Annotated in this window: 38 protein-coding genes; 17 read left to right on the forward strand and 21 right to left on the reverse strand. The window is 73.9% G+C overall.

Features of this window, described 5'->3' with window-relative positions; translation table 11 throughout:
* Positions 1-414 precede the first annotated feature (414 nt).
* From LEP48_RS17655 to LEP48_RS17695, 9 genes are all read right to left on the reverse strand, one after another.
* Positions 415-1515, reverse strand: a complete 1101-nt coding sequence (locus tag LEP48_RS17655; protein WP_225566927.1) for a uroporphyrinogen-III synthase — start codon at positions 1513-1515, stop codon at positions 415-417.
* A 28-nt stretch (positions 1516-1543) separates the two neighbouring features.
* Entirely contained in the window at positions 1544-2377 is an 834-nt protein-coding gene (gene cobA / locus LEP48_RS17660; RefSeq protein ID WP_225566891.1) for a uroporphyrinogen-III C-methyltransferase, read from the reverse strand.
* Positions 2374-2790, reverse strand: a complete 417-nt coding sequence (gene nirD, locus LEP48_RS17665; RefSeq protein ID WP_225566892.1) for a nitrite reductase small subunit NirD — start codon at positions 2788-2790, stop codon at positions 2374-2376. Before nirD ends, cobA begins: the two co-directional genes overlap by 4 nt.
* A complete protein-coding gene (gene nirB / locus LEP48_RS17670; RefSeq protein ID WP_225566893.1) occupies positions 2787-5486 on the reverse strand; it encodes a nitrite reductase large subunit NirB in 2700 nt (899 codons plus the stop codon). Before nirB ends, nirD begins: the two co-directional genes overlap by 4 nt.
* Before the next feature lie 114 nt (positions 5487-5600).
* The gene (locus LEP48_RS17675) at positions 5601-6071 is read right to left on the reverse strand and encodes a P-loop nucleotide/nucleoside kinase family protein (protein WP_225566894.1); all 471 of its coding nucleotides are present in this window, start codon (positions 6069-6071) and stop codon (positions 5601-5603) included.
* Positions 6072-6204: 133 nt separating this feature from the next.
* A complete protein-coding gene (locus tag LEP48_RS17680; protein WP_225566895.1) occupies positions 6205-7881 on the reverse strand; it encodes an FAD-dependent oxidoreductase in 1677 nt (558 codons plus the stop codon).
* Positions 7878-10313, reverse strand: coding sequence for a molybdopterin oxidoreductase family protein (locus tag LEP48_RS17685; RefSeq protein WP_225566896.1), 2436 nt, complete (start codon positions 10311-10313; stop codon positions 7878-7880). Before LEP48_RS17685 ends, LEP48_RS17680 begins: the two co-directional genes overlap by 4 nt.
* Positions 10310-11677, reverse strand: a complete 1368-nt coding sequence (locus LEP48_RS17690) for an MFS transporter (RefSeq protein WP_225566897.1) — start codon at positions 11675-11677, stop codon at positions 10310-10312. The genes LEP48_RS17685 and LEP48_RS17690 overlap by 4 nt, the downstream gene beginning before the upstream one ends.
* A gap of 208 nt (positions 11678-11885) precedes the next feature.
* Positions 11886-12956 carry a tellurite resistance/C4-dicarboxylate transporter family protein gene (locus tag LEP48_RS17695; protein WP_225566898.1) on the reverse strand — a complete coding sequence of 357 codons (1071 nt, stop codon included), beginning with the start codon at positions 12954-12956 and terminating at the stop codon, positions 11886-11888.
* Between the two features lie 198 nt (positions 12957-13154).
* Here LEP48_RS17695 and LEP48_RS17700 point away from each other — a divergent pair, with 198 nt between their 5' ends.
* The 10 genes from LEP48_RS17700 (at position 13155) to LEP48_RS17745 (ending at position 25498) form a co-directional block, all read left to right on the forward strand.
* A complete protein-coding gene (locus LEP48_RS17700; protein ID WP_225566899.1) occupies positions 13155-17021 on the forward strand; it encodes a nitrate reductase subunit alpha in 3867 nt (1288 codons plus the stop codon).
* Positions 17022-17073: 52 nt separating this feature from the next.
* Positions 17074-18828: a nitrate reductase subunit beta gene (gene narH / locus LEP48_RS17705; protein WP_225566900.1), complete on the forward strand. Its 1755-nt coding sequence runs from the start codon at positions 17074-17076 to the stop codon at positions 18826-18828.
* Complete coding sequence (gene narJ / locus LEP48_RS17710) at positions 18825-19526, forward strand: nitrate reductase molybdenum cofactor assembly chaperone (protein ID WP_225566901.1); 702 nt, start codon at positions 18825-18827, stop codon at positions 19524-19526. Before narH ends, narJ begins: the two co-directional genes overlap by 4 nt.
* On the forward strand, positions 19523-20275 hold the full coding sequence (gene narI / locus LEP48_RS17715; protein WP_225566902.1) for a respiratory nitrate reductase subunit gamma: 753 nt from the start codon (positions 19523-19525) through the stop codon (positions 20273-20275). Before narJ ends, narI begins: the two co-directional genes overlap by 4 nt.
* 91 nt (positions 20276-20366) lie before the next feature.
* Entirely contained in the window at positions 20367-21599 is a 1233-nt protein-coding gene (locus LEP48_RS17720; RefSeq protein WP_225566903.1) for an MFS transporter, read from the forward strand.
* 85 nt (positions 21600-21684) lie between these two features.
* Complete coding sequence (locus tag LEP48_RS17725) at positions 21685-23079, forward strand: molybdopterin molybdotransferase MoeA (protein ID WP_225566904.1); 1395 nt, start codon at positions 21685-21687, stop codon at positions 23077-23079.
* Positions 23076-23822: a molybdenum cofactor guanylyltransferase gene (gene mobA, locus LEP48_RS17730; protein ID WP_225566905.1), complete on the forward strand. Its 747-nt coding sequence runs from the start codon at positions 23076-23078 to the stop codon at positions 23820-23822. Before LEP48_RS17725 ends, mobA begins: the two co-directional genes overlap by 4 nt.
* Entirely contained in the window at positions 23819-24115 is a 297-nt protein-coding gene (locus tag LEP48_RS17735) for a DUF6457 domain-containing protein (RefSeq protein WP_225566906.1), read from the forward strand. The genes mobA and LEP48_RS17735 overlap by 4 nt, the downstream gene beginning before the upstream one ends.
* 2 nt (positions 24116-24117) lie before the next feature.
* Positions 24118-25224, forward strand: a complete 1107-nt coding sequence (moaA, locus tag LEP48_RS17740) for a GTP 3',8-cyclase MoaA (RefSeq protein ID WP_225566907.1) — start codon at positions 24118-24120, stop codon at positions 25222-25224.
* Position 25225: 1 nt separating this feature from the next.
* Positions 25226-25498, forward strand: coding sequence for a MoaD/ThiS family protein (locus tag LEP48_RS17745; RefSeq protein WP_225566908.1), 273 nt, complete (start codon positions 25226-25228; stop codon positions 25496-25498).
* An 88-nt stretch (positions 25499-25586) separates the two neighbouring features.
* Here LEP48_RS17745 and LEP48_RS17750 read toward each other — a convergent pair whose 3' ends face one another.
* From LEP48_RS17750 to LEP48_RS17800, 11 genes are all read right to left on the reverse strand, one after another.
* Positions 25587-26579 carry an electron transfer flavoprotein subunit alpha/FixB family protein gene (locus tag LEP48_RS17750; RefSeq protein WP_225566909.1) on the reverse strand — a complete coding sequence of 331 codons (993 nt, stop codon included), beginning with the start codon at positions 26577-26579 and terminating at the stop codon, positions 25587-25589.
* Positions 26580-26592: 13 nt separating this feature from the next.
* Positions 26593-27408 (reverse strand): electron transfer flavoprotein subunit beta/FixA family protein, encoded by an 816-nt coding sequence (locus LEP48_RS17755; RefSeq protein WP_225566910.1) that lies wholly within the window; start codon positions 27406-27408, stop codon positions 26593-26595.
* Positions 27409-27625: 217 nt separating this feature from the next.
* Complete coding sequence (locus tag LEP48_RS18895; RefSeq protein ID WP_225566911.1) at positions 27626-27952, reverse strand: type II toxin-antitoxin system HicB family antitoxin; 327 nt, start codon at positions 27950-27952, stop codon at positions 27626-27628.
* Positions 27949-28227 (reverse strand): toxin HicA, encoded by a 279-nt coding sequence (locus LEP48_RS17765; RefSeq protein ID WP_225566912.1) that lies wholly within the window; start codon positions 28225-28227, stop codon positions 27949-27951. Before LEP48_RS17765 ends, LEP48_RS18895 begins: the two co-directional genes overlap by 4 nt.
* 594 nt (positions 28228-28821) lie before the next feature.
* Positions 28822-29451 carry a sortase family protein gene (locus LEP48_RS17770; protein WP_225566913.1) on the reverse strand — a complete coding sequence of 210 codons (630 nt, stop codon included), beginning with the start codon at positions 29449-29451 and terminating at the stop codon, positions 28822-28824.
* The gene (locus LEP48_RS17775) at positions 29448-30260 is read right to left on the reverse strand and encodes a hypothetical protein (protein WP_225566914.1); all 813 of its coding nucleotides are present in this window, start codon (positions 30258-30260) and stop codon (positions 29448-29450) included. The genes LEP48_RS17770 and LEP48_RS17775 overlap by 4 nt, the downstream gene beginning before the upstream one ends.
* 4 nt (positions 30261-30264) lie before the next feature.
* Positions 30265-30858: a signal peptidase I gene (locus tag LEP48_RS17780; RefSeq protein ID WP_225566915.1), complete on the reverse strand. Its 594-nt coding sequence runs from the start codon at positions 30856-30858 to the stop codon at positions 30265-30267.
* On the reverse strand, positions 30855-32045 hold the full coding sequence (locus tag LEP48_RS17785) for a prolipoprotein diacylglyceryl transferase (RefSeq protein ID WP_225566916.1): 1191 nt from the start codon (positions 32043-32045) through the stop codon (positions 30855-30857). The genes LEP48_RS17780 and LEP48_RS17785 overlap by 4 nt, the downstream gene beginning before the upstream one ends.
* A gap of 73 nt (positions 32046-32118) precedes the next feature.
* Positions 32119-32676: an alternate-type signal peptide domain-containing protein gene (locus tag LEP48_RS17790; protein ID WP_225566917.1), complete on the reverse strand. Its 558-nt coding sequence runs from the start codon at positions 32674-32676 to the stop codon at positions 32119-32121.
* Between the two features lie 205 nt (positions 32677-32881).
* Positions 32882-34078, reverse strand: coding sequence for a sensor histidine kinase (locus LEP48_RS17795; RefSeq protein WP_225566918.1), 1197 nt, complete (start codon positions 34076-34078; stop codon positions 32882-32884).
* Positions 34066-34731: a response regulator transcription factor gene (locus LEP48_RS17800; protein WP_225566919.1), complete on the reverse strand. Its 666-nt coding sequence runs from the start codon at positions 34729-34731 to the stop codon at positions 34066-34068. Before LEP48_RS17800 ends, LEP48_RS17795 begins: the two co-directional genes overlap by 13 nt.
* 97 nt (positions 34732-34828) lie before the next feature.
* On the opposite strand from LEP48_RS17800, the gene glgX reads away from it, so the two are divergent.
* Both glgX and LEP48_RS17810 read left to right on the forward strand, forming a co-directional pair.
* A complete protein-coding gene (gene glgX / locus LEP48_RS17805; protein ID WP_225566920.1) occupies positions 34829-37123 on the forward strand; it encodes a glycogen debranching protein GlgX in 2295 nt (764 codons plus the stop codon).
* 52 nt (positions 37124-37175) lie between these two features.
* On the forward strand, positions 37176-38936 hold the full coding sequence (locus LEP48_RS17810; protein ID WP_225566921.1) for an FAD-binding dehydrogenase: 1761 nt from the start codon (positions 37176-37178) through the stop codon (positions 38934-38936).
* Between the two features lie 35 nt (positions 38937-38971).
* Here the strand turns inward: LEP48_RS17810 and LEP48_RS17815 are convergent, their stop codons facing one another.
* A complete protein-coding gene (locus LEP48_RS17815) occupies positions 38972-39601 on the reverse strand; it encodes a TetR/AcrR family transcriptional regulator (protein ID WP_225566922.1) in 630 nt (209 codons plus the stop codon).
* 67 nt (positions 39602-39668) lie between these two features.
* Here LEP48_RS17815 and LEP48_RS17820 point away from each other — a divergent pair, with 67 nt between their 5' ends.
* From LEP48_RS17820 to LEP48_RS17840, 5 genes are all read left to right on the forward strand, one after another.
* Complete coding sequence (locus tag LEP48_RS17820) at positions 39669-39968, forward strand: hypothetical protein (RefSeq protein ID WP_225566923.1); 300 nt, start codon at positions 39669-39671, stop codon at positions 39966-39968.
* On the forward strand, positions 39965-40147 hold the full coding sequence (locus LEP48_RS17825) for a hypothetical protein (RefSeq protein WP_225566924.1): 183 nt from the start codon (positions 39965-39967) through the stop codon (positions 40145-40147). The genes LEP48_RS17820 and LEP48_RS17825 overlap by 4 nt, the downstream gene beginning before the upstream one ends.
* Before the next feature lie 37 nt (positions 40148-40184).
* Positions 40185-42242 (forward strand): alpha-1,4-glucan--maltose-1-phosphate maltosyltransferase, encoded by a 2058-nt coding sequence (locus tag LEP48_RS17830; RefSeq protein WP_225566925.1) that lies wholly within the window; start codon positions 40185-40187, stop codon positions 42240-42242.
* Positions 42243-42306: 64 nt separating this feature from the next.
* Positions 42307-44085, forward strand: coding sequence for a maltose alpha-D-glucosyltransferase (gene treS / locus LEP48_RS17835; protein ID WP_422723855.1), 1779 nt, complete (start codon positions 42307-42309; stop codon positions 44083-44085).
* Positions 44082-45479 carry a phosphotransferase gene (locus LEP48_RS17840; protein ID WP_225566926.1) on the forward strand — a complete coding sequence of 466 codons (1398 nt, stop codon included), beginning with the start codon at positions 44082-44084 and terminating at the stop codon, positions 45477-45479. The genes treS and LEP48_RS17840 overlap by 4 nt, the downstream gene beginning before the upstream one ends.
* Positions 45480-45495 lie beyond the last annotated feature (16 nt).

Genomic DNA, 45495 nt, shown 5'->3' on the forward strand with positions numbered 1-45495 from the left:
GGCCTGCACCCGCTCCAACGCGGACGCATAATCCACCAACGCGCTCCCGGTGGCCTCATACCGCGCATACGCCCGCCGGATCTGGGAGACCGTGTCCTCCTTGGTCTCCATCAACGCATCCACCGCCCGGGAGACCGACCCCGCCACATCCAGACGCGACATCGCCCCCGCCGCACCATCGATCTACTCAGCGACCTCCAGATAGTCCTGCCCCCCGGCAAGCACCAGCACCGGATCCCCCGGCGTCGGATCCGCATCCAACCCCACCGGCGACCAGTCAGCAGGCCTCACCATGGTGCCTCTCCCCTCCTCGGCTCCCCCGGAGGTCAGCCAGCGAAATTCCCGTCCTCGTCCGCACGAGAGTACTCAGCCTCGGCCGGTGCCGCCCAGGGGAGAGCTCCCCATCAGCCCTGGTCAGATGCTGTGCGCGAGCTCCAGGCGGTAGCCGCGCTTGACGACCGTCTTGACCAGGTCCCGCCGCCCCGCCGCCTCGCGCAGCCGCGCGACGGCGACCTCGACCGCGTGCGGGTCGCGCGAGGAACCCGGCAGCACGTCCAGGACCCGCTCGCGCGGCACGACGTCGCCCCCGGCGGACGCGAGCAGCCGCAGCACCGAGACCCCGGTGGGCGACAGCGGCAGCACCTGACCGTCGAGCACCGCGACGCGCGCCCGGATCACCAACGGCCCGGCCACGGTGGACAGCGCCACGGACTCCAGGTGCTCGTAGTGCCCCACGAGCGTGCGCACGAGCGCCCCGAGGCGACCGCGGTCGGGCTGCAGGGTCGGCGCCCCGCGCGACTCCAGGGGCCGGGCGGTCACCGAGCCGACGGCGGCGGCCACCATCGAGCCGTCGGCGAACCGGGCCACGACCTGGTCCAGCAGCCCCTGGTCCTCGACCGCACGCATCCACGCCTCCGCCCCCGGGGCCGAGGTGAACGCGACCGCGTCGATCTCCCCGGCGGCGGCGGCGCGCACGGACGCCTCGACGGCCGCCGGGTCCGGCGGCGGCCCCCACCGGTAGACGACGAGCGCCGACACCCGGGCGCCCGCCTTGGCGAACACCACGTCCAGGCCGTCCGCCCCCGCGCCGTGGTGCTGGATCGCGACGTGCAGCCCGGAGACCCCCTCGCTGAGCAGCACCTCGGCGACCTCCGCCGACGTCTCGGACTCCGCGACCCAGTCGGCCTGCAGCCCCGCCGCCTGGATCGCGCCGCGCGCCTTCGGCCCCCGCGCCACGAGCCGCGCCCGGCCCAGGGCGGCGAGCAGGTCGTCCGCGAGGCCGTGCGCGTCGGCGGCCTCGACCCAGGCGCGGAACCCGACCCCGGTGGTGACGACGACGACGTCGGGCGCGTCGTCGAGCAGCGCGCGCGTCGCGGAGATCAGGGTGTCGTCGTCGACGTGGGAGACCATGCTCAGCGCCGGGGCGTGGCGCACCGAGGCGCCGCGGCGCTCGAGCGCCGCGGCGAGCTCGCCGGACCGCCGGTCCGCCGTCACCAGCACCGTGCAGCCCGCCATGACCTGCCCGAGCACCGGGCGGGTCGGCTCAGCCACCGGCCCCTCCCACGGCTCGGGCGCGGCGGTCGCCGGCCCCGCCGGGCGCCCGGCCTCCTCCTGCGACACGCACAGCCTCCAGAAGTCCCTCGTCCGCCACGGCCCCCACCACGACCACGGCGGGAGACCGCACGCCGACCTCCTCGGCACGCTTGGCCGCCAGGTCGAGGGCGGCGCGCGTGACGCGCTGGTCGGGCAGGGAGCCCCGTTCCACGATCGCCACGGGGGTACCGGGGTCTGCACCGGCGTCGAGCAGGTGGGCCACGATCGCGGGCAGGGCGGAGACCCCCATGAGGATGACCAGGGTAGCGGCGCGCTGCGTGACGCAGGACACGGAGACCGCATCGAGGACAGGACCGTGCCCCGCCTCCCCCTCGCGGGTGTGCCCGGTGACGACGTGGAACGCGGTGGTCGTCCCGCGGTGCGTGAGCGGGATGCCGGCCAGCGCCGGGGCCGCGAGCGCCGACGAGACACCGGGCACCACCTCGACCTCGACGCCCGCCGCACGGCACGCCGCGACCTCCTCCCCGCCGCGGCCGAAGACGAACGGGTCGCCGCCCTTGAGCCGCACGACCCGCTGGCCGGCCTGCGCGCGGGCCACGATCAGCGCGTCGATCTCGTGCTGCGGCAGCGTGTGCCGCCCGGGCGTCTTGCCGACGTCGACGACCTCGACCCCCGGCCCCAGGTCGTCCAGCACCTCGGTAGGCACGAGCCGGTCGGTGACGACCACGTCCGCCGTCGTCAGGGCCCGCCACGCACGGTAGGTGAGCAGGTCGGCCGCGCCCGGCCCGGCGCCGACCAGCGTCACCCGCCCGAAGGAGGTCATCCGAGCCCCACGTGGACGACGCCGTCCGCCACGACGACGGGGTACGACGCCAGGTCGCCGGACAGCCCCTCGCGCGGCTCCTTGCCGGCGGCCTCGAGGCACCGTCCGGAGGAGAGCTCGAACACCTGCTTGTACACGGGGGCGGCGACGGTGGGCGTGCCGCGCCGCGTCCCCACGATGCCGCGCGACATGACGTTCGCCCCGGCGTACGGGTCGAGCTGCTGGACGGCGTGCACCGTGCCGTCCACGAGCCGGAACAGCGCGACCTGCACCTCCTCGCCGTCGGACCCGGTGACCAGCGCCGCCACCCCCCGCTCGGGGACGAGCGCGTCCAGCGGGCAGACGGCGGTCCAGCAGGGGCCGGCGACGACCGGCGGGGCGGAGGTCGGCGGGGTCGGGGCGAGGGTGCTCATGCGCGAACCTCCAGGGTGGGACCGGCCACGAGGACCGGAGCGTCGACGACGGGGACCAGGTCGGGGTCGAAGGCGCCGGCGGCGACCTCGTCGGGCGTGGCGGGCCGCTTCTGCCCGCGCTCGGGGACGTACGCGAGCGCCGGGTCCGGCGTCGTCGGCGCGTTGACGAACGAGCCGAACCGGGCGAGCTTCTCGGGGTCCGCGAGGACGGCCTTCCACTCGTCCTCGTACGCCTCGACGTGTGCCGCCATCGCGGCGTCCAGGTCGGCGCAGATGCCGAGCGAGTCGTCCAGGACGACCGCGCGCACGCCGTCGAGCCCCCCGGAGACGTCGTCCAGCCACGGGGCGGTGCGCTGCAGGCGGTCGGCCGTGCGGATGTAGTACATGAGGAAGCGGTCGATGGTGCGGATCAGGGCCGCGTCGTCCAGGTCCTCGGCGAGGAGCTGCGCGTGGCGCGGTGTCTGGCCGCCGTTGCCGCCGACGTAGACGTTCCATCCCTTGTCGGTGGCGATGACGCCGACGTCCTTGCCGCGGGCCTCCGCGCACTCGCGCGCGCAGCCCGAGACGCCGAGCTTCAGCTTGTGCGGCGAGCGCAGCCCCCGGTAGCGCAGCTCGAGGTGCACCGCCATGCCCACGGAGTCCTGCACGCCGTAGCGGCACCACGTGGAGCCGACGCACGACTTCACCGTGCGCAGCGACTTGCCGTACGCGTGGCCGGACTCGAACCCGGCGTCCACGAGCCGCGCCCAGATCTGCGGGAGCTGCTCGACCCGCGCGCCGAACATGTCGATGCGCTGGCCGCCGGTGATCTTCGTGTACAGGCCGAAGTCCTTGGCGACCTGGCCGACGACGATCAGGCCTTCGGGGGTGACCTCCCCGCCGGGCATGCGCGGGACGACGGAGTACGTGCCGTCCTTCTGCATGTTGGCGAGCATGTGGTCGTTCGTGTCCTGCAGCGCCGCCTGCTCGCCGGCGAGGATGTGCCCGTTGCCCAGGCTCGCCAGGACCGACGCCACCACCGGCTTGCAGACGTCGCAGCCGCGACCGGCGTCGGTGGTCCCGTCGGGCACCCGGCCGAAGCGGGCGATGATCTCCGAGAACGTGTGCAGGTCGGCCCCGCGGACGGCGTCGAACAGCTCCGCGCGGGACAGCTCGAAGTGCTCGCACAGCGCGTTGCTCACCTCGACGCCCGCCTTGGTGAGCTCCGTCTTGACGAGCTTGGTCACCAGGGGCACGCACGCCCCGCACGTGGTGCCGGCCCGGGTGCAGGCCTTGACCCCCGCGACGTCGGTGCACCCGTGCTCCGTGACCGCCCCGCGGACGGCGCCCGCGGAGACGTTGTTGCACGAGCACACCTGCGCCTCGTCCGGCAGCTCCAGCGCCGGCGCCCCGCCGCCCTCCGGCAGCAGGAACGCGGCCGGGTCGCCGGGGAGCTCGGCGCCGAGCATCGGCCGCAGCGACGCGTACGGCGCCGCGTCGCCGACGAAGACGCCGCCCAGCAGCGTGCGGGCGTCGTCCGACATCACGAGCTTCTTGTAGACGCCCGCCAGCGGGTCGGCCCACACGATCTCGACCGACTTCTCGGTGCGGCCGTGCGCGTCGCCGAAGCTGGCCACGTCGACGCCGGAGAGCTTGAGCTTGGTGGCCGTGTCCGCGCCCGGGAACACCGCCTCGCCGCCGAGCAGCCGGTCGACCACGACCTCCGCCATCGTGTTGCCGGGCGCCACCAGCCCGAGGCAGCGCCCCTCGATGCAGGCGACCTCGCCGATCGCCCAGACGTGCGGGTCGGCCGTGCGGCACGTGAGGTCGACGACGGCGCCGCCGCGCTCGCCGGTCTCCAGCCCCGCCGCACGGGCGAGCTCGTCGCGAGGGCGCACCCCCGTGGCCAGGACCACGACGTCGACGTCGAGCCGGCCGCCGTCGGCGAAGTCCATGCGCCCCACGTGGCCGGTGCGCCGGTGCGGCCGGATCTCCTTGGTCGCGGTCTCGGCGCGCACCGAGATGCCCTTGTCGTTGATGAGCCGCTTGAGCGCCTGCCCGCCGCCGAGGTCGATCTGCACGCCCATGAGGTGGGTGCCGAACTCGATCACCGTGGCCTGCGCGCCGAGCGCCTTGAGCGCGCCCGCCGCCTCCAGGCCGAGCAGGCCGCCACCCACGACGGCGCCGCGCACCGGCTTCTCGACCACGCCGCCGCGCGTCTCCACACGCCCCGCCTCCCGCTTGGCCTCGACCCAGCCGCGCAGGGCCGCGACGTCGTCGATGGTGCGGTAGACGAACACGCCGGGCAGGTCGTTGCCCGGGATCGGCGGCACGGCGGCGTTCGAGCCGGTGGCGAGCACGAGCTCGTCGTAGGCGTGCACCCGCCCGAGCCGGTCGGTGACGGTGCGCGCCTCGCGGTCGATCGCGGAGACCTTGCAGTCGCGGTGCAGCTCGACCAGCGGGTCGTCCCACAGGGCCGGGTCGCCCAGGGTGAGCTCGTCGGCGTCGCGCACCTCGAAGTAGCGGGTGAGCCCCACGCGGTCGTACGGCTTGCGGGGCTCCTCGGCGAAGACGCTGACACGCCACGCGCCGTCCGTGTCGCGGGACCGCAGGGCCTCGACGAAACGCTGGGCGACCATGCCGCCGCCGATGACGACCACGTGCCGCCGCGTGTCGCCGGGGCCGTCGACGCTGGTGGTGGGGGGCTCGCTGCTCATGCCCCGACGCTAGGAAACCGCCGTTTCACCCGGGTGCGCCGGTCGTTACCCGGCGGGAACATCTGCCTCACGCGCGAAACAATCCGGGCGAGAGGAGTCCGTCGCGCGCGGAGGTCAGCCGCCGGGGACGACCTCGAGCGGGCCCTCGTCGGGGGTCGGCACCTGGAACCCGTCGTAGTACGCGGCGGCGACGTCGGGAGCCAGCAGCACGTCGTGCGCATGGGCGCCGGTGCGCGCGGCCACCCGCGCCAGCGCGACCTCCCGCGGCGTCGACACGAACACCACCTGCGCGACCACGCCGCGCTCCGCGCCGAGCCGGCGGTACTCGTCGCGGGACGCCCGGGACCAGAACGAGCTGTCGACGACGACGTCCCGCCCCTCGTCGAGCAGCGCGGCGACCCGCTCGCGCAGGTCGGCCGCGACCCGCTGCGCGACGTCGTCGGGCAACGGGTGCGCGGTGAACCCCTCGGCGAAGGCCAGGTCGTCGACGGACACGCGCACCCAGCCGGCGGCCTCGAGGCGACGGGCGTGCGTCGACTTCCCGGACCCTGCCGGGCCGCACATGAGGACCAGGTGTGCCGTCATGGCCGACGACCCTACCTACGTGCGCTGCGTCCGGGAGGGCCACGTGCTGGGGGAAGTGAGGGGACCCGACCGCGAGGTAGTGCTTCCCGTACCGCGGTAGTGCCCGGCGGGCACTACTCGGGTACGGGAAGCACTACCTCGCGGTCACGGGCGTCGGGGTCTCTCGGCCCGCCGCCCCCAGCCACTCCACCAGCCCGCACACGGCCTCGGTGCAGCTTCCGCAGCCGGTCGTGGCACGGGTCGCGCGGGCGACGTCCTCGGTGCTGGTCGCGCCGTCGGCCACGCAGGCCGCGATGTCGTGCTTGGTCACGCCGTTGCAGCGGCACACGGTCGCGTCGTCGGGCATGCGCTCGGGGCTCGACGTGGTCTCCGCGGCCGGCATGACGGCGGTGAGCAGCAGGAAGGCCGGGTCCACGGGCACCGGGACACGGCGGGTGTACGCGGCGGTGAGGTCGGCCGCCACCCGGGCGTCCCCGACGCACGTCGCGCCCACCAGCACGCCGTCGGCCACCACGGCCTCGACGTACCTGCCCGCCGCCGGGTCGACGAGGCGCAGGGCGCGCTCGCCGGGCACCGCCACCCGCCCGGCCCCGGAGCGCCCCATCGACACGACGCTCAGCGTGCCCGCCTTGACCTTGACGACGTCGGTGCCGCGCGTGTCCACGCCACGGTCCGACGGCGCCCGGCTCGTCAGGAGCGTGCCGAGCCGCACCGCCATCGTGGGCCGCTCGCCGTCGTGCGGCAGGCGCAGGTGCTCGGACGGTCCGCGCCGCACGGGCACGGGGGCAGGCGGGGCGGCGGCGAGCGTCACCAGCCGCTCGGCCAGCCGCCGTGCCTGGTCCCAGCCCTCCGCGACCAGGCCGCGCGAGCCCTCCGGCGGTTGCGCGCAGTCCCCGACGGCGTAGACCCGCGGGTCGCTCACGCTCGCCAGGTCCGGACCGACCACGACCCCGCGGTCGACGGCCAGCCCCGCCCGCCGGGCGAGCGCGGTGGCGGGGACGGTACCGCACGCGAGCACGACGAGCCCGGCGCCGATCACCTCGCCCGCCGACGCCCTGCCTGTCTCACCGTCACCCTCGCCCCCGACCCGGACGCCCACGGCGCGGCCGCCCACGACCAGCACCTCGGCGAGCGGGGCGCCCAGGTGCACCGAGACTCCGGCGTCGCGCAGGCTCGCGCGCAGCACGCCCGCCGCGTCGTCGTCGAGCTGGCGTTCCATGAGCGAGCGCCCCGGGTGCACGAGCGCGACCTGCAGGCCGCGCCTCGCCAGCCCGGTCGCCACCTCCACACCGAGCACTCCCCCGCCCACCACGACGGCCCGGGGCGCGTTGACGGTCGCGGCGACGATCTCGCGCGCGTCGTCCAGCGTGCGCAGCGCGTGCACGCCGGCGGGCAACGCGCCGTCCGACCCGGTGCCCTGCCCAGGAACCGCGGCCAGCCCCGGCACCTCGGGGACGCGGGCGACGGCCCCGGTGGCGATCACGAGGTGGTCGTACGGGTGGCGCGTGCCGTCGTCGGCGAGGACCTCGCGCGCCGTGCGGTCGACCGCGACGGCCGCGACCTCGCGCCGCACGGCGACCCGCTCGCCGCCCGGCAACGGCATCACGATCGCGGCGACGTCCGTGCGGCCCGCGACGACGTCGCTCAGCAGCACCCGGTTGTACGGCTCGTAGGGCTCGGCCCCGAGCACGGTGACGTCGAGGGCGCCGTCCGTGTCTCGGCGCGCCAGCTCGTCGGCGAGCCGGGCGCCGACCATGCCGAGGCCGACCACGATGACGCGCTGCGGCACGCGGAGCGGGGGCAGGGTCATACGGGTACCTCCTGGGTGGGCACTGCCGAGTCGTCGTCGGTGGGCACTGCCGAGTCGTCGTCGGTGGGCGCAGCGGCCGGGAGCGGCTCGGGCGACTCGGCGGGGGCGACCGACACCGCGCACACCTTGAACTCGGGCATCGCGGAGACGGGGTCGACGGCGTCGGTCGTGACCCGGTTGACGCTGCCCGGACCACCCCAGTGGAACGGCATGAACACGGTGTCGGGACGCACGGCGTCCGTCCAGCGGGCGGTCGCCACGACGTCCCCGCGCGCGGACGTGAGCCGCACCCGGCCGCCGTCGGGCACGCCGACACGCTGGCCGAGGTGCGGGTGCAGCTCGGCGTACGGCTCGGGCACGAGCCGCTCGAGCTCCGGCACCCGGTGGGTCTGCGCCCCGGACTGGTAGTGCTGCAGCACGCGTCCCGTGACGAGGTAGACGGGGGCGTCGGGGCGGACGTCGTCGCTGGGGCCGACGTGGTCGACGACGACGGCGCGGGCCCGGCCGTCGGGCGTCGCGAACCGCTCGAGGAACACGCGCGGCGTGCCGGGGTGCTGCCCCCGCCAGTTGTCAGGACCAGGTGCACCTATACCTGCACGTGGTCCTGACAACTCGCGGGCTCTCGAGTTGTCAGGACCAGGTGCACGTTCCAGTGGTCCTGGTCCTGACAACTCGCGGGCGGGCCCGGTGGCCGGGCAGGGCCAGAACAGGCCGGGCCCGCCGGCGGCCTCGTCGGCGTCGAGGCGCGCGTGCGAGAGGCCCGAGTAGTCCGCGGGCCCGCCCGCCGACGCCCGGGCGAGCTCGTCGAAGACCACCGCGGGGTCGTCCGGGAAGTCCACGGGCGACCCGAGACGGCGGGCGAGCTCGGCCAGGATCCACAGCTCGGAGCGCACGTGCCCCGGCGCGTCGACGGCCCGCCGCCGGCGGATCACCCGGCCCTCGAGGTTGGTCATCGTGCCCTCCTCCTCCGCCCACTGGGTGACGGGCAGGACGACGTCCGCCAGCAGCGCGGTCTCCGACGGCACGGTGTCGCAGACGACGAGCAGGTCGAGCGCGCCCAGCCGCTCGCGCACCCGGTCCGCGTTCGGCGCGGAGACGACGAGGTTGGAGCCGTGCACGAACAGGGCACGCGGCCCGCCGTCCGTGCCGAGGGACGCGAGCAGCGCGACCGCGGGGCGACCCGGTCCGGGCAGCGTCGCGGGGTCCACGCCCCACACGGCCGCGACGTGCGCGCGGGCCGCGGGGTCGTCGATGCGCCGGTAGCCGGGGAGCTGGTCGGCCTTCTGACCGTGCTCGCGCCCACCCTGCCCGTTGCCCTGCCCGGTGAGGCAGCCGTACCCCGAGCCCGCCCGGCCCGGCAGCCCGAGGGCGAGCGCCAGGTTGATCGCCGCGGTGACGGTCGCGGTGCCCTGCGTCGACTGCTCGACGCCGCGCCCGGTGAGCAGGTACGCACCGCGCCCGCCCCGTGACGGGGACGCCGCCGCGAGGAGCCGGGCCACCCGGCGCAGCTCGTCGGCGGGGACGCCGCAGACCGCCTCCGCGCGCTCGGGCCACCACGCCACGACCGACCGCGCGACGTCGTCGAACCCGGAGGTGCGCGCGGCCAGGTAGTCACGGTCGGCCAGGCCCTCGGCGAGCACCACGTGCAGCAGGGCGAGCAGCACGACCAGGTCGGTGCCCGGCACCGGCTGCAGGTGCACGCCGCCGCGGCCCGCACGGGGTGCGCCACCCTGCGGGTCGTCGACCAGCCGGGCCGTGGCGGAGCGCCGGGGGTCGACCACGACGAGCCCACCGGCCGCGCGGGCCCTCGCCAGGTGCTGCACGAACGGCGGCATCGTCTCGGCCACGTTGGAGCCGAGCAGCACGACGACGTCGGCGCCCGCCAGGTCCGTGACGGGGAACGGCATGCCCCGGTCGAGGCCGAACGCCCTGTTCCCGGCCGCCGCGGCCGACGCCATGCAGAACCGGCCGTTGTAGTCGATGTGCGGGGTGCGCAGCACGGTCCGGGCGAACTTCCCGAGCGTATACGCCTTCTCGTTCGTCAGCCCGCCCCCGCCGAAGACGGCGACGCCGCCCGGCCCGTGCTCGGCCTGGATCGCGGCGACCCTCGTGGCGATCAGGTCCAGGGCGGTGTCCCACGTCGCGGGCGCCAGCGCGCCGTCGACGCCGCGCAGCAGCGGCGTCGTCACCCGGTCGGGGGCCCGCAGCACGCTCGCGCTGGTCCAGCCCTTCTGGCACAGCCCGCCACGGTTGGTGGGGAAGTCCCGCGGCGACACGGTGACGGGCACCGCGGCGCTGGCCACCGGAGCGCTGGTCACCGGAGCGCCGCCGGCGGCGGCCGGCGTCAGGTCCATGCCGCACTGCAGCGCGCAGTAGGGGCAGTGCGTCGCCGTCGGCCGGGCCGGCGTCGGGCGAGCGACCGCCGCGGTCATACGCGCGCCGCCCGCATCGCCGTGCCGCGGCGGCCATAGACCGCCCACGTCACGGCCGCCATCACGACGTACGCCCCGACGAACACCCACAGGGCCGCGGCCAGCGACCCGGTGGCCGCCGTCGACATCGCGAACCCGCGCGGGACGAGGAACCCGCCGAAGGCCCCGACAGCTCCGGCGATGCCGATGCACCCGGCGGCGGCACGCGCCGTCGCCGCCCCGCCGCCCGCGGCACCGGCGACCCGGAACGCCACCGGGATCATGCGGTAGACCGCCCCGTTCCCGACGCCCGTGGCGACGAACAGCAGCAGGAAGGAGCCGAAGAACAGTGGGAAGCTGCGGCTGCCGAGGGCGATCACCGCGCTGGTCGCGCCGACCGCCATGACGCCGTAGCAGGCGATCGTCAGGAGGGCGCCGCCCCACCGGTCGGCCAGCACCCCGCCCAGCGGTCGGGTCACCGACCCCACCAGGGCGCCCAGGAAGGCGAGCGAGAGGGCCACCTCGGGGAACTGCCCGGCGAGCAGGGTCGGGAACACCCCGGAGAACCCGATGAAGGAGCCGAAGGTGCCGATGTAGAGGAACGAGATGATCCACGTGTGCGGCTCGCGCAGCGCCACGACGAACGACCGCGGGTCGGACCGGGCCGTGGCCAGGTTGTCCATGTACCGCCAGGCCAGCACCGCAGCGAGCAGGACGAACGGCACGAGCATCAGCCCCGCCCGCTCGAGCGCGACCCCCGCACCCGTGACGATGACGAGCGGCACGGCGAGCTGCACCGCGGCGGTTCCGAGGTTGCCGCCCGCGGCGTTCCAGCCGAGGGCCGCACCCTTGGCCCGCTCGGGGAAGAAGAACGAGATGTTCGCCATCGAGGAGGCGAAGTTGCCCCCGCCGAAGCCCGCGAGCGCCGCGACCGCCAGCATGACGCCGAAGGAGGTGTCGGGCCGCTGCACCGCCCACACCATCGCGAGCACCGGGACCAGCAGCAGGGACGCCGAGACGACCGTCCACGTGCGGCCGCCGAAGACCGGCACCGCCAGCGTGTAGGGGATGCGCAGGGTGGCCCCGACGAGGGCGGGCACCGCGATCAGCCAGAACATCTGGTCGGCGCTGTACGCGAACCCGGCGGCCGGGAGCTGCGGCACGACGATGGACCACAGCGCCCACACGCAGAACCCGAGGAACTCGGCGAACACCGACAGGACGAGGTTGCGACGGGCCACCCTGCGCCCGCCGCCCGCCCAGAAGCCCGGGTCCTCGGGGTCCCAGTCCTCGATCCAGCGGCCGCGCCGGCCGGGCCGGCCGGGGGCCTGAGGCGGGGCGGTGCGGGTGCGGTCCGGCGTGGTCACGGCGGGCGGAGCGGCCATCGCGTGTCCTCCTGGGCGCGAGCCCGACGTCGTCGGGCGGTCGGACGGCCCGGAGTGCTCCGGTGCCGTGGTGTGCCGACCGGCTCGACGTCGGGCCGGTGCCCTGACGCTATGGAGGCGGTGTTTCGACGCCGGGCGCGCCGGCGTGAAATACGCGTGTGCGGGGACTCACAGTGGACTTCTCGCGACTGTGAGGTCGCTCCGGCACTCAGGCGGGGGCGCTCACCGCCTCGGTGCCGGAACGCCTGCCGACCACGAGCCGGCGGAGCATCCCGACGAAGGTCGGCAGCCACGCCGCCAGGGCGAGCGCGAGGACGAGCGGAGCCACCCAGCCGAGCGGCTCGAGGTCGATCGCGTCGCGCATCCGGATGGTCGCGACGCCGTACATGCCGATGGGGAACACCATCGACCAGTTTGCCGGGTGGTACCGCAGCGGAAGGCGGCGCACCAGGTGACGCCACACGGAGATCGCGATCATCAGCGGGAACCAGAACGTGCTGGTGCCCCACGCCATGATGACGATCCCCTCGAGGAACGGCAGCAGCCCGGCGATCCGGGACGAGCCGTCGGCGGCGAGCATGAGGTTCGACCCGGCGAGCACGGTGATGGCGAGCGCGCCCGCCGCGATCCAGACGGGCGGGTCGGCCTCGTCGGGGGTGAGCCGCAGGAACGTCCACCGCAGGAACACCATCGTCATGACGATGACGTAGAGCAGGACCCCGAGCATGAACACCGCGACCGCACCGAAGGCGAGCATGTCGCTGTGCTCCCCCGCCCGGCCGAGGAGGAGCGCCATGAGCACCGCGAGAGACTGCGTGCTCACGGTCAGGAGGAACCACGTGCCGTTGATGCCGCGCTCGAGGCCCGGCTTGGTCTGGCCCACGATGGTGGCCACCAGGACGACGTAGACGAGCACGAACCACAGCACCGTGCCGACGACGCCGAACGCGGCGGTGACGCCCCACCGCCCGTACAGGAGGCCGATGCCGTCCGCGAGCACCCCCGTGCCGGCGACGATCGTGAGGAAGGCGAAGCCGCGCGCGTGGCTGGTGAGGTCCTTCCACAGCTCGCGGGGGCGCGTCACGGCGCGCGCCACGACGAGCACCGTCAGCACGACGTACATGACGGCCGCGATCCCGTGCAGGCCGAGCGCGAGCCAGCGCAGTCCCAGGAGGCCGGCACCGATGGCGATGATCCCGGTGGCCATCACCATCGCGAAGATGCCCGGGAAGAGCGTGCGCACGAGGGCCGCCGACCATCGCTCGGCTCCGCGCGACATGGCCCGTTCCTCTCCGTCGCCGACCGGCCACGGACGGCCGGGACACCTGCCGCATCGTACCGGGCGACGAGATGACGGCCGCTCGTGATCGTTTTCACAAGCCGTGCCCTTGCCGAACGGCGCGCCGACGTGCGGCAATGCTTCCGGCACTCGATGATGCGATGAGTACCTTCTCGGACCCCCAGCCCTGGAGTACGGATGTCCACGACACGCCCACCCGTCACCGCTGACGCCGGGGCAGCCCCCCCGACCGGGGCCGCCGAGTCCCTCCTCAAGCTCGGCAAGCACCTGCGCAAGGGCGAGGTGTCCGCCGACCTGCGCCAGCTCTTCCTCACCGGCGGCCGCGACGGCGACGTCTTCTACCGGGACCGCTGGTCGCACGACAAGGTGGTGCGCTCCACCCACGGCGTCAACTGCACGGGCTCGTGCTCGTGGAAGGTGTACGTCAAGGACGGGATCATCACGTGGGAGACGCAGCAGACGGACTACCCGTCGGTGGGCCCGGACTCCCCCGAGTACGAGCCGCGTGGCTGTCCCCGCGGCGCTGCCTTCTCCTGGTACACCTACTCTCCGACGCGCGTGCGCTACCCGTACGTGCGCGGCGTCCTGCTGAACGCCTACCGGGAGGCCAAGGCTGCCGTCGGTGGCGACCCCGTGCTCGCGTGGCAGCGCGTCACGAGCGACCCCGACACCGCCCGCGCGTACAAGAGCGCCCGGGGCAAGGGCGGCCTGGTCCGCGCCACGTGGGACGAGGCGGCGGAGATCGTCGCCGCGGCGCACGTGCACACGATCGCCGAGCACGGGCCGGACCGCGTCGCGGGCTTCTCGCCCATCCCGGCGATGTCGATGGTCTCGCACGGCGTCGGCGCACGGTTCGTGCAGATGCTGGGCGGCACGATGCTGTCGTTCTACGACTGGTACGCGGACCTGCCCGTCGCGTCCCCGCAGGTGTTCGGCGACCAGACGGACGTGCCCGAGTCCGCGGACTGGTGGAACTCCTCGTACCTCATCATGTGGGGCTCGAACATCCCGGTGACCCGCACCCCCGACGCGCACTTCATGACGGAGGCGCGCTACCGCGGCACCAAGGTCGTGTCCGTCTCCCCCGACTACGCGGACAACACGAAGTTCGCCGACCAGTGGCTCGCGCCGCAGCCCGGCACCGACGGCGCCCTGGCGATCGCCATGGGCCACGTGATCATGCGCGAGTTCCTCGTGGACCGCCGCACCGCGCCGTTCGCCGACTACCTCAAGCGGTTCGCCGACGCGCCGTTCCTCGTGCGCCTCGACGAGCACCCCGGGACGGCGGCCGCCGGCGCACCGGCGTACACCCCGGGCAAGTTCCTCACGGCCGCGGACCTCGACGACGCCACCCTGCCCGGGGCCTCGGCGATGGCCAACGCCCACTTCAAGACGATCCTGCTGGACGCCGACGGCACGCCCGTCGCCCCCAACGGCACGCTCGGCCACCGCTACGGCGAGGCCGACGAGGGCACCTGGAACCTCGACCTCGGTGACGTCGACCCGCTGCTGTCGGTGGCCGACGCCACCTCGCTCCCCGCGGGGGCCGGGACCGGCGTGCCGGTCCTGCTCCCGCGGTTCGACATCGTGCCCGGGACCGACGGCGCCGGTGCCGACGGGCAGGCGTCCGACGACGAGGCGCACCTGGGCGGCAAGGGCGTGGTCACCCGCGGCGTGCCGACCCGGCGCGTCGGCGGCCACCTCGTCACGACCGTCCTCGACCTGCTGCTGGCGCAGTACGGCGTCGAGCGCCACGAGCTCGACCTCCCGGGCGAGTGGCCCACCGGCTACGACGACCCGACCGCCCCCGGCACGCCCGCCTGGTCCGAGGAGATCACCGGCGTGCCGGCCGACACCGCGGCACAGATCGGGCGCGAGTTCGCCCGCAACGCCGAGGAGTCCGGCGGCCGGTCCATGATCATCATGGGCGCCGGCGCGAACCACTGGTTCCACTCGGACACCATCTACCGCGCCTTCCTCACCCTCACGACGATCACCGGCTGCCAGGGCGTCAACGGCGGCGGCTGGGCGCACTACGTCGGCCAGGAGAAGTGCCGTCCGATCACCGGGTGGGCGCAGTACGCCGGCGGTCTGGACTGGGTGCGCCCGCCGCGGCAGATGATCGGCACCGGGTTCTTCTACCTGGCCACCGACCAGTGGCGCTACGACGGGATGCCGGCCGACGCGCTCGCGTCGCCGCTCGCCCCGGGCCACCTGTCCGGGCGCACGACGGCGGACTCCCTCGTCGAGTCCGCGCAGCGCGGCTGGATGCCGAGCTACCCGACGTTCGACCGCAACCCCCTCGACCTGGTCGACGAGGCGCGTGCCGCCGGCAAGGAGCCCGAGCAGCACGTCGTCGACGAGCTCAAGGCGGGCCGCCTGCGGTTCGCCTGCGAGGACCCGGACGACCCGGCGAACTTCCCCCGCGTGCTCACCGTGTGGCGGGCGAACATCCTGGGCTCGTCGGGCAAGGGCAACGAGTACTTCCTCAAGCACCTGCTCGGCACCGACGCCGCGGTGCTCGCCGACGAGGCGGGCCCCGACCGTCGTCCGAAGTCCATGACGTGGCGCGACGAGGCCCCCCGCGGCAAGCTCGACCTGCTCGTCACCCTCGACTTCCGCATGACGAGCACCACCCTGTTCTCCGACGTCGTGCTGCCGGCGGCCACCTGGTACGAGAAGCACGACCTGTCGAGCACCGACATGCACCCGTTCGTGCACTCGTTCAACCCCGCGATCAGCCCGCCGTGGCAGACCCGCACGGACTTCGACACGTTCCACACGCTGGCCGGGCTCGTGTCCCAGATGTCCGAGAAGCACCTGGGCGTGCGCGAGGACCTGGTGGCCACGGCGCTCGCGCACGACACCCCGGACGAGCTCGCGGTGCCGCACGGCACGCTCACGGACGCCGGGCAGCCGATCACCGAGCGCGAGCTGGTCCCCGGCGTCACCATGCCGCGGCTGCAGGTCGTCACCCGCGACTACCCGGCGTTCGCCGCGCGGATGGCGGCGCTCGGGCCGCTCACCGACTCCAAGGGCATGGTCACCAAGGGAGTCGCGTTCATGCCCGACCAGGAGGTGCGCAAGCTCGGCGACGTCAACGGGCGCGTGACGTCCGGCCCGGCGGCAGGACGCCCGCGCCTGGACCGCGACACGCACGCCTGCGAGATGATCCTGGCCCTGTCGGGCACCACGAACGGCCGCCTGGCGGTGCAGGGCTTCGAGCACCTGGAGAAGCGCACCGGGCAGCAGCTCGCCGACCTGGCCCGCGACGAGGAGGCCAAGCGCGTCACCTTCCCCGACGTCCAGTCCCGCCCCACGACGGTGATCACCTCACCGGAGTGGTCCGGCTCGGAGCACGGCGGACGGCGGTACACGGCGTTCGCGGTCAACGTGGAGCGGCTCAAGCCGTGGCACACCGTCACGGGGCGTCAGCACTTCTACCTCGACCACGACTGGATGATCGAGCTGGGTGAGCAGCTGCCGGTGTACCGGCCGCCGCTGGACCTGCACCACCTGTTCGGCGACTCGCCGCGGCCGGGAGACACCGACGACGGCACGTCCGAGGGCGGCAGCGGGCACGCCACGGTCGCCGTGCGCTACCTGACGCCGCACTCCAAGTGGTCGATCCACTCGGAGTACCAGGACAACCTGTTCATGCTGTCCCTGTCCCGCGGCGGCCCGAACGTCTGGATGAGTCCCGCCGACGCCGCCAAGATCGGCGTCCGGGACAACGAGTGGATCGAGGCGGTGAACCGCAACGGCGTCGTCGTCGCCCGCGCGGTGGTCTCGCACCGGATGCCGGAGGGCACCGTCTACATGCACCACGCCACGGACCGCACGGTCGACGTGCCGCTGTCGGAGACCTCCGGGCTGCGCGGCGGCATCCACAACTCGCTCACGCGCATCCTGCTCAAGCCCACCCACCTGGCCGGCGGGTACGGCCAGCTCACCTACGCATTCAACTACCTCGGCCCCACCGGCAACCAGCGGGACGAGATCACGGTCATCCGACGTCGTAGCCAGGAGGTGCGTTACCAGTGACCGAGCGGCGACGTGGAGTGCGAGGAACGAGCACGGAAGGGAGCGCGGCCGCATGAAGGTCATGGCGCAGATGTCGATGGTCATGAACCTCGACAAGTGCATCGGGTGCCACACCTGCTCGGTGACGTGCAAGCAGGCGTGGACGAACCGCACCGGCATGGAGTACGTGTGGTTCAACAACGTCGAGACCCGCCCCGGCCTCGGCTACCCCCGCACCTACGAGGACCAGGAGACGTGGCAGGGCGGCTGGGAGCGCACCAAGCGGGGCAAGCTCAAGCTCCGCGCGGGCGGACGGGCGAAGAAGCTCGCCTCGATCTTCCACAACCCGAAGCTGCCGTCCATCCAGGACTACTACGAGCCGTGGACGTACGAGTACGACATGCTGCTCAGCTCCCCGCAGGGGCAGCACACGCCGGTGGCGAAGCCGAAGTCGCTGCTCACCGGTGACGACATGTCCATCCAGTGGTCGGCCAACTGGGACGACAACCTCGGCGGGTCGACCGAGACCATGCAGGACGACCCGATCCTCAAGCACATGAGCGAGCACGTCGCCGAGGAGCTCGAGCAGACGTTCATGTTCTACCTGCCGCGCATCTGCGAGCACTGCCTCAACCCGTCCTGCGTGGCGTCGTGCCCCTCGGGCGCGATGTACAAGCGGGTCGAGGACGGCATCGTCCTGGTGGACCAGGACCAGTGCCGCGGCTGGCGCATGTGCGTCACCGGCTGCCCGTACAAGAAGGTCTACTTCAACCACAAGACCGGCAAGGCCGAGAAGTGCACGCTGTGCTACCCGCGCCTCGAGGTGGGGCTGCCCACGGTGTGCTCGGAGACCTGCGTCGGCCGGCTGCGCTACCTCGGCCTCGTGCTGTACGACGCCGACAAGGTCGGCGCCGCCGCGGCGACCGAGGACGAGCACGACCTCCTCGCCGCGCAGCGCTCGGTGTTCCTCGACCCGAACGACCCCGAGGTCGTCGCGGCCGCCCGCCGCGAGGGCATCCCGGACGACTGGATCACCGCCGCCCAGCGCTCCCCGATCTGGAAGCTCATCCACGAGTACGAGGTCGCCCTGCCGCTGCACCCCGAGTACCGCACCCTGCCGATGGTCTGGTACATCCCGCCGCTGTCGCCCGTCGTCGACGTGGTGGCCAGCTCCGGCAGCGACGGCGAGGACGGCCGCACGCTGTTCGCCGCGATCTCGCAGCTGCGCATCCCGCTCGAGTACCTGGCCGGCCTGTTCACCGCCGGCGACACCGGCCCGGTCGAGCGCGTGCTGCGCCGGCTGGCCGCGATGCGCTCCGGCATGCGGGAGGTCAACCTGGGCCGCGAGTTCCCGGAGGAGCACGCGGCCGCCGTCGGGATGACCGGCGACGCGGTCCAGGAGATGTACCGCCTGCTCGCCATCGCCAAGTACGAGGACCGGTACGTCATCCCGACCGCGCACTCCGAGGTGGCGCGCGAGCTGGAGGAGATGGCCTGCTCCCTCGACTTCGAGGGCGGGCCAGGCATGGGCGGGGCGGGGCCCTTCGGCTCGTCGTCCGGGACGCCGGTGCCGGTGGCGGTGGAGAACTTCCACGCGCTTTCCTCCCGGCAGACGGCGGACTCCCCCTACGGCCCGTCCACGCCGGGGCGCGTCAACCTGCTCAACTGGGACGGCAACGGCAAGCCGACCGGGCTCTTCCCGCCGGACGAGCCCCAGACTCCCGCGCAGCCGGGCGGCACCGCCCCGGGCGACCCTGGCAGCCTGCCCGGCGGTCGGCAGGACGCCGCACCCGACTCGCCCGACGGCTTCGACGGGAGCGCGCGATGAGCCGGCTCGCCTTCCTCCCGCGCCCCGGCGTCCGCGCGAAGCAGCTCGACCCGCTGGCGCCGGTGCCGCTCGACGACGGCGGGCGCGCCGTCGCCCACATGGCGGCGTCGCTGCTGCTCGCCTACCCGGACGACGACACCCTCGCCGCCGCACCGACGGTCCGGGACGCCGTCGCCGGGCTCCCGGTGCCGGTCCGCGACCGGCTGGCCGGGCTCGCCACCACCCTGCTCGAGGGCGACCCGGTCGCGCTGCGGGCCGACTACGTCGCGACGTTCGACCTCAAGCGGCGCTGCGCGATGTACCTGTCGTACTACGCCGCCGGGGACACCCGGCGCCGCGGGCACGCCCTCGTCCGGTTCGTGGAGGCCTACCGGGCCGCCGGGTTCGAGGCCACCGACGGGGAGCTGCCGGACTACCTGCCCACGGTGCTCGAGCTGTCCGCCCGCGGCGACGCGGACGGCGCCCGGATCGCCGGCACCCTGCTGGCCGCGCACCGCGACGGGATCGAGGTGCTGCGCTCGGCGCTCGCCTCCCTGGGCTCGCCGTGGACGGCGGCCGTCGAGGCCGTGTGCCTCACCCTGCCCCCGGTGGACGCCGCGACCGCGGCACGGGTGGCGGACCTGGTGACGGCCGGGCCCCCGGCCGAGCTGGTCGGACTGAGCGGGTACGGGAACGGGGATGAGCTGCCGTGGGAATGACGAACGCGACGATGGGCCAGGTCCTGCTGTGGGTGGTGCTGCCGTACGTGACCTTCGCCGTGCTGGTGGTGGGATCGCTCTGGCGGTACCGCTACGACAAGTTCGGCTGGACCACCCGCTCCAGCGAGCTGTACGAGAAGCGCCTGCTGCGGTGGGGCTCCCCCATGTTCCACTTCGGGCTGCTGTTCGTGGTCCTCGGGCACGTCCTGGGGCTGGTGATCCCGAAGACGTGGACCGAGGCGGTGGGGGTCTCCGAGGGCTTCTACCACTTCATCGCCACGTCCATGGGCACGGCCGCCGCGGTGGTCGCCGTGGCCGGCCTGGTCATCCTCATCTACCGGCGCCGCTCCACCGGTCCCGTGTTCCTCGCGACGACGGCCATGGACAAGACCATGTACGTGTTCCTCGCGGCCTCGATCCTGTCGGGGGCCTGGGCGACCGTCCAGACGCAGATCCTCGCGGGCGGCCACGGGTACGACTACCGCGAGACCATCTCGCCGTGGTTCCGGTCGCTGTGGTACCTGCAGCCGGAGCCCGCCCTGATGGCCGGCGTGCCCGTGGCGTTCCAGGTGCACGTCGCCGCCGCGATGCTGCTGTTCGCCCTGTGGCCGTTCACCCGCCTGGTGCACGCGTTCTCGGCGCCCGTGCAGTACCCGTTCCGCCCGTACGTCGTCTACCGGTCCCGCGACGTGTCGGTCTCGTCCCGCGCCCCTCGGCCGGGATGGGACCCGACCGACCGGGCCCGCTGACCGGCCGACGAGCCACGCCCGCCACCACGTTCGCCACCGCGCCCGCCCCCATGCAGCCCCGCTGCGCACGGCCCCTGCCCCAGGAGGAGACATGACCTCGGCACCGCCCCCCGGCCCGGCCGGCACGACGGCGGCCCCCGTCGCCGTCACCGGCAACCCCACGCAGCTCGCGCTCGCGACCCTCGGGTTCGCGATCTGCTTCTGGGCATGGGCCCTGCTGGGCCCGCTGGGCAACACGTACGGCCAGCTGTACGCGCTGTCCGACTTCGAGGTGTCGGTCCTCGTGGCCGTGCCGGTGATCGTGGGCTCGCTCGGGCGCATCCCGATCGGCGCGCTCACCGACCGCTTCGGCGCCAAGGTCATGTTCCCGCTGTGCAGCGCGCTGACGATCGTCCCGGTGCTGTTCGTGGGCTTCGTCGCGGACAGCCTCGTCTGGCTGCTCGTCGGCGGGTTCCTGCTGGGGCTGGGCGGCACGACGTTCGCCATCGGCGTCCCGTTCGTCAACAACTGGTACCCGCCGGCACGGCGCGGCACCGCCCTCGGCATCTTCGGCGCCGGCATGGGCGGCACCGCCGTCGCGGCCTTCTCCACGGTGCCGATCCGCGAGGCATGGGGAGAGGGGGCGCCGTTCGTCGTGGTCTCGGTGGCGCTGGCGATCTTCGCCGTGGCGTCGCGGGCCCTGCTGACGGACTCTCCCGCGTGGACCCCCGGCACCGGCGGCGGCATGTGGGCCCGCACCTGGGCCACCCTGAAGCTCCCCGCGACGCTCCAGCTCTCGTGGCTGTACGCCATCGGCTTCGGCGGCTTCGTGGCCTTCTCCGTCTACCTGCCCACGTTCCTGCAGAACGGCTACGACCTCAGTGCCACCGACGCGTCGCTCCGCACCGCCGGGTTCGTCGTGCTGGCGGTGGTGTGCCGGCCGATCGGCGGCACGCTGTCCGACAAGGTCGGCGCCATCCCGGTGTCCGTCGCGTGCTTCGTCGCGGTGACGGTCTTCGCGGGGATGATGCTGTTCGAGCCGCAGCTCCTGCCGGGCTCCACGATCGCGTTCCTCGGCCTGGCGGCGGCCCTGGGCGCCTCCTCGGGCGCCACGTTCGCGCTCGTGGCGAAGATGGCGCCGCCGGGGACGGTCGGCGCGGTCACCGGCGTCGTCGGGGCCGCAGGCGGCCTGGGCGGCTTCATCCCGCCGCTCATCATGGGCGCGGTGTACGCCGCGAACGGCGACTACAACATCGGGTTCGGCCTGCTCTCGCTGACCGGCCTGCTCACGCTGCTGTTCACGCTGGGGCCGGTGCGCAAGCGGGTACGGGCGAACGCCGGATGACCCGTCAGGTCATCTCACCCCGCCGCACGCCCGGCGGTGAGGTGCGTGCCGCACGCGCGTCACGCACCCGGCCTAGCGTGGCCCCATGAGCACCGGCCGCACGTCCCGAGGCGTCGAGGAGCACGTCGCGGCGGTGCTGGCGCACGTCGCTCCCCTGGTGGCCGTCGACGTCGGGCTCGCCGGGCTCGCGGTCGGCGAGCCGGGGCTGGTGCTCGCCGGCGACCTGCACGCCGAGGCGGCCGTGCCCCCGTTCGACGCGGCCGCCATGGACGGCTACGCCGTGCGTCTGGCGGACCTTCCGCCCGACGGCACGCCCGTCACCCTGCCCGTGGTCGGCGACTCCCGCCCCGGCTCCCCCGCCCACCGCTGTGAGCGGGCGATGGGCCCGGCTTCCGCCGGTGCGGAGGGCGCATCGCCCGCTCACAGCGTCACCGGGGTCGTGCGGATCATGACCGGCGCACCGGTGCCCGCCTGGGCGGACGCCGTCGTGCCGGTCGAGCGCACGTCCACCGGCCGGTTCGTCGCCGGCAGCCCGACGACGGAGCACGAGGTCACCCTCGCCCGCCAGCCCCGCGCCCACGTCCGTCGTCGCGCGGAGGACGTCGCTCCCGGTGACCTGCTCGCCCGAGCGGGCTCCGCCGTCACGCCCGCCCTCGTCGCCGTCGCCGCGTCCGGCGGGCTGACGACCCTGCCCGTGCGACGGCGGCCACGTGTGGCCGTGCTGTCCACGGGCTCGGAGCTGCTGCCCGCCGGAGCCGGGGCCGACACCACCGACAGCGGACGCATCCCGGACTCCAACTCCCTCCTGCTCGCCGCGCTGGTGCGCGCAGCCGGGGCCGACGCCGTGCGCACCGGCGCCGTGCCCGACGACGCCGACGCGCTGCGCGCCGCCCTCGACCACGCTGTGAGCGGGCGATCGGCCCCCTCGGACGGAGTCGAGGGGGGCGCTAGGCCCCCCCCCGCGGCGCGGGAGGTCGACCTGGTCGTCACGACGGGCGGGGTCTCAGCCGGGGCCTCCGACGTCGTGCGCGCCGTCCTCGCGACGCCCGACGACCGCCTGAGGGCCGTCGAGGTCGCCGCCGTCGCGCTGCGTCCCGGGCACCCGCAGGCCCTCGCGCGGTGGCGTGACGTCCCGTGGCTCGCGCTGCCCGGGAACCCGGTGAGCGCGTTCGTCTCGTTCGCGCTCTTCGTGCGGCCCGCGATCGACGCCCTGGCCGGCCGCGCACCCGACGTCAGAACGCTCCGGCGGCGGTCGGCGTCCGCGTGGTCGAGCCCGCCGGGACGGGTCCACGTCGTGCCGGTGCGGACGCTCGCGTCCGGCGACGTCGAGCACGTGGTCGGACCGGCAGGGCACGCCTCCTCCGCCCTGCTCGGCGCCGACGCCCTGGCCGTCGTGCCCGCCGACGTCGAGAAGGTCGCCGTCGGTGACGAGCTCGACGTGCTGCCCCTCGACGGCGTCCCGCCCGGCAGGCACGCATGACGCCGCGCGACCTCGCCCGCCAGGACGACCGGTTCGACGCCGTCGTCCTCGCCGGCGGGCGTGCCCGCCGTCTCGGCGGGGTGCCCAAGCCCACCCTCGTCCTGCGGGGGACGACCCTGGAGCAGCATGCGCTCGCCGCCGCCGTCGGCGCGCGGCGCACCGTCGTCGTCGGCCCCGTGCCGACGACGCCCGCCCCCGGGCACCGGTGGCCGCCCGGTCGCGACGTCGTACGGACCCGGGAGGACCCCCCGTTCGGCGGGCCCGTGGCCGGCCTGGATGCCGGCCTGCAGGCCCTGCGCCGCCCCGCCGCCGCCGGCGGCGCGGACGACGCCGACGACGGCGACAGCGAGCACCCGCCGTGGGTGCTCCTGCTCGCCGTGGACGTGCCGCACGCCGCGGTCGCCGTCCCCCGGCTGCGCGCCGCGGCCGCGACGGCGGCGCCCGGCACCGACGGCGCCTACCTGGTGCACGACGGCCGGCCCCAGTGGCTCGTCGGCATGTACCGGCACGACGCGCTGCGGCGGGCGCTGGCGACGGTCTGCGGCCCGGACGGACCCGCGGGGATCCCGGTACGCCAGCTCCTCGCGCCGCTGCGTTGCCTCGAGGTACCCGACGACGAGGGGCTGAGCCAGGACGTCGACACCTGGGACGACGCCCGACGGCTTACGGTAGAGGCCCGACGACCCGTGGCCGGGCCCCCGGACGAACCACGCCCGCACAGCAGTCAGGAGGCACGCCGATGACCGACCAGACGCCCACCCCGAGCGCCCCCGGAACCTCGGTGCTCGACCGGTGGGTCGCCGCGCTCGAGGCCGAGCTCTCGCTCCCGCCGGGGACCGTCGACATCGGCGCCGTCCTGGACCTCGCCCGTGACGCGGCGCACCAGGTGGCGCGCCCTGCGGCCCCGGTCAGCACGTACGTCGCGGGGTACGCCGCGGGCCTGGCGGCCGCCCGGGGCGAGTCCAGCGACGCCGTCGAGCGGGCCGCTGCCGCGGCGCTCGCCTGGCGCGACGCCGGCCCCGCCGGGCAGGCCTGACGATGGCCGTCGTCACGTTGGGCATCCCCACGCCGCGCCCCGCCGCGCCGGCGGCGGGCCCGGTCGCGCTGCCGAGCGGGCGCCCGGACACCGGCGGGCTGGTGGACTCGTTCGGGCGCGTGGCCACGGACCTGCGCGTGTCGCTCACCGACCGCTGCAACCTGCGCTGCACGTACTGCATGCCCGCCGAGGGCCTGCCCGCGCTCCCCCGCGACGCGACCATGACGCGCGCGGAGATCGTGCGGCTCGTCGGCATCGCGACCCGCGACCTGGGCGTCCGGCAGGTCAGGTTCACCGGTGGGGAGCCGCTGCTGCGCCGCGACCTGCTCGACATCGTGCGCGACTGCGCCGCCCTGCCCCGCCGGCCGGAGCTGAGCCTCACGACGAACGCCGTGGGGCTGGACTCCCGGGCGCGTGCGCTGCGCGACGCCGGGCTGGACCGGGTGAACGTCTCCCTGGACACGCTCGACCCCGACACGTTCGCGACCCTCGCCCGCCGCCCGTTCCTGGAGCGCACGCTGGCGGGCATCGCGGCCGCGGCCGACGTCTTCGACGTGGTCAAGATCAACGCCGTGCTGGTGCGCGGGGTCAACCTCGACCACGCCGCCGACCTGCTGGCCTGGTGCCTGGAGCGCGGGTTCGAGCTGCGGTTCATCGAGCAGATGCCGCTGGACGCCGACCACGCGTGGGACCGCTCCGCGATGGTCACGGCCGCCGAGGTGCGCGACCTGCTCGGCGAGCGGTTCGCCCTGGAGCCGGACGTCGAGCCCCGCGACGGCGCCCCTGCGGAGCGTTTCGTCGTGCGGTCCCCGCAGGGGACGGGCGACCGGCTGGGGCGGGTCGGGATCATCGCGTCGGTGACGGAGCCGTTCTGCGGGGACTGCCGTCGCACCCGCCTGACCGCCGAGGGAGGGGTGCGCGACTGCCTGTTCGCGCACACGGAGACGGACCTGCTCGGCCCCCTGCGTGCCGGCGCCGACGACGCGGTGCTCGCCGACCTGTGGCGCACCGCGATGTGGGGCAAGCAGGCGGGACACGGCATGACCGACACGGGCTTCGGTGAAGGGTTCACGCAGCCCGAACGCACCATGAGCGCCATCGGAGGATGAGATGACCCCCACCACGACCGTCGGCACGACCACCGTCGAGCTGCGCTACTTCGCCGCGGCGCGGGCCGCGCTGGGCCGGTCGGGCGAGGCGCTCACGGTGCCTCCCGGCACCACGGTCGGCGACGTCGTCGCGCGCCTGTCGGCCTCGACCCCTGCTGCTGCACCCGTACTCGCCCGGTGCAGCGTGCTGCTTGACGGGCGCCGGGCGGCACCGTCCGACGTCGTGCCCGACGGCGCGGGCCTCGACCTGCTGCCGCCCTTCGCGGGCGGCTGACCCGCCCCGCCAGAGCAACGAGCGTGCTGGTCTGATCCTCAGACGGGCCGTTTGAGGATCGAACCAGGACGCTCGTTGCTCCGGCGGGTCAGGACTCGCGGTGCGCCCGGATCGCGGCCGCGGCCTGCGGCAGCACGTCCGCGAGCTGGCCCACGACGGCGAAGTCGCAGATCTCGAAGATCGGCGCCTCAGGGTCGGAGTTCACCGCGACGATCACCTGCGACGCCTGCATGCCGCCCCGATGGTGCGGCGCGCCCGAGATCCCCGCGCCGACGTACAGGCGCGGGGCCACGGTCACGCCCGTCTGCCCCACGTACCGGTCGAACCAGCCCTCGAAGACCGCGTCGCGCGTGGCGCCGACGGCAGCGCCGACGGCGTCCGCGAACTCCTCGACCGGGCCGAAGTCGCCCTCGGTGCCGCGCCCGCCGGCGACCACGACGGCAGCCTCCTCGAGCGTGGGGCGCCCGACCGGGCGGTCCTTGACGTCACGCGACTCGACGACGACGCCACGGGTTCCGGGCAGCTCCACCGTGAGGCCCTCGACGTCGGTCGCGACGGCCGCCTGGGCCGGCTGGGGCACCACCGCGTTGGAGCGCACGGTCAGCACCGCGACGTCCGCGGTGACCGCGCAGCGGGTGTCCCACGCGCCGGCGAACACCCGCTTGCCCGTGACGATGCGGCCGTCGTCGTCCTCCCCGACGGCGGCCGCGTCGATGATCAGCCCCGCGCCGAGCGCGTGCGCGGCCAGGGCGGCTGCCTCCTTGGCACCGAACGTGGCGGGCGCGAGGACGACGTCCGCGTCCGTGCGTCGGACGGCGGTCGCGAGGGCAGCGGCGACGACGACGGGCAGGTGGCGGGCGGCCTCGCCGCCGACGGATCCCAGGGCGGCCGGGGCGATCTCGGCCTGGTGCACGGTCTCGACGCCGTAGGCGCCGAGCTGGGCGAGGACCTCGACGGTCGGGGACTCGACGGTCACGGCCTCCACGCGGCCGAGGCCGCGGCCGATGGTGAGCAGCTCCAGCACGCTGGAGCGCACCTCGGTGGCGGGGTCGACCAGGACGAGGACGGTGCGGTTGGTCATGTCGGCAGCCCTCTCAGACCAGCTCGTTGCGGATGAGGAAGTCGGCGAGCGCGTTGCCGCCCTCGCCCTTGTCGACCACCAGCTCGACCTCGGCCCTTGCGGGGCGGGGCTCGGCGCTCAACGCCTCGGTGCGGGCACCGGCGGTCCCGACGGCGGCGGCGTCGAGCCCGAGGTCGGCGGCGGTCCACTGCTCGATCTGCTTGGTGCGCGCCGCCATGATCAGCTTGAAGTCGGGGAACCGCGGCCGGTTCGCCGTGTCCGCGACGGACAGCACCGCGGGCAGCGGGGCCGAGAGCGTCTCGGTGGCCTCGTCCGTCTCGCGGGTGATCCGCAGGGTGGCGGCGTCGCCGGCGTGATCGAGCGCGATCTTCTTGGCCAGGGTGAGGACGGGGAGGTCCAGCTCCGCGCCGAGCAGCGCCGGCACCACCGAGCCGAGCCCGTCCAGGGCCGCCATGCCGGTCACCACCAGGTCCACCGGGGCCTCGGCCCCGAGCCGGCGGACGGCGGCGGCCAGCGCCGCGGCGGTGCCGAAGTAGTCCGACCCGGCCAGCGCGACGTCGCTCACCCGCACGGCACGGTGCACGCCCATCTGGAACGACTTGCGCAGCGCGACGTCGCCCTCGGCCGGCGCGACCGTGACGGCGACGACCTCGCTGCCCTCGCGCTCGTCGTCGGGCAGAGCCTCCACGAGGCGTAGCGCGGCCTCGATCGCGTTCTCGTCGAGCTCGTTGAGCGTGCCCACGTCGGGACTGCGGTCCACGCGAGCGTCGACGAACCGCCGCTCCGCGTTGATGTCCGGTACGTACTTCACGGCGACGACGATGCGCACGGGCGGCGACCTCCAGCTCACGGTGTGACGGCCGGCCGCAGGTCCACGGCCGACGATGCCGAGCCTACTCGGCAGACCTCCCGGAGCGGGCGGTGCGGGGGGACGTCACAGGGTGCTGTCATCAACCTGCGACAGCACCCGCCAAGCGGCGACGCTAGAGGCGAGCGGTGCTGGACAGCTACCTGCCCCGGCCGGCGACGGGGGGCTTCGTGCTGTCTCAGGCTGAGAGCTTGTGGCTGACGAGGCGGTTCATCGAGATACCCTGCTCGGCAGCCTCCTCGGCGAGCCGGCGGTGCACAGCCGGCGGGATCCGTACCTGAAACTTGCCAGAGTAGTTGCGCTCGGAGATCGGCTCGGGAACCTGCTCGCCGGTGGCCAGCAGGTCGTTGACCACCTCGGCCGCCAGTAGCTGGATGCCAGCGAACGCGGCGCCCGGCTCGGACTCAAGCCACGAGAGAGACGGCAGCTCGAGGACGGTACCGACAAACTCCTGATCCTCGGCGGACCAAGCCACGCGGTAGCTGTAGTGCTCGGCGGCGTTCACTTCTCCTCCTCCTTGGAGTCGTCCTCATCTTGCATGGTCTTGAGCTTGTCGATCGCGTCGAGGACCTGGCGGACCTGGTAGGCCTTGGCCATGCCGCCCTTGTTCTGGATGTTGACCCGGGGATCGCCCCGCCACGGTGTGGCGTAGACCTGGTGGGAGGTCCCGCTCTGTCTCGGATCGCCGAAGAACTCCACGCACACGCGCTCAAGCTCCTCGAACCGGATGGACGTCGGGCTCTGTCTCATCTTGGCGAGAGCCTTGTCCGTCTTCGTCACGCGACGACGGTACCAATAGTGGTACCGCTTTCGTCAAGCGACCTGTCAGCAGTTGATAGGTGGCGTGCGAGAAACCACGAAGCTCTGACTCGATCTCGAGCCGGGGCCGGGGGGTGGCGTCTCAGACGGCGGCCGCGACGAGCGTCTCGCGGTGACGCTGCATGACGCGTCCCACAGTGGCAGCCGGGACGTCGAGACGGGCAGGCCCTCGCCCTCGACGAGACAGATCACCTCGGCGTCACGACCGGGCGAGACGAGGGAGAGACACCGGCGCGCGGGAGCGGTACACAGAGACTGGCGCTGCCGTTGGCGATGGAGTACTTCAGCGGCACCGTCACGACGGCGAGGAACCACCGGGCGGGTGTTCCTGACGAGGCAGGAGCCGCCTCCTTGGAGCTCGTGTGCGTCGTCCACGGATTCACAGCCCGAGCCACGGCTACTACTAGGGATAGATCTCTACAGGAAGACCCAACCACGGGGGGAACCCTCGCCAGAGGCGATATGACCGCAGGTCCGAGCACCATTCCTCGGCCCCTGCACCGAGATCCCGCGCCGAGAGACCGCCGGGTCGCGACGTGCCGACCCACCCGCCGTTCAGGTGCGTGCCGCGTGCACCACCAGGTTCTCCGCCGCGGCCCCGGTGCGGCCGGCGCGCTGCAGGCAGGTGATGATTACGAGCCGGTCGGCGCCGTCGGGCCGCGGCGCCCAGATGTCCGCCGACTGCGCGGCCTCCGCCTTGGTGCGGACGTCGGTGCCCTCGACGGTGTACCTGACACCGTCGAGCACCAGCTCGTCACCCGCGCGCACGGTCGGTGCCGGGTCGGCCGCGGCGTGCTCGAAGAAGGCGTTCCCCGGCGCACGTCCGTCGCGCACCGCGTGGAGCGCGACGACGCGCGGGCGCACGCCCTCCGCCGTCTCGCCGTCGGGATCGCGCACCACGAACGCCTCGGTGAGAGTGGGCGGGTTCAGGACGCCGCCCGCGACCGACATCTCGACCAGCGGCACGTCCAGACCCTGGCTCGGAGCCTGGAACCGGCCGCCGGTCGGGCGCACGTCGGCGGCGCGGGTGTCGGGCACGGCGTCCAGGGCGACCCGGTGACCGTCGAGATCGGTGAGGACGTGGCCCCCCGGGTCGTCCCCGAGCGCCAGCCAGGTGAGCCCGGCCGCGCCCGTGAGCGCCGCCACGACGACGGCGCCCAGGGCGTTGCGGACCCACCTGCTCACACGTCCTCCTGCTCGGCCGGGACGCCGCGTCGTGCCCTCGCCGCGGCGAGCGCGAGGGTCAGGAGTCCACCCGCGAGGAAGAGCATCCACCCGGCGGTGGGCAGCGCCGCACCGCCGGTAGCGGCGGTGCTCCCCGCCCAGAGGCCCCCGCCGGTCGCCTTGTCGGCGACCTCCGCGAGGCGCAGGTCGCTCGTGTCGGTCGACCCGACATCGGCCCCGCCGGTTCCGCCCGGTGTCGCGGGCGCGGGGTCCGCGTCCCGCGTCGCGGACGGGTCGCCCGTGATCCGCAGCTGGACGTCGAAGGCGAACTTGCGCTCGCCGACCTCGGCCCGGTTGCCGCTGGTGGCCTCGAGCGGGAACTCGTAGGTCAGCGGCACCTCAGTGGTGGCGCCCTGGGCGAGCTCGACCTCGTGGATCACGTGGTCATCGCCGGCCAGGTCGGCTGCGGCGACGTCGTTGATCCGCAGGTCGCGGAAGAACTCGTCGTCGGCATCGGCGCCGCCGAAGCTCGCGTTGACGATGCTCGCGGTGAGGTTCCCGGAGCTCGGGCCCTCGTTGGTGACGCGCACGGTCGTGGCCCCCGCGTCACCGGGGACGACCGTCACGATCCCCAGGGCGTCGCCCTGGACCGTGAGGTGGCCGGCCTCGCCCGTCCATCGCATCGCGACGTCGTGCACGGCAGGCTCCGGCACGACCGGCGTGGCCGGCGTGACGGCCGCCTGCGCCGTGACCGCCGTGGTGGCCATGAGCGCGAGCACCGTCGCGAGGACGGCGAAGCCGCCGGACCGTCGTGACCTGAGTTTCGACATGAGCTCACTCCTTCCTGTTCCGGTCCGGGAAGACGAGCGTCCCGACCCCGTAGACGAGCAGGCACACCGCGCCGATCGTGGCGGCCGCCGGGCCCCAGCCCGCGTTGGTCACGTGCCCCACGAGGGGCACCGAGTAGACGACGCGGCCCATGACCTGGTCCGCGACGATCGGGTCGTCGTCCGCGCCGTTGGCGTCGCCACGGGTGACGAAGCCGGTGACGCCGTCGGCGTCCCACTGGAGGCCGACCACGCGGTGCGTGATCAGCGTCGGGTCGTCGGAGACGGGCTGGAAGGTCACCAAGTCGCCGGCCTGGATCTCGTTCGGGTCCACCCGCTGGGTCACCACCAGGTCACCCGGCGAGAAGACGGGCTCCATGGAGCCCGACAGCACCGTCAGCGGTACCGCGCCGAGGAGGCGCGGGACCACCGCGACGGCCGCCGCGAGAACGACCAGCGCCACCATGACGACGGTCAGCAGGATCGACCCGACCCGGGCGGCGACCGGTCGAGGCGACCCACCGGGGCCGGCGGCCCCGGCCTGCACCGGAGCCTGTACAGCAGCGTCGGCCGTGGCCGAGCGCTGGTCCAGGTCGGTCATCGGTCCGCCTCCTCGTCGCCGTCCTGCGTGTCGTCGTCGGACTCGTCGTCCGACGTCTCGTCGTCGGCCTCGTCGGCCTCGTCGTCCTCGTCGTCCTCGTGCCTGACGTCGTCAGGCTCCCTGGCCGACTCGGCTCCGTCCGGCTCCACCGATTCCGTGGACGCGGCGTCGGCAGCGTCGCCAGCGTCGCCGGCGGGCTGGGCGTCCTCGGCGGACTCGTCCACCGCCTGGGCCTCGCCCGGCTCGAGCTCGTCGGCCTGGATCACGTCCGGTTCGACCGGGTCCGCGGACGGGGCGTCGGTAGCCGGCTCCTCCAGCTCGGGCAGGGCTTCCGTCGTCTCAGGAGCCACTGCCAGCTCCTCTGGCTCGGCGGCCGCCACCGACTCCTCGGTCTCGACAGCCTCCGGTTCCCCTGGCTCAGGCGCGAGGGCCTCCTTCTGCGCCGTCTCGGACTCTCCAGGAACAGGCTGGGCGACTCGTTCCTGAGAACCCCCCGTGATGACGCCATGGTCAACAGGCCCTCGGAGATCGCGGGCTGGACTGCTGACATTCTTGAGTCTGTGCACGATCTCGGGCACGGGAATAATCTCGTCGGCGACCTTAACAAAGCTCTGGCCGTCGAAGACACTGAGATCGACACTCAAGCCAGTTGCAGAACTGGCTTCATTGCCTCCCCCGCTCCTCCACACCTGAAGCAGGATCGTGACATCCTGGGCCGAATTCACCTCGGCGCGCAGATCGCCAAACTGGCCACCGACGTTCGCTCCCGGCGTGGTCAAGACAATGTCGAATGGCCGTCCAGGGTTGTCAGCGGAATGCCCAACTTCCTTCCCTTCCTGCAAGATCACAAACCGATACTCCGGCTTGTGAAAGCTCAGAAATTCCCATGTGTCAGGGAGCGCCATCGTCAAACGATAGGCGCCCTGCTCGGCAATGCCAGAGACTTGAATTCCGGCGATTGACTTCGGGGAATCGTTCGTCTCGAGCGCAACCTTGTCTGGATACTCTTCGGGCGTAATCGTCGGAGCCTTGACTTCCGACCCGTCGACGATGGCGGGCAGCGCGAGCGATACATGGCTGCGCCAGAGCGCCGACGTCGTTCCGGCACCACTGGCGAGCGCTCCGGCCGACAGGACGCCGACCAGTGCTGCTGCGGTGGTCAAGACCACCGCGCGGTTGCGAATCATGTCGCCTCCTCTGGCGGGGTGGGCCCGCCCCGGCTCCAGGAAGGAGCCGAGGCCGGGCTGGTGCTACGAGGTGTCACGGCTGGGGCAGCGTGCTGCTGGGCGGGAGCTGCTCGAGGGTGACCTCGATGTTCTCGGGACCCCAGGTCTTGTCCTTGACGGTGGAGTACTTGCCGCCCTGCTCCTTCAGCTGGATCGCCACGCTGAGCTCCGTCGTGCCGGCGCTCGCCGGCGTGAGGGTGGTGGTCCAGCCCTCGCCGGCCTCGCTGCCCTCGAGCTGCCACGTGATGTCCAGCCATTCCGGCTGCGTCTCGACGCCGTCGATCTTGAGCTCTGCGGCGAGGTGGTCACCCGAGAGCTCCGTCGAGATCGTGGTCTTGCCCTTCAGCACAACGCCCGGAACGATCTTGAGAGTGGAGTCGCCACTGCCGTCCAGCTCCTTCCCTTCCCCCACCTCGTCGATCTCGTACTCGGCCCACGACATGGCGGGCGCCGTGAGCTTGAACGCACCCCCCGTGATCTCCGCCCTACCGATGGTGTCCGTGTCGGACCACAGCGCGAACGTCCCGGCCGTGCCGAGCAGCAGCGCTCCACCGGCGACACCGGCAACGAGTCCCTTGGTCTTCTTCTGCATGGTGCTTCCTCCGAGTCGACATGTCGCCGCGGCCCATTGGGGACCGGCGTCGCGGACGGCGCTTCTTCCTCCGCCCTCGCCCTGCTGGGCTTGCAAGAAGAATGGCGGGACGCACTCGCACGAAGACGGCAGTCATGAGGAAAACCCGCACCGACGTCCGTGGTAGTACGGAGGAGCTCGTCGAGCTCTCGCCGACGAGCCGGGTTCAGCGTCCCGGGCGCTCCGCCGCGGTGGTGTCGTCCTCGCGCCGGAAGGGCAGCGTGAAGTGCAGCCGGCCGCCGCCGTCGGGGTTGGTGGTGAGCTCCAGGACCCCGCCGCGGGACTCGATGCGGGAGCGGTGCCGGTCGAGGCCGTGGAACGGGGGGACCGGGTCCGGGGGCCCCGAGCCGTCGTCGTCGACCGTGACCTCGAAGACCCAGTGCCCCGGCTCCTGGCGTGGGTAGGCCTCCGCGCGCACGCGGACGGTGCGGGCGCGGCCGTGCTTGAGCGCGTTCGTCACCGCCTCTTCGACGGCGTACACGGCGACGAGCCGTTCGGTCACCGGGAGGAGCGCGGCGCCCTGCTCCTCGGCGATGTGGCTGCGATACCTAGGTCCGAGCTCGACGGACGTCGCGATCGCCGTCGGCAGCCGGCGCAGCATGAGCTCGATCGCCTCGACGGCGCCGATCTCCAGGCCCGCGGGGAAGACGGCGTGGCTGAGCGAACGGACCTCGGTCTCGCGGATCTCCTCGAGCGCCTCCGCCCAGCGGCGGATGTCCGCCACGGCGGTCTCCTTGCCCCCGGCGAGGTCGGACGCGAGCTGGTCGAGAGCGGCCGTGACGGTCACGAGCCGGTACTGCAGCGTGCCGTGGAGCTGGTCGGACACCATGCGGCGGATCCGCATCTCCTCGGCCTGCAGCTCGTCGACGGCCCGTGCGGCGCGCGCCTGCTCCTCCTCGCGCCGCTGCGCCTCGGTGCGGGCCTGCTCGATGAGGTCGGCGGCGAACAGCGCCATGCCCACGGCGACGGTGCCGGCGGCGATGCCGACCGCCCCCTCGACGAGGCCGAACAGGGAGCCCGTCGGCGTCGTCCCGATCTCCAGGAGCGCCAGCACCCGCGGCATCGCGAACACCGCCGACAGCCCGGCGACGGCGACGAGCCGGGTCGCCCACGGGCGACTCAGCACCCGGAACAGGAACGCCCCGCCGATGACGAGGAGGCCGAAGACCAGGTTCACCGAGGTCAGCACCAGCCCCTCGGACACGACGCCGAGAACTCCTTTCGACTTCGCCGCCGCCAGCCCGCCCCACCCCATCCACTGCGACAGGTCGAGGATCGCGAACAGCGCCACGTTCACGACCGCGAAGACGAGCGCCACCCGGCCGTGCTCGGAGAGGCTGCGCTGCCGGATCAGCCCCGCCACGAGCGCCCCGTCTGCTCGAGGAACGCCAGCACCGCCGCGACGCGTCGGTTGTGGCCCTCGCCGCCGATCTGCAGGCGCTGGTAGATGGACTGGAGGTGGCTCTCCACCGACCGCTCGTTGATGCCGAGCTGCTCGGCCACGCCCTGGTTCGACCAGCCCTCCGCGACGAGGCGCAGCACCTGGAACTGCGCGGGCGTCAGCTCGGCGACAGCCGTCTTCGCCCGCGGCGACGACCGCTGCACGAGGTACGGGTCGAGCACGACCTGGCCCTGCGCCGTCGCGGTGACGGCGCGCACCAGCACGTCGCGCGCGAAGCTCGACCGTTTGGACAGGTAGCTCCACGGCTTGCTGACCTGGTCCTGCACCGTGGTGAACAGGCCCATGACGTCCTCACTGGAGAGCAGCATGATCGCGAGCCGCGGGTCCGCGCGCTGGAGCTGCAGCCCGAGCGAGACGCCGTTGCCGTCGGGCAGGTTCACGTCGAGCACGGCCACGTCGCAGCTCCCCGGCGTGATCACCAGCCGGGCCTCCTGGACGCCGGGCACCGAGTGCACGACGCGGACGCCCTCGTGCGACGCCAACGCCTCCTCGAGCATGCCGCGCATCAGCGCCTCGTCCTCGACGATGCTCACGCGCGTCACGGTGGTGACCACACGCACGATGCTACGCATCGGTCACGATTCGGCACGGCGAGGCCGCCGCGCCGCGGGGCCGCGCGCGGCCTTGAGGTTCCACGGGCACCATGGCCCCATGGAGTCGCGCCCCAAGGTCACACCGCTGGTCCGCCCCGCCGCCCGACGCAGCCACGTGCCGCCGCTGGGGGTGCACCCCACGCCGGACGGCGGCGTCGACGTCGCCGTCGCGGCGGCGCACGCGGACGGCGTGGAGCTGTGCCTCGTCGACGTCGTCGACCCCGACCGCGACGCGCACGACCCGCAGCGGTACGCCGAGCGGCGTGTCGTCCTGGACGGTCCGACGTACGGCGTCTGGCACGCGCACGTGCCCGACGTCCGTCCCGGTCAGCGGTACGGGTTCCGCGTGCACGGCGCGTGGGACCCGGAGGCCGGCCAGCGTCACAACCCCGCGAAGCTCCTGGTCGACCCGTACGCGCGCGGCATCGTGGGCGACGTCGCGTACGGACCCGAGACGCTCGGCGCCGTCTCGACGCTCGTCGACGGCGACGGCGACGGCGAGGATCCCGGCCGCTGGGTCGCGGAGCGGTACGGCGCGCCGGACGAGCGCGACTCGCTCGCCTTCGTGCCGCACTCCGTCGTCGTCGCGTCCCAGCCCGCCCCGCCGCCGCTGAGCCGTCCGCGCGTGCCGTGGGCCGACACCGTGGTCTACGAGGCGCACGTGCGCGGCCTGACGATGCAGCACCCCGACGTGCCGCCCGAGCTGCGCGGCACGTACGCGGGCGTCGCGCACCCGGCGACGATCGCCCACCTGCAGGACCTGGGCGTCACGACGCTGGAGCTGCTGCCCGTCCACGCGTCCACGAGCGAGCCCTGGCTCGCGGGGCGCGGGCTGACGAACTACTGGGGCTACTCGACGCTCGGCTTCTTCGCCCCCCACGCCCCGTACGCGACGCGCGCGGCGCAGGACGCCGGGGCGGCCGCCGTCCTGGACGAGGTCCGCGGCATGGTGCACCTGCTGCACGAGGCCGGGATCGAGGTGCTGCTCGACGTCGTCTACAACCACACGTGCGAGGGCGGCGACGACGGGCTCCACGTGGCCTGGCGCGGCCTCGACAACGCGGGCTACTACCTGCACGACGGCGCGTCCCCCGCGGCGCTCGCCGACGTGACCGGCACCGGCAACTCCCTCGACTTCCGCCGGCCGCGCGTGGTCCAGCTCGCCCTGGACTCCCTGCGCTACTGGGCCGAGGTGGTGGGCGTGGACGGGTTCCGCTTCGACCTGGCCGTGACGCTCGGCCGGGGCTCGCACGGCTTCTCGCCGGACCACCCGTTCCTCGTGGCTCTGCAGACCGACCCCGTGCTCAGCGGCCTGAAGCTGGTCGCGGAGCCGTGGGACGTCGGCCCCGGCGGGTGGCAGACCGGCCAGTTCCCGCCGCCGATGGCGGAGTGGAACGACCGGTTCCGCGACGCGGCCCGCGGGTTCTGGCTGGACGCCCCGCGACAGGGCTCCCACGGGCGCGACATGCACGGCCTGCGGGAGCTCACGACGCGCCTGGCCGGCTCGGCGGACCTGTTCGGCCACTCGGACCCGCCCCTGATGCGCGGGCCGGTCGCGTCGGTCAACTACGTCACCGCCCACGACGGCTTCACGCTGGCCGACCTGGTCGCGTACGACCACAAGCACAACGAGGCGAACGGCGAGGGCAACCGCGACGGGTCGGACCACAACCTGTCGTGGAACCACGGCGTCGAGGGCCACGCGCCCGACGGCGAGGGTGACCCCGACACCACCACGGAACCGTGGTCCGCCGTCGTGCCCCTGCGGCGGGGCTCCCAGCGCAACCTGCTCGCCACGCTGCTGCTCTCCGCCGGGACGCCGATGCTCACCGCGGGCGACGAGTCCGGCCGCACCCAGGGCGGCAACAACAACGCCTACACGCAGGACGACGCGACGACCTGGCTCGACTGGGGCTGGCGCACGTCCGACGACACCGCCGCGGCCCGCGACCTGTACGCGACCACCCGCTTCCTGCTCGCGCTGCGGCGGGAGCACGCGGCGCTGCGGGCGGACTCGTTCTTCCTCGGCACGCCCCGCCCCGGTGAGGACGTGCCCGACCTGCTGTGGTTCACCGCCGAGGGCACGCCGATGGACCGGGACGCCTGGAACGTGGCCGGTCGGCGCACCGTGCAGATGCTTCGCCACGGCCCGGGCGACGGGGACGCGCACGTGCTCCTCGTGCTCAACGGCGCGCTCGACGACGTCCCGGTCACCCTGGCGCCCGCCCCCGAAGGCACCGCGTGGGAGCGGGTGTGGAGCTCCACCTGGGACCGTCCTGAGCCGCCCGCCGACGACGAGCCGGAGGACGTCGTGCTGGAGTCGCTGAGCGTGGAGCTCTTCCTGGGGCGGTGACGGCCGGACGTCACCCGTGTGCTGGACGTTGCTCCTCTGCCACACTGCGGGCATGAGCGCCGACGCTTCCCCCGCTGCCCAGCCCGCAGGACCGTCCGCCGAGGTGATCGTGGTGGGAGCGGGCCTCGCCGGCCTGGTCGCCGCCACGGAGCTCACCGCGGCCGGGAGACGGGTCGTGCTGCTCGACCAGGAGCCCGAGGCGTCGTTCGGCGGCCAGGCGTGGTGGTCGTTCGGCGGGCTGTTCCTCGTCGGGTCGCCGGAGCAGCGGGCGATGGGCGTGCACGACTCCCCCGAGCTGGCCTGGTCGGACTGGCTGGGGTCGGCGCAGTTCGCCCCCGGCGCGGAGCGGGGCGAAGGCCCGGACCGGCACGGGTACGCGTGGGCGCACCGCTTCGTCGAGTTCGCTGCCGGCGACCTGCGCTCCTGGCTGCACGCCAAGGGCGTGCGCTGGTTCCCCCTGGTGCAGTGGGCGGAGCGCGGCGGCTACACCGTGGGCCACGAGGGCGGCGCGCCGCTCGAGCACGGCAACACCGTGCCCCGCTTCCACGTCACGTGGGGCACCGGGCCGGGCATCCTGGCGCCGTTCGTGACGGCGGCCCGCGCGGCCCGCGACGCCGGCCTGCTCGACGTGCGCTTCCGCCGGCGGGTCACCGAGCTCGTCACCACCGACGGCCGGGTGACCGGGGTGCGGGCCGAGGTGCTCGCCGACGCGCCCCCGGACCCGGCGCACCCCTTCGCAGGTCGCGGCGCGCCGTCGAACCGCGACGTGGTGGGCACGGAGGAGATCTCCGCGGGGGCCGTCGTCATCGCCACGGGCGGCATCGGGGCGAACCACGACCTGGCGCGCAAGCACTGGGACCCGGCGGCCGGGACGCTGCCGGAGCGGATGCTGTCCGGTGTGCCCGACTCGACCGACGGGCTGATGCTGGACGTCGCGGCCGACGCCGGGGCGGCGGTCGTCCATTCCGACCGCATGTGGCACTACCCCGAGGGCATCGCGAACCACTCTCCCGTGTGGACCGACCACGGCATCCGGATCCTGCCCGGGCCGAGCTCGCTGTGGCTCGACGCCGACGGGCACCGGCTGCCTGCGCCGCTGTTCCCGGGGTTCGACGCCCTCGGTGCGCTGCAGCACGTCACCGGGCGCGGTGACGACCACTCGTGGTTCGTGCTCAACAAGGCGATCATGGAGTCGGAGTTCGCGCTGTCGGGGTCGGAGCAGAACCCGGACCTCACGGGGAAGAACCTCGGGCTGCTCGCACAGCGCGTGCTGCCCGGCGCCGTGGGCCCCGTGGCACGGTTCGCCGCCGAGTCCCCGGAGTTCCTGTGGGCGGACTCCCCCGCCGAGCTCGCGGGCAAGATGAACGCGCTCGTCGACGCGACGCCCGGATCGACGGGGCACGTGGACCCGGCCGAGCTGGCCGCCGTGGTCGCGGCGCGCGACGCCCAGGTCGCCAGCGGGCTGGGCAAGGACCCTCAGGTGGTCGCCACCCGGGCCGCCCGCGACTACCGCGTGGACAAGCTCATCCGCGTGGCCAGGCCGCGTCCGCTCACGACGCCGAAGGACGGCCCGCTGCTCGCCGTGCGGCTGTCGGTGCTGACCCGCAAGACCCTCGGCGGCCTGTGGTGCGATCCCTCCGGGCGGGTGCTGCGGGCCGACGGCTCCGTGCTCAACGGGCTGTGGGCGGTGGGCGAGGCCTCCGGGTTCGGCGGCGGCGGCGTGCACGGCCACCGCGCGCTCGAGGGCACGTTCCTCGGCGGGTGCCTGCACACCGGCCGCGTCACGGGGCGAGCGCTGGCCGCCGACGCCTGACGCCGGGGTAGCTCAGGGGCACCCCCGGGGGCACGTCAGGTGCCGCGCGTGGCCTCGAGGCTGCGCAGGTGGGTGTCGAGCACCTGCCGGCAGGTCTCGGCCGTGACGAGCTGCGGCTGCAGCACGGCCTGGGTCGCGACACCGTCGAGGAGCGCCCAGAGCCGGGCGGCCTCCACGGCGGGGTCGAGGCCGGGCCGCATCCCGTCGGTCGTGACGTAGCGCTCCGTCAGCCGCGCGACGAACCCGCGGGTGCCCGCGGCGGCCTTGCGCGCCGCTGCCGCGAGCGCCGGGTCGGTGCGCGCCGCCGCCGCGAACTCCACGAAGACGGCGACCTCGGCGTGCCGGTCCTCATCGAGCGGCAGCAGCTCCTCCAGGGCGGCCTGGACCGTCGCCCGGCGGGCCGCGAGCGGCCGGCGTTCCCAGTGGGCGGCGGCCTCGACGTGGCCGAGGAGCCTCGCGGAGACCCGCTCGACCATCGACGTCATCGCGAAGAGGACGAGCTCGGTGTGCGAGGTGAAGTAGTGCCGTACCGAGCCGATGTTCAGCCCGGACTCGGCCGCGACGTTGCGCAGCGACGCCCCCGCGAACCCCTCGCGCGCCACCAGTCGCAGGACGGCGCGGACGATGTGCTCGCGACGTTCCACCGGGTCCACCAGCTTCGGCATGGGCTCTTTCTATCACCACTGTGATACGTTCTGGTTTTATCACAGTCGTGATACGAACGGAGACATCATGGAAACCCTGTCGACCCTGCTCCTCGTGCGCTTCGGCCTCGTCGCGGGCGCCGTCGTGCTCGTGGCGGTCGCGGTCTTCGCCGCCGCCCTCGTGCTGCGCCGCCGCGGGCGGCTCGACGACGCACGCCGGCGGATGGAACCCGTCGTGCGCGCCGCGGCCCGCGCGGCCGTCGACCGGTACACCGGCACGCCGCGACCGCCCGGCGACCGGTACGCCGGCCCCGCCCGTCACGACGCCGGCCGTCGCGCCGGCCGGGACACCGACGACGACGGCGCCGCGCCAGGGACCCGGCCGTGACCGGCAGGCTCGCCGGGACCTCCGGCGACGAGATCGTCCGGCTCCTGGTGCACGACGCGCTCGTCAAGGGCCTGATCCTCGTCGGCGCGGTCGTCGTGCTGATCGTCGCGGCGGCAGTGGTGTGGCGGCTGCTCGGCCGCCCGGAGCGTCACGACCGGCGTCCGCCGCCCCGCTCCTGAGCGAGTGGACGCGCGGTCGGCAGGCGGGCTGGATAGCGTGGAGGCCGTGACGTCACCGCAGCCCACGCCGCCCGCGCCGATCGGGCGCATCCCCGTGCTCGAGGTCTCCCCCGTCGTGGAGGGAGGCCGGTGGCCCGCGAAGGCCGCGGTCGGCGAGGTCGTGCCCGTCGAGGCCACCGTGTTCCGCGAGGGGCACGACGCCGTCTCCGCCACCGCCGTCCTCGTGGCCCCCGACGGCACGGACCACTCCACCGCGCCCATGACCGACGTCGCGCCCGGCCTCGACCGGTTCCGCGGGTTCCTGCAGCCCGACGCCACCGGGGAGTGGTCCTTCCGCGTCGAGGCCTGGTCCGACCCGTACGCGACCTGGGCCCACGACGCCGCCATCAAGTTCGAGGCCGGCCAGGACGTCGACCTCATGCTCGCCGAGGGCGAGCGGATCTTCGACCGCATCGTCACGCCCGCGTCCCAGGCCGCCCGGACCCGCCAGGACGCCGACGTCCTGGCGGCCGCCGCCCGCGAGCTGGCCGACGACGCCCGGCCCCCGGAGGCCCGGTTCGCGATGGCGATGACGACGGCGGTCAAGGACGCCCTGCGCCGCTCCCCGCTGCGCGAGCTGGTGACCGCGAGCGCCACCTACCCCCTGCGCGTGAGCCGGCCGCTGGCGCTCGCCGGGAGCTGGTACGAGATGTTCCCCCGTTCCGAGGGAGCCACGCAGGAGCGCGGCGTGTGGCGCTCGGGCACGTTCCGCACGGCGGCGAAGCGCCTGCCCGCCATCGCGGAGATGGGGTTCGACGTCGTCTACCTCACGCCGGTGCACCCCATCGGCACCACGTTCCGCAAGGGCCGCAACAACACCCTCGACCCGCAGCCCGGCGATCCGGGCAGCCCGTACGCGATCGGTTCGCCGGACGGCGGGCACGACGCCGTCCACCCGGAGCTGGGCACCGAGCAGGACTTCCGCGACTTCGTCTCCGCCGCCCACGAGAACGACCTCGAGGTGGCGCTCGACCTCGCGCTGCAGTGCTCCCCCGACCACCCCTGGGTCACCGAGCACCCGGAGTGGTTCACGGTGCGCGCGGACGGCACGATCGCCTACGCCGAGAACCCGCCGAAGAAGTACCAGGACATCTACCCGCTAAGCTTCGACACCGACCCCGAGGGGCTGAGCGCCGAGATCCTGCGGATCGTGCTGCTGTGGATCGACCGGGGCGTCACCGCCTTCCGCGTCGACAACCCGCACACCAAGCCCCTGGACTTCTGGGAGTGGCTGCTCGCCCGCGTGCACGCCGAGCACCCCGACGTGATCTTCCTGTCCGAGGCGTTCACGCGGCCCGCGATGATGGCCACGCTCGCGCGGATCGGCTTCCACCAGTCGTACACGTACTTCACGTGGCGCAACACCAAGGCCGAGATCGAGGAGTACCTCACGGAGGTCTCCGGTCCTGCCGGCTCCGTGCTGCGCCCGTCCTTCTGGCCGACGACGCACGACATCCTCCCCCCGTACCTGCAGCACGGCGGCGTGGCGGGGTTCGCGGTGCGCGCCGTGCTGGCGGCCACCGGCAGCCCGACGTGGGGGATCTACTCCGGGTACGAGCTCGTGGAGAACGTGCCGCGCCCGGGCGTCGAGGAGCAGATCGACAACGAGAAGTACGAGCTCAAGCCCCGGGACTGGTCGCAGGCCGAGGTGATCGGCATCTCGACGCTGCTGCGCCGGCTCAACGAGCTCCGCCGCGCCCACCCGGCCCTCCAGCAGCTCCGCGACCTCACCGTGCACCCGACGACGAACGACCAGGTCGTGGCGTTCTCCCGGCGCGTGCGGGCGGAGCACCTGCCGGCCACGGGGCACGCCGGCAGCCAGGACGACGTCGTGCTCGTCGTGCTCAACCTCGACCCGTGGGGCGTCCAGGAGGCCACGGTCCTGCTCGACCTGGAGGCCCTCGGCCTCGCACGGCCGGACGGCGTCGAGGACCAGCCCTTCTTCGTCGCGCACGACGAGCTGTCCGGTGCCACGTACCCCTGGGGCGCGCATCCCTACGTGCGGCTGGAACCCCGGGTCCAGGTGGCGCACCTGCTGCGGGTGGGCCTGGCATGAGGGCGCGGTCGTGACGACGGCGGCCCCTTCAGGGCGGGAGCGCGACCCCCGTGGGGCCGCCGTCGTGCCACGCCCGATCACCCGCCAGCTACCGGTGCAGGCCCTGCCTCCGCGCCGCCAGCCCGCACCGCCCCCGCTCGACAAGCCCGGGCTGGACGACGACCCCGAGTGGTACCGCCACGCGGTGTTCTACGAGGTCATCGTGCGCGCGTTCTCCGACACGGACGGCTCGGGGACGGGCGACCTGCGGGGGATCACCGCGCGCCTGGACTACCTGCAGTGGCTCGGGGTCGACGCCCTGTGGCTGCCGCCGTTCTACCCGTCCCCGCTCCGCGACGGCGGGTACGACGTCTCGGACTTCACCGCGATCGCCGGCCAGTACGGCTCGGTGGAGGACTTCACGGAGCTCGTCGCGGAGGCCCACGCGCGCGGCATCCGCGTGGTGGTCGACCTCGTGATGAACCACACCAGCGACCAGCACCCGTGGTTCCAGGCGTCGCGCAGCGACCCGGACGGTCCCTACGGCGACTTCTACGTGTGGTCGGACGACACCACCCGCTACGAGGGCGCGCGGATCATCTTCGTCGACACCGAGACGAGCAACTGGACGTTCGACCCGGTGCGCCGCCAGTACTTCTGGCACCGGTTCTTCTCCCACCAGCCGGACCTCAACTTCGAGAACCCGCGGGTGGCCGACGCGATGCTCGACGTCGCGCGGTACTGGCTCGGGCTCGGGGTGGACGGCTTCCGGCTGGACGCCGTGCCGTACCTGTTCGAGGCCGAGGGCACCAACTGCGAGAACCTGCCCGAGACGCACGCGTTCCTGCGCCGGGTGCGCCGCATGATCGACGACGAGTTCCCGGGCCGGATCATGCTGGCCGAGGCGAACCAGTGGCCCCGCGACGTGGTCGACTACTTCGGCACCGCGGACGAGCCCGAGTGCCACATGTGCTTCCACTTCCCGGTGATGCCCCGGCTGTACTACGCGATCCGGGACCAGCGCTCGCGCCAGCTGCTCGACATCCTCGCGGACACGCCCGACGTCCCCGCCCCCGGCGGGCAGTGGAGCACGTTCCTTCGCAACCACGACGAGCTGACGCTCGAGATGGTCTCCACCGAGGAACGTGCCGCGATGTACGGGTGGTTCGCCCCCGACCCACGGATGCGCGCCAACGTGGGCATCCGGCGGCGGCTCGCCCCGCTGCTCGACAGCTCGCGCAAGGAGATCGAGCTCGCGCACGCGCTGCTGCTGTCCCTGCCCGGCTCGCCGTGCCTGTACTACGGCGACGAGATCGGCATGGGGGACAACATCTGGCTGCCCGACCGCGACGCCGTGCGCACGCCCATGCAGTGGACGCCCGACCGCAACGCAGGGTTCTCCACCGCCGACCCGGGCAAGCTGTACCTGCCGCTGGTCCAGTCGCTCGTCTACCACTACGAGCACCACAACGTGGAGGCCCAGCTCGACCAGCCCTCCAGCCTGCTGCACTGGGTGCACGGCATGCTCGCCGTGCGGCGGCTGCACCCGGCGTTCGGCGTCGGGACGTTCACCGCGCTGGACGCCGACGACGAGGCCGTCCTCGCCTTCACCCGCTCGACCCCTGCCGAGACGCTCCTGGTGACGGCGAACCTGTCGACGACGGCGCGCTCCGCCAGCATCTACCTGCCCGGGTACGAGGGCTGGTCGCTGACGGACGTGTTCGGCGGCGCCCAGTTCCCGGCGGTCGGCGCGGACGGCGGGGTCGCGATGACGTGGGGGTCGCGCGACTTCTACTGGCTGCTGCTCACCCCGCCCGGTGGCGGCTCCCCCGACGACGCGCGGCCGGGCGGCGACGGGGAATGACCGGCGTCTGGGTGCAGCCCGCGGGCGCGGAGCCCGACCCGACCGTCGGGGAGCTCCTCGCCGCATGGCTGCCCGGACGGCGCTGGTTCCCCGGCAGCGGCTCCGTGCACGCCGAGCCCTGGCTCGCGGTGACGTTCGACGACGCCGGACCCGGACCCGGACCCTGGGCCTCGGCGCCGGGGGCGGACGTCGTCGTCCTGCTCGTACGGCTGACCGGCGCGGGCCTGCCCGGCGGGACGGCCGTGGTGCAGGTGCCGCTGGTGCTCTCCTCCGCCGCCGAGCGCGGGCCCGGGTTCATCGCCGTGGTGACCACGGGGTCCGGCGACGTCGCCGTGCACGACGGCGCCGCGCACCCCGCCTTCTGGCTCGCCCTCCTGCACACGATGGGGCTGGACGACGCCGCGGACGACGCCCTCGTCGCCGGCGGCCGCGTGCTCGCCGGCGAGCAGTCGAACACGAGCGTGGTGCTGCCGGGGGTGCCGTCGCCGGCGGGCACCGGCGGGATGCTCAAGATCCTGCGCACCGTGGTGCCCGGCCCGCACCCGGACGTCGTGGTGCCGCAGGCCCTCACCCGCGCGGGATTCGCGGGCGTGCCGCGGTTCCTCGGCGCGCTGGAGGTGGAGACGCCGGTGGTCGGCGCGAGCACGACCGACGGCGCCCGGTGGCCCGGCGGCCCGACGGCGCTCGCGGTGCTGGCCGAGCTGGTGCCAGGCGCCCGCGACGGCTTCGAGCTCGCGTGCGAGCTCGCCGGCCGCGACGAGTCCTTCGCGCCCCGGGCGGCCGAGCTCGGCGGCGTCGTCGCGGAGCTGCACACCGTGCTGCGTCAGGCTTTGCCGCCGGGCCCCCGGCTGGTTCCGCACGACTTCGTCGAGGCGCTGCGTCGCCGCGCAGCGACGGCGGTGGCCGAGGCGCCCGCTCTCGCCGCGCGGTCGGCGGCGATCACCGCCCTGCTCGACGACCTCGAGCGACGGCTCCCGGCGCTGCGGCTGCAGGCGATCCACGGCGACCTGCACCTGGGGCAGGCGCTGTACGGCCCGTCGGGATGGAAGGTGCTCGACTTCGAGGGGGAGCCGCAGCGCCCCGCCGCGGAGCGCACCGCTCCCGACCTGCCGGCACGCGACGTCGCCGGGATGCTGCGCTCGTTCGGGTACGCGGCGGCCGTGGGCGGCGCGTCCGCCCCGGTCGGTTGGTACTCCGAGGCGGGGCAGGCGTTCCTCGACGCGTACCGGGAGCGCGCCGACGCCCCGGAGGCGGACCCGCCGACGGCGGAGGTGGTGCTGCGGGCGCTCGTGCTGGACAAGGCGCTCTACGAGGTGGTGTACGAGACCCGGCAGCGGCCCGACTGGGTGCACATCCCCCTCACCGGCGTCGACCAGGCGCTGAACCTGTTGTGAGCGGGCGATCGGCCCC

This window comes from Isoptericola luteus (assembly GCF_020297055.1).
In the GTDB taxonomy this organism is placed as follows: Bacteria; Actinomycetota; Actinomycetes; order Actinomycetales; family Cellulomonadaceae; genus Isoptericola; species Isoptericola luteus.

Coding starts and splice junctions, on each gene's coding strand:
- LEP48_RS17655 (WP_225566927.1), bottom strand. CDS start 1,515: ATGGCGGGCTGCACGGTGCTGGTGACGGCGGACCGGCGGTCCGGCGAG.
- cobA (WP_225566891.1), bottom strand. CDS start 2,377: ATGACCTCCTTCGGGCGGGTGACGCTGGTCGGCGCCGGGCCGGGCGCG.
- nirD (WP_225566892.1), bottom strand. CDS start 2,790: ATGAGCACCCTCGCCCCGACCCCGCCGACCTCCGCCCCGCCGGTCGTC.
- nirB (WP_225566893.1), bottom strand. CDS start 5,486: ATGAGCAGCGAGCCCCCCACCACCAGCGTCGACGGCCCCGGCGACACG.
- LEP48_RS17675 (WP_225566894.1), bottom strand. CDS start 6,071: ATGACGGCACACCTGGTCCTCATGTGCGGCCCGGCAGGGTCCGGGAAG.
- LEP48_RS17680 (WP_225566895.1), bottom strand. CDS start 7,881: ATGACCCTGCCCCCGCTCCGCGTGCCGCAGCGCGTCATCGTGGTCGGC.
- LEP48_RS17685 (WP_225566896.1), bottom strand. CDS start 10,313: ATGACCGCGGCGGTCGCTCGCCCGACGCCGGCCCGGCCGACGGCGACG.
- LEP48_RS17690 (WP_225566897.1), bottom strand. CDS start 11,677: ATGGCCGCTCCGCCCGCCGTGACCACGCCGGACCGCACCCGCACCGCC.
- LEP48_RS17695 (WP_225566898.1), bottom strand. CDS start 12,956: ATGTCGCGCGGAGCCGAGCGATGGTCGGCGGCCCTCGTGCGCACGCTC.
- LEP48_RS17700 (WP_225566899.1), top strand. CDS start 13,155: ATGTCCACGACACGCCCACCCGTCACCGCTGACGCCGGGGCAGCCCCC.
- narH (WP_225566900.1), top strand. CDS start 17,074: ATGAAGGTCATGGCGCAGATGTCGATGGTCATGAACCTCGACAAGTGC.
- narJ (WP_225566901.1), top strand. CDS start 18,825: ATGAGCCGGCTCGCCTTCCTCCCGCGCCCCGGCGTCCGCGCGAAGCAG.
- narI (WP_225566902.1), top strand. CDS start 19,523: ATGACGAACGCGACGATGGGCCAGGTCCTGCTGTGGGTGGTGCTGCCG.
- LEP48_RS17720 (WP_225566903.1), top strand. CDS start 20,367: ATGACCTCGGCACCGCCCCCCGGCCCGGCCGGCACGACGGCGGCCCCC.
- LEP48_RS17725 (WP_225566904.1), top strand. CDS start 21,685: ATGAGCACCGGCCGCACGTCCCGAGGCGTCGAGGAGCACGTCGCGGCG.
- mobA (WP_225566905.1), top strand. CDS start 23,076: ATGACGCCGCGCGACCTCGCCCGCCAGGACGACCGGTTCGACGCCGTC.
- LEP48_RS17735 (WP_225566906.1), top strand. CDS start 23,819: ATGACCGACCAGACGCCCACCCCGAGCGCCCCCGGAACCTCGGTGCTC.
- moaA (WP_225566907.1), top strand. CDS start 24,118: ATGGCCGTCGTCACGTTGGGCATCCCCACGCCGCGCCCCGCCGCGCCG.
- LEP48_RS17745 (WP_225566908.1), top strand. CDS start 25,226: ATGACCCCCACCACGACCGTCGGCACGACCACCGTCGAGCTGCGCTAC.
- LEP48_RS17750 (WP_225566909.1), bottom strand. CDS start 26,579: ATGACCAACCGCACCGTCCTCGTCCTGGTCGACCCCGCCACCGAGGTG.
- LEP48_RS17775 (WP_225566914.1), bottom strand. CDS start 30,260: ATGTCGAAACTCAGGTCACGACGGTCCGGCGGCTTCGCCGTCCTCGCG.
- LEP48_RS17780 (WP_225566915.1), bottom strand. CDS start 30,858: ATGACCGACCTGGACCAGCGCTCGGCCACGGCCGACGCTGCTGTACAG.
- LEP48_RS17785 (WP_225566916.1), bottom strand. CDS start 32,045: ATGATTCGCAACCGCGCGGTGGTCTTGACCACCGCAGCAGCACTGGTC.
- LEP48_RS17790 (WP_225566917.1), bottom strand. CDS start 32,676: ATGCAGAAGAAGACCAAGGGACTCGTTGCCGGTGTCGCCGGTGGAGCG.
- glgX (WP_225566920.1), top strand. CDS start 34,829: ATGGAGTCGCGCCCCAAGGTCACACCGCTGGTCCGCCCCGCCGCCCGA.
- LEP48_RS17810 (WP_225566921.1), top strand. CDS start 37,176: ATGAGCGCCGACGCTTCCCCCGCTGCCCAGCCCGCAGGACCGTCCGCC.
- LEP48_RS17815 (WP_225566922.1), bottom strand. CDS start 39,601: ATGCCGAAGCTGGTGGACCCGGTGGAACGTCGCGAGCACATCGTCCGC.
- LEP48_RS17820 (WP_225566923.1), top strand. CDS start 39,669: ATGGAAACCCTGTCGACCCTGCTCCTCGTGCGCTTCGGCCTCGTCGCG.
- LEP48_RS17840 (WP_225566926.1), top strand. CDS start 44,082: ATGACCGGCGTCTGGGTGCAGCCCGCGGGCGCGGAGCCCGACCCGACC.